Consider the following 57,671-nt stretch of genomic DNA (forward strand, 5'->3'; position numbering starts at 1 on the left):
GGCGCCGCCGAGGGCGTGCACGCCGAGGCACTGCGCCGGCTGGCCCGCATGGGCCGGGCGGCGGTGGCCGCGAGCCGGGTCAGCTGACCGGGCGCTCGCTCTCGGCGCGGGCCGCCCGCCGCAGGGGTGCGAGCCGGCTCAGCTGGGTCACGTGCTGCGGCCCGAGCTCGTCGAGCGAGGCGACCCCGAGCAGGCGCATGGTCCGGGTGATCTCCGCGGTGAGGATGGCGATCATCCGGTCCACGCCGTCGCGTCCCCCGGCCATCAGGCCGTACAGGTAGGCACGGCCGACGAGCGTGAAGTCGGCGCCGAGGGCGATCGCGGCGACGACATCCGCGCCGCTCATGATGCCGGTGTCCAGCACGATCTCGAGGTCGTTCCCGAGCTCGCGGGCCACCTCGGGCAGCAGGTGGAACGGGATCGGGGCCCGGTCGAGCTGGCGGCCGCCGTGATTGGACAGCACGATCCCGTCCACGCCGAGGTCCGCGACCCGCTTGGCGTCCTCGAGGGTCTGGATCCCCTTGACCACGACCTTGCCGGGCCACTGGTCGGAGACCCAGCGCAGGTCGTCGAAGTCCACGGTCGGGTCGAACATCGTGTTCAGCAGGTCCGCGACGGTCCCGGACCAGCGGTCGAGGGACGCGAACGCGAGCGGCTCGGTGGTGAGGAAGTCGATCCACCACTGCGGACGCGGGAGCGCGTTGAGCACGGTCTTCGGGGTGAGGGAGGGCGGGATCGTCATGCCGTTGCGGGTGTCCCGCAGCCGGGCGCCGGCGACGGGCACGTCGACGGTGACCAGGAGGGTGTCGAAGCCTGCCTTCGCGGCCCGGTCCACCAGGGCCATCGACCGGTCCCGGTCCTTCCACATGTACAGCTGGAACCAGTTCCGCCCACCGGGGTTGGCGGCGGCGACGTCCTCGATGGAGGCGGTGCCCATGGTCGACAGCGAGAACGGGATCCCGGCGGCGCCGGCGGCACCGGCGCCCGCGATCTCGCCCTCGGTCTGCATCATCCGGGTGAACCCGGTGGGGGCGATCCCGAACGGCAGCGCCACCGGGCCGCCGAGCACGGTCGCCGAGGTGTCCACCGCGGAGACGTCCCGCAGGATCGCCGGGTGGAACTCGATGTCCTCGAACGCCTGGCGGGCGCGGCTCAGGGACAGTTCCTTCTCGGCGGCGCCCTCGGTGTAGTCGAACGCGGCCTTCGGGGTGCGCCGCTTGGCGATCGTGCGCAGGTCCTCGACGTTGAGGGCGGCGGCGAGGCGTCGCTTGCGACCGTTCAGTTCCGGTGCCTTGAACTGCATCAGCGGCGCGAGGTCGCGCACCTTCGGGACTCGACGCTGAACCATCGGGGGGAACTCTCCAGTCTCTTCACGCGGGGGCGGCCGTCCGCCTGCCCCCGCGATGGTAGCGGACACGACACTCGATTGTATCGTTTCAGAGGCGCTGGCTGCACGATGAGGTGACCCCATTGTCGGTCGGGACGTGGGTCCCGCCGCGCTGCGGTGCCTCCCGCGGTCCGGCCGTCGGTCCCGCCGCAAACGAGCACCCGGATCGGTTCGGCGTCGGTAAAGTGTTTCCGGTCGGGGCAGGCGCGGTGGATCGCTGCCCGACCACGGTCTAGCAACGTCGTCGAAGGGCCCGCGTGAGCATCCAGTCCCAGATCCAGGCGAAGCGCGACACGCTCGCCCCGTCGATGCGCCGCGTGGCCGATGCGATCCTGGCCGACCCGAGCCTCGTCCTGGAGGAGACGATCTCCGAGCTGGCACGTAAGTGCGCCACATCGGAGACCACGATCGTCCGCTTCTGCCGGACGCTCGGCCTGGCCGGATACGTCCAGCTCCGGCTCGCCCTGGCCACCGAGGTCGGCCGCGAGGGTGCCCGGCGGTCCCCCGCGGCGACCTACGGTTCGGACATCTCCGCCGGCAGCACACTGGAGGAGGTCGTGGCGAGCATCGGCTTCACCGAGAACCTCGGCATCGAGGAGACCATCAACAGCCTGGACATCGCCGAGCTCGGCCGGGTGGTGGACGCCATCGACGCCGCGGCCCGGATCTCGGTCTACGGCGTCAGCGCGAGCGGCTGGAGCGCCGCCGACCTGCACCGCAAGCTGTTCCGGATCGGCCGGGTGGCCTACTCGTTCGCGGACGGGCACGACGCCGTCACCTCGCTCGGCCTGATGGGTGCCGGCGACGTCGCGGTCGGGTTCTCCCACCGGGGCACGACGGCGGAGGTGGTGCGGTTCCTCGAGGCCGCCCGGGAACGGGGGGTGACCGCGGTGGCGATCACGAACGCCGCCGACTCTCCCGTCGCCGCAGCGGCCGACCTCGTACTCCGGACGGCGGTCCGGGAGTCACCGTTCCGCTCCGGAGCGATGGCCTCCCGTACCGCGCAGTTGCTGATCGTGGACTGCATCTTCGTCGCGGTCGCCCAGCGCCGGATGACCGAGACGGTCGACGCCCTGCGCGACACCCACGACGCCGTCGCCCAGTTCCGGGACAACTGAGCGATGTCACGCGATTCCGTGTCGAGCCCCGCCGAGCAGCGGGACGCCGGACTCGAGCCCGCCCGGACTGCTGCCCTGCAGGGGCTGCTGGACTCGGCCACCCGCAACGCCGCCGCCGGCCCGGCCCCGGTCGGAGCAGCCGAGCCCGTTCCGGGCACCGCCGGGGCCGAAGCGCTGATCGCCCACCGCGGGCGGGTGATCGCCCGCGCCCGGGCGGGGTACGCCACGCTGTTCGCGGCCGACGGCGCACTACTCCCGACGCAGGAACGGCGCCCGCTGCCCCCGGAGCCGGTGTTCGACATCGCGTCCCTGACGAAGATCCTGACCACGGTCACCGCCCTGATCCAGGTGGACGCCGGCGTCCTCGACCTCGACCGACCGGTGGCCGATCACCTCCCCGAGTTCGCCGTCGACCGCACCCACGAGCGGATCAGCCCCCGGCAGCTGCTCACCCATACGTCCGGCCTGCCGCCGGTGCTGCGCCTGTGGGAGGTGCCCGGCACCCGTGCGGACCGTGCCCAGCACGTCCTGCGCACGGAACTGTGCTCCGAACCCGGCTCGGCCCACGCGTACTCCTGCGTGGGCTTCATGGTGCTCGGCCTGCTCCTCGAGCACCTCACCGGGCGAGGGTTGCCCAGCCTCCTGACGGACACCGTCACCGGGCCGCTGGCGATGACGAGCACCGGCTACGACCCCACCAGCGCGGGCGACCGGGTGGTGCCGACCGAGTACCAGTCCGTCCCCGACCGCGGCCTCGTGTGCGGCACCGTCCATGACGAGGCCGCCTGGAGCCTGGGTGGCTCCGGGAACGCCGGGGTGTTCAGCACCGGGCCGGACCTGGTCCGGTTCGCCGCTGCCCTCGGCGCCGACGGGCCGGGGCTGCTCAGCGAGGACTCGCTGACGCTGCTGCGTCGGGACGTGCTCCCTGCGTCCGAACGGGACCGGGTCGGGTACGGGCAGGCGCTCGGCATGCGCCTCGGGGACGCCACGTTCATGGGCACCGGTGACCCGGCCGTGATCGGGCACACCGGGTTCACCGGCGCCTCGCTGGTGATCGACACCGAGGCGGACCTGGCCGTCGTGCTGCTGACCAACCGCGTGCACCCGGTCCGGACCGCGTTCGATGCCGGGCCGCTACGTCGCGCGGTGACCGGACTGGCCCGGGAGCACGTCGCTCAGGCCTGAGCGTCCAGGACCCCGCCGAGCCGGCCGCCGGCCTCGGCGAGCAGCCGTTCTGCCGCGGCCCGGTCCAGGCCGCGCGCCACCATGATCGCGGCGACCGGGACCCGCTGACCGGAATCGGTCAGGGCCTGCGCGGCGACTCGGGGGTCCGCGCCCGTGATGGTCGCGACCAGGCGCTCGGCCCGTGCCCGGAGCTTGACGTTGCTGACGGACAGATCGACCATCAGGTTCCCGTAGGTCTTGCCGAGCCTGATCATCACGCCGGTCGAGATCATGTTCAGGACCTGCTTCGTGGCGGAGCCCGCCTTCAGCCGGGTGGATCCGGCGAGCACCTCCGGGCCCACCTCGACCTCGATCGGCAGGTCCACGGCGGACCCGAGCTCGGAGGCGGTGTTGCAGGCCAGGCCGACGGTCAGGGCGCCGGCGGCGCGCGCCGCCCGAACCGCGCCGAGCACGAACGGGGTGCGCCCGCTGGCGGCGATCCCGACGACCGTGTCGGTCGCGGTGACCCCGAGGCCGGCGATCTCCTGGGCGCCGAGCTCGGCAGAGTCCTCCGCACCTTCGACGGACTCGAACATGGCACCGCGCCCGCCTGCGATCACGCCCAGGACCTGGCCCGGATCCGTGTGGAACGTGGGCGGACACTCCGAGGCGTCCACCACTCCCAGCCGCCCCGAGGTGCCGGCACCGAGGTAGATCAGCCGCCCACCCGACTCCATCCGGGCCGCGGCGGCCTCCACGGCGGCAGCGACCTGCGGCAGCACGGCCCGCACCGCGAGCGGCACCCCGGCCTCGGCCTCGTTCATCGCCCGCAGGGCGTCCAGCGTCGGGATCGCGTCGAGCCGTCGGTACCGCTCGTCGATCCGCTCGGTCTCGAGCAGGTCGGTCCGATCGCCCGTCACCGGTTGGGGGTCAGCCACCATGTACCTCTTCTTCCTGAATCAAACGAATTCAAGTAAACCAGCAGTTGCGCCTCGATGAAAATGATTGACGCCTTCTACTTGAAGTACGCCAATAATTGACCCACGATGGGCACATGCGTCACCACCGCGGCTCCGACCGCTCGCTCGAGTCCCTGGCCCATTCCGTTCTGTGGCCCGGCTTCACCGGAACGCGGGCACCCGACTGGTTGCTGCGCGCACGCGATGCCGGAGCGCCGGGGGCGCTGCTGTTCGCGCACAACATCGACCCCGATGACGCGGACCAGCTGTCCCGCCTCGTCGGCGAGCTGGATGGCACGCGCGGCAGCCTCGTCGGAGCCGACGAGGAGGGTGGCCTTGTGACCCGGCTGCACGCCCGGGACGGGTCCCCGAGCCCTGGCCATGCGGTACTGGGTCGCCACGACGTGATTGCGGACACCGAGACCGTCGCCGAGCAGATCGGTGCCGAACTCGCGCGCCACGGCATCGCCATCGATCTGGCGCCCGTCGCCGATGTGAACAACAACCCGGCGAACCCCGTCATCGGCAGCCGCTCGTTCGGAGCCGATCCCGAGCTGGTGGCGCGGCACGCCGCCGCCTACGTGCGCGGACTGCAGCGTGCGGGCACCGCGGCCTGCGCGAAGCACTTCCCCGGCCACGGCGATACCACCACCGACTCCCATCTCGCCGTCAGCAGGATGGAGGTGAGCGCCGACGAGCTCGAGGAGATCCACCTCGCCCCGTTCCGGGCCGCGATCGAGGCCGGCGTCCGGTCCGTGCTGACGGCGCACATCATCGTGCCCGTCCTCGGCCCGGAACCCGCGACCGTGAACCCCCGAGCGTTGTCGATGCTGCGCGGGATGGGCTTCGACGGGCTGATCATCTCCGATGCCGTCGAGATGGAGGCCATCGCGAGCACACTCGGGATCGGGCCGGGTGCGGTCGCGGCGCTCGCCGCCGGCGTGGACCTCGTCTGTCTCGGCAATCAGGGCGCGGACCCGCGCACGCCCGAGAACCCGCGCCCGGACGAGTCCGCCTACCGGACCGTGCACACCGCCGTCGTCGACGCGCTCCGCTCGGGATCGCTGCGCGCGGAGCGCCTCGAAGAGGCGGCCGAGCGGATCGCCGCCCTGCGTACCTGGGTCACCGCCCACCGCACGGGTGGGAGCCCGGACCTGGCATCGACCACCTCGACACCGGACACCCCGACCGCCGCACGGAACGCCCCGACCACCACCGCGGTACGGGTGGCCGCGCACGCCTGCGACGTCCGCGGCGACGTCCGGCTCCGCGCGGGCGTGCCGGTCACCGTGATCGACGCCCGGGTGCTGCGCAACCGCGCCGCCGGGCGGGAGGCCGACCTGGTGGGTCGGGCGCTGGCCGCGCGCCGGGCGATCAGCCACCACCGGTTCGACGGCGATGACACCGCCGAACTGCTGCGCGCGGACCCGCAGGGCGAGGTCGTGCTGGTGGTCGACCAGCCGCACATCGCCGCCGCGGAGCGCCACGCGCTCACCGACGTGCTGGCCTGGCACCCGGACACCGTGGTGGTCCGCCTGGGCTGGCCCGGAGACCTCGGCGTGGACCTGCCCCGGCTGGTCACCACGCACGGCTCGAGCGCCGTCAGCGCGTCCGCCGTGGCCGACCTCCTGCTGGGGTGAGACCGCCCCCGGCGGCCTCACCCGGCCAGACGCCGTCGGGGGTTCGGCGCGGCTGCCAGCAGTCGCCGCGTGTACTCGTGGGAGGGTGCGTCGATCACCTGTTCGCTCGACCCACGCTCGACGACCTTGCCGTGGTACATCACCAGGGTCTGCGCGGAGTACGCACGGGCTGATCCCAGGTCGTGCGTGATGTACAGGACCGCGAGTTCCTCGGTCCGGCGCAGCTGGTCCAGCAGATCGAGCATCCCCTTCCGGATCGTCACGTCCAGCATCGAGACAGGTTCGTCCGCGAGCAGCACCTTCGGCTCGGCAGCGAGCGCGCGGGCGAAGGAGATCCGCTGCCGCTCCCCACCGGAGAGCTCGTGCGGGAACCGGTGCAGGTACCGCTCGGCCGGTGCCAGCTCCACCTTCCGCAGTAGCGCGAGGCTCCACTCCTCCACCTCGTCCGCGCTCATCGGACCGCCATGGATCCGCAGGGCCCGGCCCAGGGTGTAACTGACCCGGTGCAGCGGGTTCAGCGAGGAGAACGGATCCTGCAGGGTCATCTGGACGGTGCCGGTGTAACGGATGAAGGCTCGGCCACGGGTCGCCGAGACCGGATCACCGTTCAGCAGGAGCTCGCCGGAGGTCAACGGCATCAGCTGGGCGAGGAGCCGGCCCACGGTGCTCTTGCCGGAGCCGCTCTGACCCACGAGGGCCGTCACCTGACCGGCGCGCAGCTCCAGCGAGACGTCGTCCACGGCGCGGAAGTACTCCCGGCCGAACACCCCCGCCCGCTTGTTCGTGCGGAAGTCCTTCACCAGGTTCCGTGCCTCGAGCACGACGCGGCCCTGCTCGGGCTCGTGCGGATCCATGACGTCGGTGCTCATACGAGGGCTCCCATGTCGGCGAGTGAGGCGAGCAGGGCCTGCGTGTACGGATGGCGGGGCTCGGCATAGACCTCGAGGGCCGGCCCGTACTCGACCAGCCGGCCACGCTGCATCACGGCGATGCTGTCCGAGACCTCCAGCAGCAAGGACAGGTCGTGCGTGGTGAAGATGATCGCGAACCCGTACTCGTCCCGTAGCGCCATCACCTGGTCGAGCACCTCGCGTTGGATCAGCAGGTCCAGCGCCGTGGTCGGCTCGTCCATGATGATCACGTCCGGCTCGAGCACGAGCGCGATGGCGATCGCGACCCGCTGCTTCATCCCGCCGGAGAGCTCGTGCGGATAGGCCGAGACCCGGTCGGAGTCGATGCCGACCTTCTCCAGCATCGTCCGTGCCAGCGCCTCCCGTTCACGGGCCGGCATGGTCGGCCGGTGCACGCGGAGCACGTCGTCGAACTGCGCCCCGACGCTGGTCACGGCGTTCAGCGCGTTCATCGCACTCTGGAACACGATGGCGATCTCGTCCCAGCGGTAGCCGCGTAGCTCCTCCGAGGACAGCCCGAGCAGATCGATGGCCTCCGCCGCGCCCGGGTCGGCGCCGCTCGACGCACCCGGACGGGCGCGCGCGGCCCGGTGGTAGGTGATGGATCCCCCGGTCACCTGCGCCGGGTTGCGGAGCAGCCGGGTGATCGCGTTGGTGAGGGTGGACTTGCCGCTCCCGGACTCCCCCGCGAGGCCGAGGAGCTCGCCGCGGTGCAGGGTGATCGAGACGTCGTCGACGGCGTGCACCACCTGGTCGATGCTGGGGTAGTCGACCTTGAGGTTGCGGACCTCGATGATCGGGGCCCCGGGCACGTCGATCGGGCGGATCTGCGCCGCGGCGGCGGCGCTACCCGAAGGCTCCGGCCCCGCCACCTCGTTGACGCCGTCCTCGGACGGGATCGACGCCAGGCCCGGCGAATCGACGCCTGAGGCCACGGCCGCGGCGCCGGCGGTGCTGAGCGCGGCCGCCTGCGGCCCGCCGGTGCGTACGGCCCGGCCCCGGCTCTTGCCGGTGCGCAGCCGCGGGTTCGAGTACTCGTCGATCCCGAAGTTGATCAGGGCCAGGCCGGCCCCGAGGACCGCGATCGCCAGGCCGGGCGGGACGAACCACCACCAGGCGCCGTACAGGAACGCCTGCGCGCTCTGCGCGAAGTAGAGCATCGACCCCCAGCTCGTGGTCGTCAGCGAGCCGAGGCCAAGGAAGGACAGCCCGGCCTCGGCCAGGACCGCACCGATCACGGAGAATAGGAAGCCGGAGGCGATCAGTGGCAGGGCGTTCGGCATGATCTCGGAGAAGACGATCCGCGTGCGCGACTCACCGGTGGCCCGGGCCGCCTCGACGAACTCGCGTCGCCGCAGCGACATGGTCTGGGCGCGCAGGACTCGGGCCGAGCCGGCCCACGAGGTGATCGCGATCACGAACGCCACGGAGATCATCCCCCGTGAGGGCAGGTACCCGGTCAGCACGATCAGCAGTGGCATCCCGGGAACGACCAGGAACACCGCCGTGAGGATGTACAGCAGGTCGTCGGAGAGCCCTCGGAAGTAGCCCCCGATGACGCCGACGAGGACCGAGACGATCTGCGAGATGATCCCCGCGAACAGCCCGACGCCGAGCGAGACGCGGGCGCCGTACACGAACTGGGCGAAGACGTCCTGACCGGTCTGGGTGGTGCCGAGCCAGTGCGCGCCGGACGGCGGCTGGAGCAGGTCGGTGCCGCTGGCCTGCGGCGAGTAGCTCGTCAGCATCGGGCCGAACACGGCCATCAGCACGAAGAAGATGGCGATGATCAGGCCCGCGCGCACCTTCCCGGAGGCCGGCACGAGTCGTGAGAGGTTCATGGTCAGCCTTCCTGACGCGTGCGGGGGTCGAGGAACACGTAGACGACGTCGGCCACGAGGTTCGCGGCGATCACCGCCAGCGAGATGATCAGGAAGAGTCCCTGCATCAGCGGGAAGTCCTGGTTCTGGACCGCCTCGAACAGGGTGTAGCCGACGCCCGGGTAGTTGAAGATCACCTCGGTGAGCATCGACCCACCGACGACGGCGCCGAGGGAGAGTGCGAACCCGGTCACCGAGGGCAGGATCGCGTTCCGGGCCGCGTAGTTGACCAGCACCATCCGCTTCGGCAGGCCCTTCGCCTCGGCCATGGTCACGTAGTCCTCACCGAGGACGGTCACCGTCATGTTCCGCATGCTCAGCACCCAGCCGGCGAAGGAGGCCAGGATGATCGTGATCGCCGGCAGGATGCCGTGATAGAGGACGGAGGAGATGAACTCCCAGTCCCATCCCGGCACCAGCCCCGGTTCGTAGGCGTGCGAGACCGGGAACCAGCCCAGGTTCACCGAGAGGATCAGGACCAGGATCAACGCCATCCAGAAGTACGGGACGGCGTTGAGGAAGGTGAGGGCCGGCAGCAGGTGGTCGGTCCAGGATCCGCGCCGCCAGGCCAACACCACGCCGAGCCCGGTGCCGATCAGGAAGCTGATCACCGTGGTGATGCCGACCAAGCCGATCGTCCACGGCAGTGCACCCAGCACGATCTCGGAGACCGGGACCGGGAAGAAGCCGATCGAGAGACCGAGGTCGCCGGCCGCCAGCGAGGTGAGGTAGTCCCAGTACTGCACGTGCAGCGGCGCATCCGTGAGCCCGTAGCTCTCCGCGATCGCGTCCATGGCGGCCGGGTCGATCCGCCCTGACAGCCGTTCCACGAGGAGCGCGACGGGATCGCCCGGCATCAGCCGGGGGATCAGGAAGTTCATGGTGAGCGCAGCCCAGGCGATGAACACGTACAGCATCACCTTGCGCAGGAGGTACTTCAAGCGGGACAACCTCTCGGATCGGATTCGGCCGGGTGGCGGACGCGGGCGGGCGGCGTGTGCGCCGCCCGCCCGACCTCGCTGCGGTCAGCCGGCGGGCGTCAGGTTCGTGACGACCAACAGGTTGTCCGGGAACTGGAACGGCGCGCCGAGGGCGTACGGGTCCTCCTCGGTGGGGAACCCCTCCCACCGTGCGGTGTTGTACTGGAACCAGTTCGGGGACTGCAGCATCGCGATGACCGGGAGCTGTTCGACCATGATCTGCTCGAGCCCGTCGAACGCGGCCTGCTGCTCCTCGGGGTCACTGGTGGCCGCGAATGACTCCAGCAGGGCGTCGGCCTCGTCGTCGTAGTAGCGGTTGTAGTTCGAGACGACGGTCTCGCCCGGGCCGGTCTCGTACTCGGAACTCATCATCGAACGGAACAGCGTGTACGGGGTGAGGCCCATCGCCACGGACGCGATGGTCATCTGGTAGTTGCCGGAGTTGCGGGCCTCCAGCCATGCCTCGAACGAGACGCCCTGGGGCTCCACGACCACGCCGATCTTCGCGAGCTGCTCCTGGAGCAGGCCGCTCATCGTCACCCAGTCCACGTAGCTCGACGGGATCTGCAGCGCGTAGGACATCCGCTCGCCTGCCGGGGTGGTGCGCACACCGTCGCTGCCGAGCACATAGCCGGCCTCGTCCAGGATGGCGTTCGCCTCATCGACGTCGTAACTGAACTCCGCATCGGCGTACTCCTCGCTCAGCACCGACTCGTAGGCAGGCAACGGCAGCCCGGTGGGGTGCGCCGGCGGGGTGTACCCCTGCATGGCGACCTCGGAGAGCTGGTCGCGGTCGATGCCGGCGCTGAGCGCCTCGCGCACCGCCACGTCGTCGAACGGTGCCGTCTGCGTGTTCACGAGCAGGTTCACGAGTCCGTCACCGGGGTACCAGTAGGACCGGTGCTCCGGGTCCCCGGAGACGTAGATCTGGTCGATGTTGGCGACGAACCCGCCGGACCAGTCGAACTCACCGGCCTGCAGCGAGCTGTTGAACGTCTGGTCGGAGGACGCCGGGTAGCGGACCTGCTCGACCTCGACCTCGTCGGCGTTCCAGTAGCCCTCGTTCGCGCTCAGTGTGTACAGCTGTTGCCCGAACTGCTCGAGCACGAACGGCCCGGTGGCCACCGGCTCCTCGTTCTGGAACTCGATCGGGTCGACGTCGGCGAACACGTGCTCGGGGACCATGACGGTGTTCGCGATGGAGGCCTGGAACGCGAACGCGACACTGTTGAAGGTCACCTCCACGGTGAGGGGGTCGGTGGCGACCGCCTCGGCAAGGTCGAGCGCACCCGCGTTCGCCGCGGGGTTGTCCCGCATCAGGTTGAAGGTGAACGCGACGTCGTCGGCGTCGAACGCCTCGCCGTCGGACCAGGTGACGCCCTCCCGGAGCGCGAACGTGACGACCGTGCCCTCCTCGTTGAACTCCATCGACTCGGCCAGCCAGGGCTGCGCGTCACCGGGCACCATCGGGGTGGCGATCATCAGCGGCTCGTACAGCATGCCCTTGGTGCCCTGGAGCGCCGTCGGGGAGAACGGGTTGAAGTTCTGCTGATAGGTGTTGGCCGTGTTGGCGTGGATCGTCAGCGGTGCGACCGCGCCGGCGTCCTCGCCCGAGTCGTCGTCGCCGCCGCCGGTACAGGCCGACAGGGCGAGGGTGCCGGCCGTCAGCACGGCGGCCAGACGGATGAACCTCGGGGTTCTCATGTGGTTGACCTTTCGATGGGTGGAGCGGGGGGAACAAAGGTGACGTCAGTGGTCCAGGTCGGCACGCAGCACGTCGAAGCGCCGGGTGATGCGGAAACCGGACCGCAGGTAGAGGTGCCCGGCAGGTGAGTCCTCGCCGGTCCACAGGAACCAGGCGCTCTGGGCACCCTCGGCGCGCATCCGGGTGAGGGTCTCGTGCAGCAACACCTTTCCGAGGCCAGTGCCGCGCGACGTCTCGTCCACCCCGTACGGGCCGAACCGTTCCCGCAGGCCGCGGTACGCGCCGTAGGTGGAGAAGCCCACGACGGGACCCTCGGGGTGGCGCGCCAGGAGCACCCTGTCGATCCGTCCGTGCTGCAGCACGGAGTCCCGGACCGCCTCACCCCAGTCCGGGGCCAGCCGCTGCGCGGCGAAGGAGATCACCTCGGGCAGATCATCGGGGCGGGCGGCTGCGAACGCGTACCCGTCGGCGACCCGCGCCGCACGCAGGTCCAGCACGTCGGACGGCGTCGCGTAGTCGGCGAGATCGAGGCTCATCGCCGCGGCCGTGTACAGCCGCCGGAAGCCGGCCCGCTCGAACAGCCGGGCGGCGTCCGGGTAGGCGGCAGTGTCCAGGCCGGGCACGAAGTATGCCAGCGGGTAGGCCGCGTAGTTGACCCAGTGGGCACCCTTGCCCGCGAGGAACGCCCCGGCCCGCCGCACCAGTTCGGTGCCGATGCCCTGCCTGCGGGCGTCGGGCCGGACGCAGCCGATGGTGATCCACCCGCCGTCGGGATCGGGCCCGATCCCTCGCCCGGCACGGACCGCGTAGACGAAGCCCTGCGCCTGACCGGTGGCCTCGTCCACGGCGACGATCAGGCCGTCGGGGTCGAAGTTCGGGTCCAGCAGGACGGTGTGGGTGAACCAGTCCTCGCTGACGGCGTCGCGCGGCATCGCGACCGTGGTGAGCTCGGCGAGCCGGGCGGCATCACCGGGCCGGTGCGCACGATAGGTGACCTGCAAGGGAATGACCTTTCCGATCTGTTCGATGGTGCTCATTGACGGCAGCAGGACGGCGTGTGCCGCCCGCTCCCGAAGGGTCGGTTCAGTTCAGGGGCGCCATGCCCCAGGTCCGCCCGGAGGAGAGGGCAACGGCGTGGGGCACGCCGGCGAGGCAGCCGCGGGTGATCATCTGGGCCGAGTAGAAGTCGATGTAGCGGAAGCCGTAGGTCTCCCCGCGAGCGAACGCTTGACCGCTGATGGCGTCGGTCCAGAGCCGGTGCGCCTCCGCCGAGATCTCCACGAACAGGTCCGCGTCGAAACCGGTCGCGTCCTCCCAGTTCTCCGTGAACAGCAGGCGGCCGACGCCGTGCCGGGTGGTTTCGTCCTTCCACCCGGGCAGGCCGGCCAGGTAGCGCGCCCGCTCGGCGAGGATCGAGGCGTTCTCGTGGTCGGTGTGGATGCTGCGCCGCCAGTGCGCGAGCAGCGTGGTCGGCCTGACCTCGCGGATGAGGTCGGCGACCCGTTCGGCGACCGCGTCGTCGGCGGTGAGGAACCCGTCGGAGATGTCATCGAAGATGACCACCTCGGCGCCGATCCCGGCCGCGAACGCTCGCGCTTCGGCGATCTTCTGCTCGCGGTAGTCGGCGGCGGACATCCGAGGGTGCCCCCGCTCCCCCGGCGTGAGTGCCACGAGCACGGACCGGCCGCCGTCCAGCACGTTCTGCGCGAGCAGCGGTCCGGCGGCGAGGTCCATATCGCCGATGTGACCGCCCACGGCCATGATCGTCTGAGGTGACAACGGATTCGTCCTTCGTTCGGGTTCGGCGGCGGTGTTCAGGGGTAGAGCAGTGCCTCCGGCGGCACGATCGGCGTCGGTGGACCGGCGGCGAGGATCGCACTCAGGTCCGCGCCGCGATCGATTCCCTCGCGCAGGGCCGTCGAGCCCCAGAGGAGGTCGATGAAGGGCGGGCGGCCCGGCTGCGGAGGCAGCCAGATCGACTCCCCGGGATACAGGGCGGCGACCGCCCGGAGCACGGCCACGCCGGTCGCGATCGGATCGAACGCCGCGACATCACGCACGTGCAACTGGGCGCCGTGCACCACGTCGCCGTGCCACTTGCTGAACGTGGGGCGGAAGACGGCCTCACGGAACGCGACACCGGGCAGGCCCTGCTCGGACAGCGCGCCGGCCAGGCGCCCGTCGGTCCAGGACGCCCCGAACAGCTCGAACGGCTTCGTGGTGCCGCGGCCCTCCGAGAGCACGGTGCCCTCCAGCAGGCCGATGGCGCCGAAGACGGTCGCGGTGGTCAGCGTGGGCATGTTCGGCGACGGCATCACCCAGTCGTCGTGCGGGCCCTGGCGCTGCCGGTCCCAGCCGGCCAGCTCGATCACCTCGAGATCGGCGGCGGCGCCCACGGCATCGGGCACGTGGGCCGAGTTGAACCACCGGGCGAGCTCGCCGAGGGTGAGTCCGTGCTGGAGCGGGATCGAGACCCGGCCCACGAAGCTGGCGCAGGACGGATCGAGCCCGGGCCCGGTCCGGACCAGACCACCCAGGGGGTTCGGCCGGTCGAGCACCACGATTCGGATCCCGACCCGCGCCGCGGAGCAGAGCAGGTCGAAGAGCGTCCAGGTGTAGGTGTAGAACCGAATGCCGATGTCCTGGAAGTCCACCAGGATCGTGGCCACCCCGGACTCGCGCAGCAGTCCGTCGAGCCGCGGCCCGTCGGAGCGGTAGGTGTCCACCACCGGCAGGCCGGTGGCGAGGTCGACGCCGTCGCCCTCGCTCTCGCCCGCCTGCACCGCACCCCAGTAGCCGTGCTCCGGCGTGAAGATCGTGGTCAGCTCCACGCCCGTGGCCAGCAGCGCGTCCACACCGCGGCGCAGGTCCGCCGTGACGGACGTGTAGTTCGCACAGAGGCCGGCGGGACCCCGGCCGATCAGACCGGGTTCGGCGATCGCCCGGCTCAGGCCCGTTCGGACCCGCGCCACATCGTCCACCTCGACCACTGGCCGTTCCCCCACTCGTCCTCGACTGTGTAAGTACGCTACACAGATCGTCAGACTAGGGTCAATTAGTTACGCGCAGGTTACGCGCGCTCCCCACGGGCGCCGCACCTCGTGGAGCATGATCTCAGAGGCTGCCGACCAGGCCGGGCAGCGCCCCGGCCCGGGCGAACACCGGGATGACCTCGATCGGCGCGTCCACCTCGATCCGCTGCCCGCCGTGGTGCACCTCGCCGGTGTGCAGGTCCGTCCAGTCCGCTCCGCCAGGAAGGTACACCGGCCGCGAGCGCGCCCCTGCTGCGAGCACCGGCGCGACCAGCAGGTCCGGCCCGAACAGGAACTGATCGGCGACGTCCCACGCGGCCGGATCATCCGGGAACTCATGGAACAGGGCGCGCATCACCGGCTGGCCGTAGGTGTGCGCGGCGCGCATCACCGAGCGCGTGTAGTCGCGCAGCCGCTCCCGCAGGTGCGTGTAGCGGGACAGGATCGCGAACACCTCCTCGCCGAAGCTCCAGAGCTCGTTGGCGGCGCCGGAGTCCCGGCGGTGGCTGCCGTCCGCGGCCCGGACCGGCTCGGCCGGCCCGCGGTCGCCGTGCAGCCGCATCACGGGCAGGAACGTCGCGAACTGGAACCAGCGCACCAGCAGCTCGTGGAAGGCCGGGTCATCGGTGCGTCCGCCGCCGAACCCGCCGATGTCCGTGGTGAACCACGGGATCCCGGCCACGCCCATGTGGATCCCGGCGGTGATCTGGCGGGCCATCGAGGCGAAGCTGGAGTGGATGTCGCCGGACCAGACGAGGGCGCCGTAGCGCTGACTACCGGCCCACGCGGCCCGCACCAGACTGACCGGAGCACCTTCGCCGTCGGCCATCAACCCGTCGTGGAAGGTGCGCGCGAACAGCTGCGGGTAGATGTTGCCGACCTCGCGGACCTGGCCGAGGTGGTACCGGTAGGCGCCGTAGTCGTAGAAGGCGAACTCGGGCTCCGCCTCGTCCAGCCAGAACAGCCGGATGCCGTGCCGGGCATAGTTGGCGCGGCACGTCTCCCAGAGGAAGTCGCGGGCCGCGGGGTTCGTCACGTCCACGAACTGGCTCGGCCCTTCGAATGCCATCTGCACGTCGACGCCACGGTTGGACAGGGCGAGCCAGCCCTCGCGGGCCATCCGCGCGTAGTTCTCCGAGGAGTGCGACACCTGGGGCCACACCGAGACCATGAGCTCGATGCCGAGGTCCTTCAGTTCCGCGACCATCGCGGCCGGGTCGGGCCAGAACTCCTCCTCGAACCGGTAGTCGCCCATGTGCGGCCAGTGGAAGAAGTCGGCGACGATGACGTCCATCGGCAGGCCACGCCGCTTGTGCTCGCGGGCCACCTCGAGCAGCTGCTCCTGGTTCCAGTACCGCAGCTTGCACTGCCAGAACCCGAGGCCGTGCTCGGGCATCATCGGCGCGTGCCCGGTGGCGTCGGCGAAGGCCGCGGTGATCTGCGCCGGCGAGGCACCCACGGTGACCCAGTAGTCGATCTGCCTGGTGGACTCGGCGACCCACTCGGTGCGGTTGCTCGCGAACGTCGCGCGGCCGATCGCGGGGTTGTGCCAGAGGAACCCGTAGCCGGCACTGGAGAGCACGAACGGCACGCTCACCTGGGAGTTGCGGTGCGCGAGCTCGAACGTGCAGCCCTTGATATCGAGGATGTCCTGCTGGTACTGGCCCATCCCGTACAGCTTCTCGGCGGGATCGGCCACGAGGGCGAGGGTCGCGGCGTAGGTGCCGCCGTCCTGCGCCGAGTAGTCCCGGGCCCGCAGCTTGAGGGCGCCACCGGCGTCCTCCTCGGCGAACAGCAGGCGACCGTCCGCCGCGAAGAACTCCAGCCGGCACGCGAACCGCCGGTAGCCGGCCTGGCCGTCGAAGAAGTCCCGGGCGGTCGCGACGACGCGCACCTCACCGTTGGTCAGGGTCGCGACCGGGCCGTCGACGGCGACCGTCACCTTCTCGTGGGCGCCCGCCTCGGGGGGCAGCAGCGCCCAGTCGGTGTCGATCACGCCGGCCCCGTGGGCGGCACGCACCCGCACGGAGTCGGCGCCCCAGGCCTGGACCACGAGGGTCTCGCCACCGCCCCGCCAGGTGAAGCTCTCGGCGTCGGTGGAGAAGTGGTGATCGGTCATGCGGGTTCGAACTCCAGTGGGTGTGGTGGTGGGTGCGGTCAGACGATCCGCGGGTCGTCCAGGTCGAAGTAGACGCGGTACGGCATCCGTTCGGCGATCTCCGACAGCGGCCGCAGGTCACCGAACGGCAGCCGTGCCGTCCCGACGCCGACGGGCGTGTACCGCACCCCCTCCCCCGGCTCGAAGGCCTGCTCGAGATCGACCATCTCCCAGGGCGTCGGGAGCGAGATAGGCATGGTCCAGTCCGCCCTCTGCGCCAGCACGACCGGGCCGTGGGCGAACGCGACCCGGTTCGGGTGCCGGGCGTCGACCGGCAGGACCCGCAGGCCGGCGCCGATCGTGACGTCGACGACGTCGCCGTCGCGCCAGTCCCGGTCGATGACCAGCCAGTCACCTCCGGTCGCCACGGCGTTCACCGGCTCCCCGTTCACGGCCGCCGAGAACCCCTCGCTCCACGACGGGACCCGCAGCCGCAACGCCAGGCGCCCGGAGCCGTGCAGGGTCAGGCGGGCATCGTCGGTCTGCGGGAAGGACGTCTCGAGGGTGAGGCCGAACGCCCGTCCCTCGTGTTCCCAGGAGACCGTCGAGGGCACGTAGAGCAGCACGGCGAGACCGTCGTCCGCCGCGTAGTAGAGGAGGTTCGGCAGTTCGGAGACGCACTGGAGGTATGTCCCCGAGCAGCACGGCCAGTCGTCCCAGTGCGGCAGCTTGGTGGCGACCCCGAGCCGGTAGTCCTGGTAGTAGGGCGTCCGGCCACCCGGCCGGACTGGGGTCACCGCGCCGATCCCGGAGTAGACGAGCTGCTCCACCCAGTCCCCGTAGCGGGCCAGCCCCGTGTATGTCAGCAGCGCCGTCGAGACCTTGAATGCGGCCCACGACCCGCACACGATCTCGGCCGAGTCGGTGCGCCACTCGAGGCTGCGCCCGAGCGCGCCGTCCTCCGGGAGGGTGAACTCGCTCGGTCCGTAGCCGCCGGTGGCGTAGGTCTGCGTCGTGGTGAAGTACGTATGCGCATTGCGCACGATCTCCAGGTACCGGTCCTCGCCGGTGACCTCGTACGCCGCGGCGGCCGAGGCGAACGTGTTCAGGTGCGAGTACGCGTGCAGCCAGGCCGGGACCGGCCAGGCCCGGCCCGGCTGCGGCTCCGTCAGGAAGCGGTCCCAGTAGGCGTCGTAGTGCCACTCCCGCGCGAACTCGCCGACCCGGTCGTCGGCGCCGGCCAGCCAGGCACGGTGGAGATTCTCGGCGAGCGTGTACCACTCGAGGGTGCGGGCATGGCTGGTCGGACCGATGCGGCCACCGGCGAAGTCGTGCGCCGACGGCGTCGGGCGGGCTCGGTCGAAGGTCCGGTCCGCCCAGGGCACCGTCCGTTCCAGGAGCGCGAGCGCCGGCTCGTGCCCGGTGAGGGTGAACGTGTCGACGAGTCCGCAGATGAGCTTCTCGTAGCCGTACAGGGACATCCGGACGTCACCGTCAGGACCGACCGTCTCCGCGAAGCCGTCGACCAACTCGATCGCCCGCTCGCTCGCCGCCGTCACGCCGGCGGTGGCGCCGAGGCGGGCGAGTCCGCTGACCCACTGCCCGAACGTGGGCTCCGAGGTCACGGCGGACCAACCCGTCAGGGGTGCGCCGGGAGCGTCCTGGCCGGCCGCCGTCCGGAAGCCGTGCAGGACGTCGTCCGGGTCCATGGCGAGGTAGGTGGCCGCGGCGTCCGCGATGCGCTCGGCCAGTGGCCCGCTCTCGATCCGGACCCGTCCGGTGTGCCCGAGCGGTTGCAGCACCACCTGCGCCCGGATGCGGTCAGATCCCTTGCTTCGTGTCACTGACAACGGGATTCCCTTCAGAGGTGCGAGTGGGCCGGCACCGGCTCCGGTCGAGGTTCCCGGGCCGGCCGGGGCAGGACGCCGCTGCGCCACAACTGCGCGGAGGTGAGCATGGCGGGACCGGCCACGCCGAACACCGGCACCAGCCCCGGCACCACGTAGTAGAGGCAGAGCACGACGGCCAGCACCACGGCTGCGCCGAGGGCGGTCAGCGGGCGAGCCAGGGCCAGCAGCGCGGCGCGCCGCAACGTCGCCAACGGTCCTTCGTCGAAGTGCACCGCCAGCATCCAGACCGACGCGCACAGGACGAACAGCAGCGCCGCCGCGAACCACAACAGCGCCGCGACCCCGGCCGCGAGGCCCTGCGCGCCACCGGAGGTGAGGACGTGGTGCTCGACGAGCAGCAGCACCCACGCCGTCGTCAGTACGTAGCCGATCACGTTCGCCGAACCCAGTTCCGCGCGCCAGGCGGCTCCGAACTCGACCCGCAGCGGCTCCCGGTGGGGGTCATCGGGACGCATCAGGTCGCGACGCAGCACCGCGTGCACGGCGGCGGTCGCCGGGAACACCCCGGCGACCACCCCGCCCCGCAGCGTGTACAGCAGCCACAGCGCGTTCAGTGCGAACAACCGCACGCCGATCTCACCGACCCGCGTGTGCCATCCGAGCAGTCGCAGCATCAGCCCTTCACCGACCCGATCATGACGCCCTTCTCGAAGTACTTCTGGAGGAAGGGGTAGAGGATGATCACCGGGAGTGTGGAGACCACGATCACGCCGTACTTGATCTGGTCCGCGTACTGCTGGGCGTAGCTGCCGCCCGTGCCGCCCGCCCCGCCGGCGCCGCCGGCGAAGGCCTGATTGGAGATCAGGATGTCCCGGAGCACGATCTGCAGCGGCTGTTTGTCATAGGTGCGCACGAACACCAGACCGGTGAAGAAGTCGTTCCAGTGCTGCACCAGGTAGTACAGCCCGATCACGGAGATGATCGCCATGGACAGCGGCACCGCGATCTTGAGGAAGAACTGGAAGTAGTTGGCGCCGTCGATCGTGGCCGCCTCGAAGATCTCCTCGGGCAGGGAGTGCTCGAAGAACGCCCGCGCGATGATCAGGTTGTAGACGTTCACCGCCGACGGCAGGACGAACACCGCCCAGTTGTCCAGCAGGCTCAGGTCCCGGTACAGCAGGTAGGTGGGGATCAGTCCGCCGCTGAAGAACATCGTGAACGCGAAGAACAGCATCAGGACCTTGCGCGGCGCGAACTCGCGCCGGGACAGCGCGTACGCCGCGGGCAGGGTCACCAGCAGGTTCAGCGCGGTGCCGGCCGCCGTGTAGATCAGCGTGTTCCGGTACCCGGTCCAGATCCGGGTGTCCGCGAAGATCTGGTCGTAGCCGAACCAGGACCAGCCGCGGGGCCAGAAGGACACCCCGCCGGTGGCCACCAGGGTCGGATCCGAGACCGAGGCGATCACCACGAAGTACACCGGGTACAGCGTGATGAACAGGATGAGGGCACAGGTCAGTCCGAGGACCACCGTGAAGGCGATCTCCCCGGGACTGCGGTGCCGCAGGGTTGCCAGTCGCATCGTCGTCTTTCCTCTCACCACAGGCTCGTGTTGGCGACCCGTTTGGCGATCTGGTTCGTGATCACCAGGAACAGGAAGTTGATCGCCGTGTTGAACAGCCCGATGGCCGTGGCGTAGCTGAACTGGTTGGACAGGATCCCGATCTTGTACACGTACGTGGAGATGACCTCCGAGACGCCCAGGTTCAGCGGGTTCTGCATCAGGAAGATCTTCTCGAAGCCGGCGTTGAGCACCCCGCCCATGTTCAGGATGAGCAGGACGATCATGGTCGGCACCAGGGCCGGGAAGTCGATGTGCCGCACGATGCTCAGGCGGCCGGCGCCGTCGATCTTGGCCGCCTCGTACAGCTGGGTGTCGACGCTGGCCAGGGCGGCCAGGTAGATGATCGAGTTCCAACCGCAGTGCTGCCAGACCTCGGAGATCACGTACACCGGGACGAACGCCGAGGTGTCGCCGAGGAAGTTCACCCCGGTGATTCCCAGGCCCTCCAGGAACCGGGTGATCAGCCCCGACGACGGCGACAGGAACACCTGCAGCATCCCGACGATCACGACGATCGAGATGAAGTGCGGCAGGTAGGTGGCCGTCTGCAGGAACTTCTTGCGCCGGCGGCCGACCACCTGGTTCACGAGCAGCGCCAAGGCGATCGGGGCGACGAAGCCGACCACCAGGGTCGTCACGCTGATCACCACGGTGTTACGCATCAGGGTCCAGAACTGCGGACTCTCGAAGAACTGCCGGAAGTACTTCAGGCCGACCCACTCGCCGCCGGTGAGACCGGCCGAGAAGTCGAACTCGCGGAACGCCAGCTGGATCCCGTACATCGGGACGTAGGCGAACACGGCCACGAACGCGATCGCGGGCGCGGCCATCACCCACAGCTGCCAGTACCGGCGGAAGTGCCGGCGCAGCCCACGGCGGCCCGGCACCGTCGGTGCCACCTGGGCCTTCACGCGCCGGCTCACCTTCACCGGCGTCGGATCGATCAACGTCATCTGGGTCTCCTTCGACCGCTCGGCCGGGCCCGCCGCCATGGTGGCGGCGGGCCCGGTGCTCGATCAGCCCAGGGAGGCGACGTAGTCGTCGTAGTAGCCCTGGTAGATCTCCACGTTCTGCGGCAGCCCGGCCGCCTCCAGCTGGGCGACGTGGTCGTCCCACCCGGCCTCGGCGCCACCCTCGGTCACCCAGGTGGCCCAGTTCTGCATCGCGATACTGAGGAAGTTGGTGTCGTTCAGCGAGATCGTGGAGGAGTCCTCCGCGCTCAGGCTGAAGAACTCCGCGGGAAAGACGTCCGCGACCGGGTCCACGTTGGCGATGGCCGGTGCGAGCGGCGCGGCCTCGTCGACCGCCTCCTGCAGGTCGGTCGGCAGCACCACGTCGATGTCGTCACGGATCCACATCGGACCGTTGTCCGCCAACGTGGTGGTCCACTTCCAGGTGGACGGGTCCGAGGTCTCGTCGGCCGGCGGCAGCACCTCGTAGGAGTTCTCGCCGGCCTCGGTGACGTTCGGACCGACGTCGCCCCAGAGCACCTGCACCGAGATGGTCTGGTCGTAGAACGCGTCGATCACCCGCAGCGCCGCGTCGCGGACGTCGGTCTGCGCCGACATCGTGATGCTGTTCGGGCCGTAGTTCAGCGAGTAGGTGTCGTAGGTCCAGACCGCGTCGGCGGCGTCCCCGCCCGGTGCCAGCATCGGCGCGGTGGCCGTGTACTGGGGGGCGAGCTGCGCGCCGAACCGGTCAGAGGCGGTCCAGCCCCAGGTGAAGCCGACACTCGCGTCGTCACCGTTGCCCCGGCCCACGGACTGGTAGGCGGAGTAGTCCTGCGTCATGACCTCCTGGCTGATGAGGCCCTCGGCGTAGCAGTCGTGCAGGAACTCGACGACGTCGCGGTAGCGCTCGTCGGTGAAGAAGTTGCCGACCTGCCCGTCCTCGACGAAATAGCCGGCGCCGCCGCCGCCGGTGATCGGCAGACCGAGGCTGCCCAGGAGGACGGACGGCTGGAAGAAGCCGAAGCCGCCGGTACCGGTGGGCGACCAGTCCATCGGGATCTCGTCGCTGGGGTCCCCGTTGCCGTTGGCGTCCTCGTCCTTGAACGCCTTGAGCACGTCGAAGAGCTCGTCCCAGGTGGTCGGCATCGCCAGGCCCAGGTTGTCCAGCCACTGCTGGTTGATGTACTGGCGGGTGGCCGTCTCCGGCCAGAACCGCCGGTAGCTGGGCAGCGAGAACACGGCGCCGTCGGTCTGCGTGGCCATCGCCTCGGTCTGCGGGACCGCGTCGAACATGCCCTGCACGTTCGGCAGCGCGTCCATGTCATCGGACAGGTCCTCGAAGAGTCCGTTGAACGTCACCAGGTCCGAACCGGTGATCGCGTTCACACCCACCACCAGGTCCGGGATGTCCCCGGCCGCCAGCATGGTGGACTTCTTCTGGTCCCAGTCGGCCGAGACCTCCTCCCAGACGATCTCGACGTCCGCCATCTCCTCGATCTGGCTGACCCAGTCCATGTCGTCCATCGGCCCGGTGAGCGCGTGCTTGAGCACCAGGATGTGGACGGTGTTGTCACCACCGCCACCCTCGCCGCCGTTGTCGCCGTCGCCGCCGGAGGTGCAGCCGGCGAGCACGAGCCCGCCTGCCACGACCGCGGCGGTCGCCGTCAGTGCCTTCCTCATCATTGAGCCCTTCGTGTGGTGATTCGGTTGGGGGTGCGTCGTCCGCGACTCAGTCGCGGGCGACCGGGAGCCAGACCCGCATCGCCCCCGGGGCGCGGTTGCCCCAGGTCGCGAACGGGATGGCGGTCACTGTGGTGATGCCCGACGGCGGATTGTCGCCGGGGTCTGTTCGGTACAGGTCGGTCGGTGGTGCGCTCACGCGGAACGTGAGTTCCAGTCCGGCGCCGCCGGTGGCGCCCGCGGTCGCGGACGCCTCGCGCGGTGCGTGCGCGGTCACGACGGTCAGGTCGTCGACCTCGGTCGACCCGGTGAGGTCGGCCTGCTCGATGCAGTACAGGACCGGCCCGCGCTCGAGCGCGACGCAGCCACGGACGGCGTCCACGCGTGGGTGCGCGGTGGTCCAGCGCGGCGTGAGGTCGAGGTCCAACCGGAACCGGGCGCCGTCGACCAGCTCGACCCGGGCATAGCCGTCGGCGTCCGCCCGGGACGCTGCGCCGTCGCCCGGCACTGTGCCGTCGGCACCGGCGACCAGAGCGGAAGTGGCCGACCACCCCGGGACCCGCACGGCGAGCCGCACCCCCGGACGCACCGTGCCGCGCACGCCGAGCGTCACCGCACCGGTGCGCGGGTAGTCGGTCTCGATCGTGAGCGTGCCCTCGCCCAGGTGGGCCGGCAGGTCGATCTCGGCACCGGCGAACTGGTGCACGAGCAGCTCGTCGTCGGTGCTGCTGGCCACGTACGCGGCGAGCTGGGCCACCACGCGGGCGATGTTCGGCGGGCAGCAGGCGCAGGCGTACCAGGAGGTGCGCTCGCGTGGCGCGTTCTCCTCGGAGTAGCGGTCCGGGCGCAGTTGCAGCGGGTTGGAGTAGAAGAACCGGGTGCCGGAGGCGTCGACCGAGGCAGCGAGCGCGTTGTGGATCTCGCGCTCGATGGTCTCGGCGTAGCCGGACCCGCCGCTGGCCAGCGTCATCCGCCAGTTCCAGTGCAGGTCCGCGATGGTGGCGCAGGTCTCGGCGTACGCGCGTTCCGACGGCAGCTCGTAGTCGTCGCCGAACGCCTCGTCGCGATGCCGGGCGCCGAACGCGCCGGACAGATACATCTTGCGCTCGTGGGCGCTGGCCCACTGGGCGTCCATGGCCTCGAGCAGGGCGGTCTCGCCGGTCTCCAGGTAGAGGTCGGTGACGCCGGCGTTCAGGTACAGCTGGCGCACGGCATGCCCGACGGCGGAGCGCGCCTCGCGCACGGGGGCGTGGTCCTGGAAGTAGCGGGCGCCGAGCGAGCCGACCTTGAGCAGGCCGTGGCCGCGCAGGTCGATCATGCGCTGGGCGAGGTCGAGGTGGGCGCGCTCGCCGGTGTGGCGGTACAGCTCGACGAGGGCGGTCTCGATCTCGGGGTGCCCGCAGACGCCTTCGACCCCCTCGGGCCCGAAGGTGGCGTGGATCAGGGCGATGAAGCGCTCGGCGATCGCGAGGAGGTCGGTGCGGCCGGCGGCCCGGTCGAGCGCGATCGCGGCCTGGACCATGTGGCCGAGCACGTACATCTCGTGGGTCCACTCGAGTTCGGCGAACCGCTTCTCGGGGTGGACGCCCTGGATCCAGGTCATCACGTAGCCGGAGTCGTCCTGGACCCGGGCGACGAGTCCGATGACGTCGTCCAGCCAGGCGTTCCACCGGTCGGTGCCGGACCGGCCGATCTCCCAGGCCACCGCCTCGATCACCTTGTACAGATCCGAGTCGGCGAACACGAAGCCGCGGAATTCGGAGCCGGACTCCCCGACGAGCCGGCGGAAGTTGTCGAGCACTCCGGACGCCTCGAGCTGGTCGATGCAGTGCGGAATGGTCGCGGTCGCGTTCAGATGCTGCCAGGCGCCCAGTTGTCCGTTCGGGTCGAGGCGCACGGCGCGCAGGTCCAGCGGACGCTGCACGGCAACCGGCCCGGTGGGCACGGCGGGTGCGACGGTCCGATGGCCGACGGACCCCTCGAACGTTCTTGGCACGGTCAACTCTGACTCCTTCATCGGTGCGACGAGGACCATTGTTAACGCTCTCATTCAGCGTTGTCAATCAGCAAGCCATCAGCGTTGTCATAATCGTGTCAGGCCGTAGCCCGACGGACGTCGGAGGTCGGGCCGGTCAGCCGGTCAGACCGGTGACGCGCATGGTGATGTTGATCCGCCCGGCGCCGAGGCCGCAGCCCTCCGGCGCCGTGCCCGGGTAGACCTTCTGGATGCCGTGATAGGCGAGCCGCGACGGGCCGCCGAACACGAACAGGTCGCCGGAGGCGAGGTCGATGTCCTGGTACGGCTTGTTCCGGCTCTCGGTGTTGCCGAACCTGAAGCGGCTGGTGTCGCCGATCGACAGGGATACGACGGGGGCGAGGGAGCGCTCGTCCTTGTCCTGGTGCATGCCCATCCGGGCCTGGTGATCGTAGTAGTTCACGAGGGCCGTGTCCGGCGTGTAGTCGTTGCCTGCGTTCGGGTCCCCGGTCGCCTCGCCCAGGGCCAGGCGGCCCAGGCGCACCATCCAGTCCGGGAAGTCCAGCACCCGGTTGCCGTTCACGTCGACAGCCTCGCGGGTGTACTCGTAGGGGCGCCAGTGCCAGCCCAGGCAAACGGTCTTCACGCTCATCTCGTGCCCGCGGACCTTCGCCGCCCGGATCGGCACCGGTCCGTCGGCCCACTCGTGGAACCTGGCGACGATCCATGCCTGTTGGTCCAAGGTCAGCCAGCCCGGCACCCAGGTGGCGCCGTCCGCGAGCTGCCGGCGAGGGCGGGCGAGTAGGTCATCGTCGAAGAGGGCGTCCATCACCGCTCCTTCCACGCCCGGTACTCCTGCCTGAGGCAGACGCCGCACGGGCGATACCCGGCCGCGATCGCGGTGGCCTCGTCGGCGAAGAACACTCGATCCGCCACATACCCGCCTCTCGCGATCGCCCGGAGCGCGGCCGGGCAGTCCAGCCGCCCGTAGATTCTCCCGCGTCGATGTCCACCGAGCACACCCCGGGTCGTGGAGCGGTACGGCCTCCCGTCGGGACCCTGGAGGAGGTAGGTGGTCACCATGTCCCTTGAAGACGCGGCGCATACCCGGAGTGTGAGGTGTGCACGCACTACCCGTCCGAGGCGGCCGGCGCCGATGACTCCCGCGGCACCAGGTGCGCGCCGGTGTGGACCACCCGAGGCGGCTCGTCCCAGCCCCCGATCCGCTCGATCAGCATCCGCACCGTGGCGGCGACCATCTCCTCCTGCTCCGGACTGACCGAGGACAGCGGCGGCGTCGTGAACTCGGCCTCGTCGGTGTCGTCGAAGCCGGTCACCGCGACGTCCTGCGGCACGCGCAACCCGTGGCTGCGCAGCCCGCGCAGGGCTCCGACCGCCATCGCGTCGTTGAAGCACATGACCGCGTCGAACGCCACGCCGGTCTGCAACAGGCCCACCACGGCCTCGTAGCCGGAGGCACGCCGGTCCCAGTCCGATCCGGTGATCAGCAGTCGTTCGTCGAGGGCGATACCGTGCGCGGTGAGTGCGTCGAGGTACCCGGCGAACCGGCTTCCCTGCGGCGCCTCGGCGGGGCCGGTGCCGATCAGTGCGATCCGGCGGCGGCCGGTGGCGAGCAGGTGCTCGGCCATGGCCCGGAATCCCTCGCGCTCGCCCATGATGACGCAGTCGAACGTCGGCATGATCCCGCCGCCGAGTTGCACCACGGGCCGGGGCGGGACGGCGTCTCCGAGGACCTCGGGGCTCAGTCCGTGGGGGCAGAGGATCACGCCGTCGACGTCCGGGGTGGTGATGCCGAGCACCGCGTCCCGTTCGGCCGCGGTGTCGTGGGCGATCCGCAGCGTGGTCGTCAGCCCGTGCTCCTCCAGCGCCAGGATCAGCCGCTCGGCGACCTCGGCGAAGTACGGCTGGTAGATCATCGGCACCACCACGGCGACCCGCCCGGTGCGGCCGGACGCCAGCCCGCGACCCGCCTCGTTGACGGTGTAGCCGACCTCGGCGACGGCCGCGAGCACCCGGTCCCGGGTGGCGCCGGCGACGTGCCGCCGCCCGAGCAGCACGTTGGAGACCGTCTTGGCCGAGACACCCGCACGCGCGGCCACGTCCGCCAGGGTCGGCCTGCTCATCGTGGCGCCCCCAACGTGGATTCGCGCCGGACCAGCTCCACGGGCAGGACCACCCGGCGCGGCACCGCCGGCACGGTCCCGGCGATCCGCTCGGCGAGCAGGTCCAGCGCCGCCCGGGCCAGTCGCGCCGGCCCGGCGTCGACGGTCGTCAGGGACGGCGTCGAGAACCAGCCGTCGTCCAGGTTGTCGTACCCGAGCAGGGCCACCTCGCCCGGTACGTCCACGCCGCGGGCGGTCAGCGCGGACAGCGCACCGAGGGCCACCTCGTCGTTGACACAGATCAGGACGTCCGTCTCCGGGTGGGCGGCCAGGGCGTCGACCGCGGCGGCGGCGCCCCACCCGCGGTCCCACTCGCCGTCGGGCCGGATCACGGGCACCGTGGCCTCGAACCCGGCCGCCGCGAGCGCCGCCCGGGTCACCGCCCCCGGTTCGGCGAGCACTCCGGGAGTGCGCGGCCCGCGGTCCGCGCCTCGGTCACCGCCGAGCAGCAGGGGTCGACGGCGTCCGAGCACCGCGAGGTGGCGCGTCACCATGCCCATGGCGGAGGCCACGTCATCGAGCACCACGTCCGCGTCCGCGTCGTCGCCCTGCACCACCACGACCGGACGGTCGGTGAGCGCGCCGTCGAGCGGGAGGCCGGCGCCGTCGTCGCCGATCAGCACCACGCCGTCGTAGCTCGGACCGCGACCGTCCAGCACCGCGCGGATCCGTTCCGGATCCCCGTGGCTCGGCTCGACCGCGGCCTGGAGCCCGCGCCGGTCGGTCTCGCTGACCAATGCCTCGACCAGGGCCGCGAGGTAGGGCCGGCGCAGGCCGGCGACGGCGATGCCGATCACTCCGGTGCGGCCGGTGCGCAGCGCGCGGGCATTGCCGTTCGGCACCCAGCCGAGGCTTGCGATGGCGTCCCGGACGCGTGCCACCGTCTCGGGCCGGATGTGGGGTTCGCTGTTGACCACCCGGGAGACCGTCTTGAGGGACACCCCGGCCAGCGCAGCCACGTCCCGCATCGTCGCCACCATGTGGTCAGAGTAGGCCCGAGTCAGCCTCGGACCGGCATCGTCGGGCTGCCCCCATGCCCCGGCATCGTCACGGTTGCCGTCGCCTCCTGGAGGCCGGCTCGGTGGTCACCGGCCGGCCCACAACTCACTCGTGGCGGCGGTCGAAGGCTGTGCGGATCTCCCCGGGGATGCGGCCACGGTCCGCTACCTCGAAACCATGACCCCGCGCCCACGCGCGGATCTCAGCCGCCGGGTGGTCACGTGCTGGTGCTGGAACTTCCATGCGTATCGCGACCAGTCCACTCCCCCGGGCGGTGGGGATGCTGCCGGCGGGACGCGCCTGCTTCGCGGTCCGGGCGGTCTGCCAGAACACCGCTTCCCGACCGCGAGGTGGCAGTACACCTTGCCGGTCCGGGGCCAAAACGCCTCGAGGCCGATCACCCGGACCCGGTACGTTCCGGTCGTGGACCTCACCGCGGTACTGCCGACCGACCTGCGCGTCACCGCGGTCGTGCCCCGAGGGGGTGGCAGCGGCCGGATGTCGACCGTGTACGAGGTGCGCCGCGCCGTCGGCGAGCCACTCATCGCCAAGCGGTACGCCGACCAGTGGCTCTGGAAGCAGGCGAAGGAGGTGCACGTCTACTCGCTGCTCGCGAACGTACCGGGAACACCGTCCGTCGTTCATGTGGATGCCGAGAACGCGATGACGGTGCTGACGATGGTGCCAGGCGAACCGCTGTCCGCCGCGCCGGTCACCGGCGACGAGGCGTGGCGCGACGTGTACCGCCAGATCGGCGAGCTGACGCGGGCCGTGCACGAGATCGCCATGCCGGGGTTCGGCTACCTCACCACCGAACTGGTCGACCCGGCGCCGGACAACGCGGCGTACATGACCGCACTGTTCACCCGGCACCTCGCGCAGTTCGCGGATCTGGGTGGCACGCCGGCGACCCACCGGCGCGCGGTCGAGTGGGTCGCGGACCGGGCCCGGCTGCTCGGGCTGTGCGAGGCCCCGACCCTGTGCCACAACGACCTGCACGAGGGCAACGTCATGGTCGAGCGTGCCGGTTCCGGGTGGCGGGTGACCGGGTTGGTGGATGTGGAGAACGCCATCGCCGCCGACCCGCTGATGGACCTGGCCAAGACCGTGCAGTACGAACTGACGCGGTCGCCGGTGAAGGTCGCCGGCCTGCTCGCCGGCTACGGCAGCCTGCCTGCGAGCGGTCTCGCCCGGATCGAGCTGTACCGACTGTGCCACGCGTTGGAGCTGTGGAACTGGTTCGCCCAGAACGGCGATACGGGCCCGCTGGCGTCCATCGCGCAGGACATCCACGACCTCGTCACGACGGACTGAGCACGACGCACCAGCGCTCTCGGAGGAGGCTCCCCTGACGCGAGTTGCGGGTCGCACGCAGGCCAACCCACCTTTCGCGACAGGGGAACCACGGGGCCGGGCGCTCCCCTGACGCGAGCTGCGGGTCACGCGCAGGCCAACCCGCATTTCGCGTCAGGGGAACCGAGCGCACCGGTCCACCCGGTGCCCGACCTCAGGCGAGTTCCAGCTCCACCGTCACGAATGCGTGCGCCGGGACGCGCACCCGCAGGATGCCACCGGAGACGCTCAGGCCGTCCAGGTCCCGTACCGCGACGTCCGTGGCCTCGGCGGTGTTGTGCGCGTTCAGCACGTCCGCGGTCAGGACCCGCCCATGCACGCCGCCCACGGCCCGGCCGCGCAGGTCGAGGTCGACCTCCAGCGGGGCGTCCGCGTCCAGGTTCGTCAGGGACACCAGGGCGCGGCCGTCCTTCGTGCTGGCCGAGACCGAGAACGTGTCCAGCTCGGTCTCCCCGACCGTGCGCGTGGTGCCCTCGGACTTCACGTCGACCCGCAGCGAGGCGGCGTCCTGGTGCGCCTTGTTCATCTCGAACACGTGGTAGGTCGGGGTGAGCACGAGCGCGCCGGAGTCCGGGTCGGTGAGGATCATCGCCTGCAGCACGTTCACGGTCTGGGCGATGTTGGCCATCACGAGCCGGTCCGCGTGGCGGTGGAAGGCGTCGAAGTGGACGCTCGCGACGAGCGCGTCGCGCATCGTGTTCTGCTGGTACAGGAACCCGGGGTTCGTGCCGGGCTCCACGTTCCACCAGGTGCCCCACTCGTCCAGGATCAGGCCGACCTTCTTCTTCGGGTCGTAGCAGTCCATCACGGCGGCGTGGCCGGCGATGAGCTCCTCGACGCGCACGGCCTTGACCATGGTCGCGTAGTAGTCGTCGAGGTCGAACTCCAGGGCGCTGCCCTTGTCCGACCACGGCCCGGGCACCGTGTAGTAATGGAACGTCAGTCCCTGGAAGTACCCGCGCGGTTCCTTCGCGCAGCCGAGGCAGTTGACCGCCTTCATGAGGGTCTCGGTCCACGCGTAGTCGTCGTTGGAGGCCCCCGCGGCGATCCGGTAGAGCTTGTTGCCATCGTGGTCGCGGCAGTACGTGGCGTAGCGGCGGGCCTCGTCGGCGTAGTGCTGGGCGCTCATGTTCCCGCCGCAGCCCCAGGCCTCGTTCCCGATCCCCCAGAACGGCACCTTCCACGGTTCGTCCCGGCCGTTGGCCTTGCGCAGACGCACCATCGGGGAGTCGCCGTCCCGGGTCAGGTACTCCACCCAGTCGCTCATCTCCTTCACCGTGCCGGAGCCGACGTTCCCGTTGATGTACGGCTCGGCACCGAGCAGCTCGCACAGCGCCATGAACTCGTGGGTGCCGAAGTGGTTGTTCTCCTCGACGTTGCCCCAGTGCGTGTTCACCATCGAGGGGCGCTCACTGCGCGGGCCGATCCCGTCCATCCAGTGGTACTCGTCCGCGAAGCAGCCACCGGGCCAGCGCAGGTTCGGGATGTTCAGGGCCCGCAGGGCCTCCACGACGTCCAAGCGGATGCCGCCCTCGTTCGGGATATCCGAATCCTCACCGACGTAGAAGCCGCCGTAGATGCACCGGCCCAGGTGCTCGGCGAAGTGTCCGTACAGGTGCCGGCTGATGACCGGTCCCTCCACGTCGAGGTTGATGATGGCCTTGGCTGATGCGTTCACGTGAGGACTCCAGTGAGGTGACGGTGACGTTTACGGATGCTGCTCGGAGATGGGGATAATGGCCGGATGCCCGAAGGTCCCGACCCTGACAGTGCCGGAGATGCACTCTTCCCCATCCCGGAAGGCGCCCGGCAGGTCCGGCGCCGGGTGGTGCTGCTGACCGGCCCGTCCGGCTCGGGCAAGAGCTCGCTGACCCGCCGGCTCGGGTTGCCGGTGGTGCCCCTGGACGATTTCTACTTCGACATCGACCGCCCCGGTCTGCCGTCCCGGTTCGGCAGCGTGGACTGGGACTCGCCGGCGTCCTGGGACCACGACGGCGCGCGGGCGGCCCTGGTGGCGCTGTGCCGGTACGGCGCGAGCGACCTGCCGGTCTACGACATCCCGTCCTCGCGCCGCACCGGCACCAGTCGCCTGGTCCTCGACGGCGAGCCGATCGTGATCGCCGAGGGCATCTTCGCCGCGGAGCTGGTCGCGGACCTGCGCGCCGAGGACGTGCTCGCTGATGCGATCTGCCTGCTTCGCCCGCGGATGCAGACGTTCTGGTTCCGGCTGCTCCGGGACTTCGCGGAGTCCCGCAAGCCCCCGATGACGCTGATCCGCCGGGGCGCCGCCCTGTTCCGGGCCGAGCCGGAGCTCATCCGCGGCTGGGTGGCCAAGGGCTGCCGCGCCGCCGGCGTGGCCGAGGCCGAGCGCGACATCCGCGCCCTGGCCGCGGCGCCGACCGCCCGGCGGTGAGCCGCCCCGGCGGCCGGCAGCAGCCACGGCTCAGGCGCCCAACCGCACCACGGACCAGGAGACGGCCGGCAGCTCGACCGTGACGACGCCGTCGGACACTGCGGCCGTGCCGTTCTCGACCGGCAGCACCGACGTCGCATCGTCCGCGGACGCCGCCCAGGTGTGGTCCGGGTTGGACAGCGTCTGTGCGCCGACCACCCGCACGTCGCCGAGCGAGCGCACGTCCACGGTCAGGGTGAGGGTCTCGGTGGTGGAGCGGTTGACGGCGAAGATCGCCACCGCGCCGGTCTCCGGGTCGCGAGTGGCGACGGCGTCCAGTGCCGAGACCTCGCCGAACTTCTCGGTCTCCAGCGTCGGTGCGTCGACGGCCACCTGCAGCACCTCGCCCTTGGCGTGCTCGGACGTCAGCGCGAACGGGTGGAACGTGGTCTGGCGCCAGGAGCGCCCGCCCGGCTCGGTCATGATCGGCGCGATCACATTGACGAGCTGGGCTAGCGAGGCCGAGTGCACCCGGTCGGTGTGCCGCAGCAGTGAGATGAGCAGGTTGCCCACCACCACGGCGTCGGCCACGTTGTAGCGGTCCTCGAGCAGCACGGGTGCGACCGGCCAGTCGTCCCCGGTCGGCGGGCGGGACTCGGCGCGGTGCTGGTACCAGACGTTCCACTCGTCGAAGGAGATGTGGATGCGCTTGGTCAGCTTCTTCGCGGCCCGCACGGCGTCCGCGGTGGCGCTCACCGAGTCGATGAAGTGGTCCATGTCGACGGCGGAGGCCAGGAAGGAGGCCAGGTCGCCGTCCTTCTCGCTGTAGTAGGCGTGCGCGGAGATGTAGTCGACGTACTCGTACGCCTCCTCCAGCACGGTGGCCTCCCAGGTGCCGAAGGTCGGCATCGCCGAGGAGGAGCTGCCGCACACAACGAGCTCGAGGTCGGGGTCGACCATCCGCATGGCCCGGGCGGCCTCGGTGGCGAGGCGCCCGTACTCGTGGGCGGTCTTGTGCCCGATCTGCCAGGGGCCGTCCATCTCGTTGCCCAGGCACCACATCTTGATGCCGTACGGCTCCTCGGCTCCGTTCGCGCGGCGCAGGTCGGACAGCTGCGTGCCGCCGGCGACGTTGCAGTACTCGAGGATGTCGAGGGCCTCCTGCACCCCGCGGGTGCCGAGGTTGATGGCCATCATCGGTTCGACGTCGGCCTTCTTCGCCCAGCGCATGAACTCGTCCACGCCCACGGTGTTCGGGTCGGTGGAGTGCCAGGCCAGGTCGAGTCGGCTGGGGCGCTGCTCGCGCGGGCCGATGCCGTCCTCCCAGCGGTACCCGGAGACGAAGTTGCCGCCCGGGTAGCGCACGGTGCCGGTGCCGAGCTCCTTGACGAGGTCGAGGACGTCGCCGCGGAAACCGTCCTCGTCGGCGCTCGCGTGCTCGGGGTCGTGGATGCCGGTGTACACGCACCGGCCGAGGTGCTCCACGAAGGAGCCGAACGTGCGGCGGCGGACGGGCCCGACGACGAACGCCGGGTCGATCACGAGGGATGCGGTCAGCATGGGGTGCTCCAGGTTGCGGGTCAGTGGTGGGGGTCGAGTCGCACGAGCCGGACGCCGTGCGGGGGGATGGTGAGCGGTTCGGCGAGGTCGAGGACCTCGCCGCTCCAGAGGTCGGTCGCGGTGTGCGGGTCGCGTACGCCGACGGCGGCCGGATCGACGACGGCGGAACTCGCCCCGTCGCCGAGGTGGAAGGCGGCCAGGTAGGTGGGGTGGGCGGACCGGGTCGGGTGGGCGGACGAGCTCGCGTCGCGCCCGCCGGCCCGCGCCGCGGGCCGCGTCGCCCGGGCCGACCACAGCACGGCGTCGCCGTCGCGGGAGACCTGGGCTCCGCCGTCGGAGGCCTTGAGGATCTCCAGCACGTCCGGATTGGTGAGCAGCGCGAGCGTGTCGGCGTCGGTGGAGGGCAGGTCGCCGCCGAACATGAGCGGCGACCGGGCCATCACCCACAACGTCATGAGGGTGCGGGCCTCGGCGCGGGTGAGCCGGCTGGGCCGGTCCTGCCCGCGCTCGGCTCGGATGCCGATCCGCCCGAGCGGGAGCATGTCCGCGTCCGCCCAGCCGCCCGGACGCTGGGTCGGCGCCCACCGGGCAAGGCGTTCGAACTGGTCGTACACGTCCTCCCAGCGGTCCCAGAGGTCATCGCTGATGCGCCACATGGCGGCGTTGTCGCGCAGGTGGTCCAGATGCGCGGTGTCCAGGCCGGTGCCGGGCGACAGGGACAACACGATCGGGCGGCCGGACCGGCGGATCGCCTCGGCGTACGCGGCGATCTCGGCGTCGTGGAACGGGGCGAGCATGTCGTCGGCCTTGATGAAGTCGACGCCCCAGTCCGCGAACTGGGCGACCTGGGAGTCGTAATAGGCCTGCGCCGCCGGGTGGTCGTGGTTCAGGCCGTAGTTGTCCGGGTTCCACGGGCATACGGACCCGGTGTCGGCGGCGTCGGAGGCGGTCCACTCGGTGCCCAGGATCGGCAGGTCCAGCTCGACGGCGCGGCGCGGGATGCCGCGCATGATGTGCAGCCCGAAGCTCAGCCCGAGGTCGTGGACCCGGGCCGCGAGCGGGCCGAAGCCGGCACCGTCGGCCGCGGAGCCGAACCTGTTCGGCGCCGGCAGCTGGCGGCCGAACGCGTCCAGTTCCACGGGCGGGTCGTCGTTGTAGCCACCGGCCCGCGCGGTCGGCTCGTACCACTGGATGTCCACGACCAGGACGTTCCACCCGAACGGCAGGAGGTGCGCCGCCATGAACTCGGCGTTCGCGAGCACCTCGTCCTCGGTGACGCTGGGGCCGTAGCAGTCCCAGCTGTTCCACCCCATCGGGGGTGTGGTGGTGTCGACCTGCATCGTTGCGCGGACCTCTCGGGGTGTTTCGGAATCGGGGTGGGTTGGGGCGTGGCGTCAGTCGAGGCCGATGACGACCTTGAGGCCGGTGCGCTCGGTGGCCCGGGCGAACGCGGCAGGGGCGTCGGTCAGCGGCGCGCGCTCGGAGACGAGCGAGCGCACGTCCACCAGGCCACGCTCGACGAGCCGGATGGCGCGCGGGTACATCTCCTTCATGCGGCGCACCATGACCAGGGTCAGGCCCTTACGGCGGGCGGTGCCGGCCCGGAACGACGAGGAGTCGTCATCGGGGATGCCGCCGAGGATCACCCGGGCGCCCGGGCGGGCGGCGGTCATCGAGATGGCGATCGCGTCGTCGTTGCCGGCGATCTCGAACACCACGTCCGCGCCGAGCCCGTCCTCGCCCCAGTTCGTCCATGCGGACGCCTCCCGGGCCTCGTCCGGCGTGAGCACCTCGTCGGCGCCGTAGCGCAGCGCCGCCTCCCGGCGGTGTTCGCGCGGTTCCACGACGGCCACTCGGTCGGCACCGGCGGAGCGGGCCAACTGCACGAGCAGCAGGCCGATCGGGCCGCCGCCGACGATCACCACGTTCGCCGCGAGCGGGACGTGCGCGAGGTCCCACGCGTGCAGGGCCACCCCGAGCGGCTCGAGCACCGCACCGTCGGCCCCGGTGAAGGACTCCGGGAGCGGGAACAGGCGGTTCGTGGGCCAGGAGATGTAGTCGGCCAGGCCGCCGTCGAGCTTCCCGTGGCCGGCGAAGCCGACGGTCGGGCAGAGGTTCGGGTGGCCCTCGTGGCACATCGAGCAGTTCATGCACGGGATCGCCGGGTCCACGGCCACACGGACGCCGTCGAGTTCGCCGGAGGCGCCGATGCCGGCGAACTCGTGGCCCGGCACGATCGGCCGGGTGAGCCGGGCGTCGCCGATGCCGCCCTCGGCGAACCAGTGCAGGTCGCTGCCGCACAGGCCCACGTCGGTCACCCGGACCAGCGTGTGGCCGGGCTGCACCTCGGGCAGTTCCGCCTCCTCGATCCGGAGGTCACCCACCCCATGGAGTCTGGCCAGACGCATCCTTGCTCTTCTCCTTCACGGTGCCGCGTGGAGCACGTCCTCGCGCGCGGAATATCGGTGTTGTTAACGCTATCAGGAATGCTGTGGACTCCGGCCAGTCTGCCCTAGAGCGTCTGGGCGAGCCGGTGGTAGGCGGCGTTCCAGCGCAGCTCCCGGGCGAAGCCGCGCACCGTGGTCTGTGCGTCGATCACCGCGAGCTCGGTGCGGGCGATCTCGGCGAAGTCCTCGAAGACCTCGAGCCCGACGGCGGTGGTGAGCACCGTGTGGTGCGCGCCTCCCGCGGTGAGCCAGGCCCGCGCCGACGTGGTGAAGTCCGGGCGTGGCACCCAGACCGCACGCGCCACCGGCAGGTTCGGCAGCTCCGCGTCCGGGCCGACGATGTCCACCTCGTTGGCCACGAGCCGGAACCGCTCGCGCATGTCCGAGAGCGCCACCACCAGGCCCTCGCCGAGGTCTGCGTCGAAGACCAGGCGCACCGGGTCCTCGCGGTCCCCGATCCCGAGCGGGTGGATCTCCAGCCGCGGCCGGGACGTGGTCAGCGACGGGCAGACCTCGAGCATGTGCGCGCCGAGGATCTTCTGCTTGCCGGGGGTGAGCTCGTAGGTGTAGTCCTCCATCAGGGACGCGCCACCCGGCAGGCCGTGGCCCATCACCTTCGCCAGGCGGACGAGGATGGCGGTCTTCCAGTCACCCTCCGCGCCGAAGCCGTAGCCGGCGGCCATGAGCCGCTGCACGGCCAGGCCGGGGAGCTGACGCAGCCCGCCGAGGTCCTCGAAGTTCGTGGTGAAGGCGGCGAAGCCGCCCTCCTCGAGGAAGGACCGCAGCCCCAGTTCCTGCCGGGCGCCGTACCGCAGCGACTCGTGCCGCTCACCGCCGGGCAGCAGCTCGGCGACCACGTCGTAGGTCTCGACGTACTCGGCGACGAGGGCGTCGATGTCGGCGTCGGTGACGGCGTCGACCCGGGCCACCAGGTCGTTCACACCCCAGGTGTTCACCGAGACACCGAACCGCAGCTCGGCCTCGGTCTTGTCCCCCTCGGTGACCGCGACGCCCCGCATGTTGTCCCCGAACCGGGCCAGCTTCATGCCCGTCAGGGCCGCCCACCCGGCCGCCGCGCGAGCCCACGCGCCCACCTGGGCGCGGACCACGCCGTCGGACGCGTGCCCGACCACGATCTTGCGGGACACGCCCAGCCGGGCCGCCATGTAGCCGAACTCGCGGTCGCCGTGGGCGGCCTGGTTCAGGTTCATGAAGTCCATGTCGATATCGGCCCAGGGCAGCTCCACGCCGGCCTGCGTGTGCAGGTGCAGCAGCGGGGTCCGCAGCGCGTCCAGGCCGGCGATCCACATCTTCGCCGGGGAGAACGTGTGCATCCAGGTAATGACGCCGATGCAGTCGTCGTCGGCGTTCGCGTCCAGGGCGGCCCGGCGGATGGCCGCCGAGTCCTTCAGGACGGGCTTCCAGACGACCCGGACCGGGATCGACTCCGACTCCTCGAGCAGCGCCGCCACCTGCTGCGACTGCTCGGCGACCTGGGCGAGGGTCTCCGCGCCGTACAGGTCCTGGCTCCCGGTCAGGAACCAGATCTCCTTGCCCTCGAACGGGTCGGTCATGTTGGTGCTCACGCGGGGTCCTCCTCGGGCGCTGGGCCCTGTCCGTAGACGTTCTGGTAGCGGTCGTACAGCGAGTCGATGTCGGTCTGCGCGATCGGCAGCGGGTCCCCGAGCTGGCGCGAGATGTGCACGGTGCGGGCGACCTCCTCGCACATCACCGCGGCCTTCACGGCGGCGCGCGCGTCCGCGCCGACCGTGAACGGTCCGTGGCCCTGCATGAGCACGGCGGGCGAGCGGGACTCCCGGAGGGTCTCGACGATGCCGCGGCCGATCGAGTCGTCGCCGATCAGCGCGAACGGCCCGATCGGGATCTCACCGCCGAACTCGTCGGCCATCATCGTCAGCACGCAGGGCACGGGCTCGCCGCGTGCCGCCCAGGCGGTCGCGTAGGTCGAGTGCGTGTGCACCACGCCGCCGACCTCGGGCAGGTGCCGGTACACGTAGGCGTGCGCGGCGGTGTCCGAGGACGGCTTCAGGTGCGCCGGGGTGCCGTCGGCGATCTTCGCGCCGTCGAGCGTGCAGACGACCATCGACTCCGGCGTGAGGTCGTCGTAGGAGACGCCGGACGGCTTGATCACGAACAGGTCGGCGCCGGTCACCCGCTCCGAGACGTTGCCGGCGGTCCAGACGACGAGCTGGTAGCGGGTCAGCTCCGCGTGCAGGGCCGCCACCCGCTCCCGGGCCTGCCCGACGGCGGTGCGCACCTGCACCGGCAGGTCCGCCAGCACGATCGGTTCCGTCGAGCCGGTCATACGAGGTCACCCTGCGGCTCGAGGTCGGGTGCCGCCGCCGCGGCGTCGCCTTCGGCGGCGCCCGAAGCGAGCGCCCGACGGCGGATCTTCTTGAGCCGGCGCATCACGTCGTTGCCGCCGCGTCCGAAGTAGTCGTGCAGCGCCGCGTACTCGGCGTACAGCTCGCCGTAGGCGGCGGTCGCGTCCGGGTCCGGCGTGTACGCGCCGGTCACCCGCCCGCCCATCGCGGCCGCGGCCGCGCGAACGTCCGGGTAGGCGCCGGCAGCGACCGCGGCGTGGATCGCCGAGCCGAGCGCGGGGCCCTGCTCGGAGACGATCGTGCTCAGCGGCAGCCCGGTGACGTCGGCGTACATCTGCATGAGGAAGCGGTTCCGGAGCAGGCCCCCGGCCACCACGAGCTCGGTGATCGGCACCCCCGAGGCCGCGAACGTGTCGACGATCGTCTTGGTGCCGAACGCGGTCGACTCCAGCAGGGCGCGGTAGATGTCCTCGGGCCGGGTGGTCAGGGTCTGCCCGAGCGTGAGACCGGACAGTTCGTGGTCCACCAGCACCGAGCGGTTCCCGGAGTGCCAGTCCAGCGCGACGAGCCCGTGGCCGCCGATCGGCTGGGCGGCCGCGAGGTCGGTCAGGTAGGCGTGGATGGACTGGCCCGCCGCCTCGGCCTGTGCCACGTACGCCGGGGGCACGCCGGTGGAGACGAACCAGGCGAAGATGTCCCCGACGCCGCTCTGCCCGGCCTCGTAGCCGTACAGGCCGGTGATCACGCCGCCGTCGACGACGCCGCACATGCCCGGCACCTCGTGCAGGTTCTCGCTGTTGACGACGTGGCACGTCGAGGTGCCCATGATGAGCACCATCTGGCCCGGGTCCACGGCGTTCGCGGCAGGTAGCGTGACGTGTGCGTCGACGTTGCCGACGGCCACGGCGATGCCCTCGGGCAGCCCGGTCCAGGCCGCGGCCTCGGCGGTGAGCCGACCGGCCCGCGCGCCGAGCGGGGCGATCGGTGCGTCCAGCTTGCCGGAGACGAAGGCCGCGAAGTCGGGGTTGAGCGCGCCGAGGAAGCCGGCGTCGGGGTGGGCGCCGTCCTGGTAGATGCCCTTGTAGCCGACGGTGCTGGCGTCCCGGACGTAGGTGCCACCGAGTTGCCAGACGATCCAGTCCGCGGCCTCGACCCAGCGGTCCATGGCGTCGTAGATCTCGCGGTCCTCCTCGAGCACCTGCAGCGCCTTGGCGAACTGCCACTCGGAGGAGATCAGTCCGCCGTAGCGGGGCAGCCAGGCCTCGCCCCGCTCACGGGCGAGTTCGTTGATCCGGTCCGCGTGCGGCTGCGCGGCGTGGTGCTTCCAGAGCTTGACGTACGCGTGCGGGCGGTCTGCGAACTGCTCGAGCTCGTTCAGCGGGGTGCCGTCGGCGAGCGTCGGGATCATCGTGCAGGCCGTGAAGTCGGTGCCGATCCCGATCACGTCGGCGGGGTCCGCGCCGGCGGCCCGCAGCGCCTCGGGCACCGCGTTCCTGAGCACGTCGACATAGTCGGCGGGCACCTGCAGCGCCCAGTCCGGCGGCAGCGGCTCGTCGGTCGAGGCGGTCAGCGTCCGGTCCATCACGGCGTGCGGGTAGGCATACTCCGCGCTGCCCAGCTCGGCACCGTCACTGACCCGGACCACCACCGCCCGGCCGGACAGCGTCCCGTAGTCCACCCCGATCACCAGGGCGTCTCGACCCTGCTCGGCCGCCTGTTCGGTCATCCCTCGGTCCTCTTTCGCGTCGTTGCCCCGAATGTCACGGGCGTCCTCGCCCCATACACCGTATCGCGAATGTGTTAACGCTCACAACAAGACTTGCCAACCTAGCCGCGACGTACTCCCGCGCGAGCGTGCCGAAGCGGCGCCAAATCGCTCCCTCACCCGTGCCCGCGCTGCCCGCCGCCCGGCCGAAAGTGCTGTTGTGGTTGCCACTTCCGCTCTCTCACCGGACCACCCCGCCCGCCACCCAGCCGAAAGTGCTGTCGTGGTTGCCACTTCCGCTCTCTCACCGCGAACTCAGGGACGCGGTGGCCCCGAGCTGGCCCGCTCCACCAGCACCGGCGCGACCAGGTCGCGGGCCGCCGCCTCGCCGGCGATCGCCGCGACCAGGGCGTCGATCGCAAGCCGGCCGAGGGCCTCGAAGTCCTGCCGAACCGTGGTCAGTGGCGGGAAGAAGTTGTCCGCGCCGACGATGTCGTCGAAGCCGACCACGGAGACCTGCCCGGGCACGTCCACGCCGGCCTCCGCGAACGCGCGCAGGACGCCGAGCGCCATCTGGTCGTTCGCCGCGAAGACCGCCGTGGGCAGGTCCTCGAGCAGCGACTGCCCGGCCGCGTACCCGGAGCCCGCGCTCCAGTCGCCGGCGAGGTCCTGGCGCGGGGCGACGTCGGCCTCGCTCAACTCCGCTTGCCACCCGCGCACCCGGGCCCGGGCGTCGAACCAGTCCCCGGGGCCGGCCACGTGCACCACGTCCCGGTGCCCCTGGTCGAGCAGGTAGCGGGCGACCAGCCGCGCCCCCGCCTCCTGGTCAACGGACACCAGCGGCGGGTCGTCCGGCTCCGGCGTGAGCGAGGAGATCATCAGCAACGGCACCTCGGCGAATGCCGCCCGGGCGGCGCCGGCCACCTCGTCGCCCTGCGCGATCACGACGACACCTTCGACCGACTGGTCCATGAACGAGCCGAAGATCTCCTGCATCAGCTCCGGCGTGGGGCGCGGGGCCGCCGCCACGGTGACGAAGTAGCCGGCCGCCCTGGCCGTGCGCTCGAGCACTGCGAGGGTGCTCGCCGGGCCGGAATGCACCGAGCCGCTGGTGATGATCCCGATGATGCCGGACCGGTGCGTGACCAGCGCCCGGGCGGCACTGTTGCGCCGGTAGCCGAGTTCGGCGATCGCGGCGAGCACCCGCTCGCGGGTGCTGTCCCGAACGTTCGGGTGGTCATTCAGCACGCGGGACACCGTCTGGTGCGACACGCCCGCCACCCTGGCCACGTCATTCATCCCCGGACGCGTTCGACGGCTCGCCACCATGCGATTCCCAACTCCCCTGGCTTCCACTTGTGAGCGCGAGCCTAGACCCCACCTGACACCGGTCGACCGGATTCCGCGGCCACGCCGCCATCCGGACGGAGACCGCTTTCCCAGCCTCTTGACAGTGAATGCTTTCAACCCTAACGTTCACCGAGTCTCGTCCGAGCAGCCTGCGAAGTCGCAGTCCGCTCCGGCCAGGTGGGGCGCTGACGCCCATCACTCGCTCGGCCCACAACTGCACCACCAACGAACCCCCGACCCCAGCCGGCTTCGGCCCGGCCACCTGCCCGACCGGGCTCCATACCGGCCGACACGCAGCCGCACTTCGAGGAAAGGCCCATGACACTCAAATTCGTGAACGTTCACGAACGGCGTCACGGCGCTGTTCACGCACCCCGGGGCGCACCGTGACGACCGCCCAGACCTCGTCCTACACACCGGGCCGCACCGAACGCTGGTACGGCTGGGCGGACACCATCGGGTACGTGGCCGTCCTGAACGCCCTGGTGCTCGCGTTCACGGTGGTCGGCGGCGTGGTGCTGGGGTTCGCCCCGGCGGTCGCGGCCGCGGCCGCGTGCAGCCGGGGCCGGATCCGCGGGGACGCACAGCCGTTGCTGCGCACGTTCGCCTCGACCTGGCGCGGACAACTGCGCCGGGCGAACCTGCTCCAGGCACCGGGTTGGCTCCTGCTGACGATCCTCGGCCTCAACCTCACCGCGTTCTGGGGCGAGCCGGGCCGCACCGCGCTGGTGGTCGCCCTGGTGGCGGCCGCGGCGCTGACCGTCACCCACCAGCTCCTCGTGATCACCATGGACGCCCACTACGACCTGCGCGCCCGGGACTGCCTTCGCCTCGCGTTCGCGTTCGCCCTCCGGTTCCCCGGCGTCCCCCTCCTGCTCGCCGCCACGACCACCCTCGTGGCCGCCGTCACCGCGTGGCTGCCGGGCCTGCTGCCGACCGTCTCGATCGGCGTCTGGCTGTACCTGTGCACTGCGCTGTGCCTGTCCTTCTTCGCCGCCAATGACCGCCAGGTGGAGGCGGATCCCTCCAGCACCACCGTTTGACCTCGCCAATGATGACGAAAGGAACACCGACCATGACACCGAGGAAGCGACTGCGAGCACCGCTCGCGATCCTGACCGTGACCGGTCTCGCACTGACCGCCGCGTGCACGAGCGGAGGTGCCGACGACGGCGGCGGTGAAGACGGCGGCGACGGCGACGATGCGCTCTCGAGCCTGTCCATCATGGCGCCCTACTTCGCGGCCGTGCCACCGGAGGAGGACGACCTGATCGACCAGGCACTCAGCGAACTGACCGGGGTGGACCTGTCCGTGCAGTGGGTGCCGAACACGGCCTACGGCGAGCGCACGAACGTGGTCCTCGCCGGCGACGACATCCCGGACGTCATGGTGATCCAGGGCAAGACCCAGGCGTTCGTGCAGACGGCGGAGGCCGGCGGGTTCTGGGACCTGACCGACTACCTCCGCTCCGGCGACTACCCGAACCTCGTCTCGGAGAACCCGGACGTGGAGGAGGCGTCCGGCGTGAACGGCCGGGTCTTCGGCATCTACCGGGCCCGCGACGTCATCCGGCACTGCATCATCCTGCGCGCGGACTGGCTCGCCAACCTCGGCCTCGAACAGCCGCAGACCACCGACGAACTCTTCGAGGTGGCGCGTGCGTTCACCGAGGACGATCCCGATGGCAACGGGCAGGACGACACCTACGGGTTCATCAACCCCGCCTGGCCCGGGTCGATCGGGTCCAACAGCCCGTACGACGCGCTGGAACTCTGGCACGGCGCCGGCAACCTCTGGACCGACGAGGGCGGGGAACTGGTCCCGTCATTCACCACCGACGAGTGGATGGAGGCGGTGCTCTACGAGCGCGACCTCGTCCAGAACGGCTACACCAACCCGGACTACGCCACGATGGACCCGGCCACCTGGAACGAGCCCTTCGTGAACGGTCAGGGCGGCATCATCATCGACGTCCAGTCGCGGGCTCCGCAGCTGGTCGACCTCTTCCGCGAGCAGGACCCGGAGAACTTCGAGTCCTATGTGGCGCTCGTCGGTCAGCCCGAGGGCCCGAACGGGACGTTCGCCATGCCCACCAGCGGGTACTCCGGCTTCCTCGCCATCCCGCGCTCCTCGGTGGAGACCGAGGAGCAGCTGGAGCAGGTGCTCACGGTTCTGAACGACCTGACCTCCACCGAGGCGCAGATCCTCCTGAACAACGGCATCGAGGGTGACAACTTCACCGTCGTGGACGACTACGCGGAGTTCAACCCGGACCGCCAGGACTTCACCGACCAGGTCACCGGCGCCTGGGCGCAGCTCGGCATGAACGTGGCCGGCTACAACGCGTACTCGACCCGGCCGGAGACCCCGTTCGACGAGGGGCTGGCCCAGCTCCGCCTCGACCTGCAGGCAGAGGACCTCGAGAACGCGGTCTTCAATCCGGGCGCCTCCCTGGTCTCCGACACCTACATGTCCAGCGGCACCCAGCTCGACACCCTGATCTCCGATGCACGGATCCAGTTCATCGCCGGTCAGATCGACGAGGCCGGGCTGCAGGACGTCATCGACCGCTGGCACTCCCAGGGCGGCGACCAGGTGATCGCCGAGATGAACGAGCTCTACAGCGAGCTCGGCTGATCGCGGTGGAGGCCGGCCGGTGGTCGGCCTCCACCCCCTGACGTAGGAGAGGAGGCCGGCATGGCCACACTCATCGAGGCCCAGGCCGCGAGTGGGGCGTCCGCGGCGACGCTGCGCCCACAGAACCGCCGCAATGTCCGCGAGACCCTGGCGCGCTACCGCTGGCTGCTGTTCCTGATGCTGCCGGGCATCATCTACTTCCTGTTGTTCCGGTTCTGGCCGATGTACGGGGCCCAGATCGCGTTCCGCGACTACATCCCGTTCCTGGGCATCGAGGGCAGCCCGTGGGTGGGGTGGGAACACTTCGAGACGTTCTTCACCAACCCCGACTTCCCGCGGCTGCTGCGCAACACCCTGATCCTGGCGGCGTTGAGTCTGTTCATCGCGTTCCCTCTGACGATCGTGATGGCGCTGCTGCTGAACGAGTTGCGCCTGAACATCCTCAAGCGGACGGTGCAGACCCTCGTCTACGTCCCGCACTTCCTGTCCTGGACCGTGGTGGTCTCCCTGACCGGCCTGTTGTTCGCGATCGGGAACGGTCCGCTGTGGACCCTGCTCAACGACGTCATGGGAACCGAGACGAACTTCCTGGCCGATCCGGCGTGGTTCCGGCCGCTGATCGTGCTGCAGGACGTGTGGAAGAACACCGGCTGGGGAACGATCATCTTCCTCGCCGCCCTGGCTGGGGTGGACCAGGAGCAGTACGAGGCCGCGATCATCGACGGCGCCGGCCGCTGGCAGCGGGTCTGGCACATCACGCTGCCGTCCATCCGCTCCACGATCATTGTGCTGCTGATCCTGCAGACCGGTCAGATCCTGAACACCGGGTTCGAGCAGATCTACCTGATGTCCAACGCCCTGAACCGCACGGTCGCGGACGTGTTCGACACCTACGTCTACTTCGTCGGGATCCAGCAGGGCTCCTACTCCTACGCCACGGCCGTCGGCCTGGCCAAGGCGATCGTCGGCGTGATCCTGATCTTCGGGACGAACTGGCTCGCCAAGCGCTTCAACCAGCAGGGGATCTTCTGATGGCCAGGGTCAAGTACCGGTTCAACACCCCGGCCGGCAAGGTGTTCGACGCCGTCAACGTCACCGTCCTGATCGCCGTCGGCACCATCGCGATCCTGCCGTTCCTGTACGTGCTCGCCGGCTCCTTCGCCACCGAGTACGAGCTGACCACCCGGCCGTTCTTCCTCTGGCCGAACGAGTTCACCACCGACGCCTACGCCTCGATCCTCAGCTCGAGCGTGTTCGTGCGCGCCTTCATCACCACCATCGCGGTGACCGGTGTCGGGACCGCGATCCAGCTCGTCCTGACCGCACTGATGGCCTACCCGCTGTCCAAGATCGACCTGCCCGGGCGACGCACCATCATGTCCCTGGTCGTGTTCACCATGGTGTTCTCGGCGGGCCTGATCCCGACGTTCCTGGTCGTGAAGCAGCTCGGCCTACTGGACACCTACTGGGCCCTGATCCTGCCCGCGGCGATCAACCCGTTCAGCCTGATCATCATCAAGAACTTCTTCCAGGAACTCCCGAAGGAGCTCGAGGAATCGGCCAAGATCGACGGCGCGAACGAGTTGCGGATCCTGCGCAGCGTGGTCATGCCCCTGTCCAAGCCGGTGCTGGCCACGTTCGCCCTGTTCTACGCCGTCGGGATCTGGAACGACTACATGTCGCCCCTGATCTACCTCAGCGACACGTCCAAGTGGACCCTGCAGATGTTCCTGCGCCAGGTCACCGCCGCGTCCTCCCTCACCGGAGAGGACCTCGGCAACGAGCTCCCGCCACCGGCCCAGGGCATCAAGTTCGCCGTCGTCATGGTCGCCACCATCCCGGTCCTGCTCGCCTACCCGTTCCTCCAGAAGCACTTCGCCAAGGGCATGCTGATCGGGAGCGTGAAGGGATGAGGATCCTGCTCGCGGGCGACTCCACGGTGGCGGCCTGCCCGCCGCACGAGGCCGCGATGTCCGGCTGGGGCGCGCACCTGGCCACGTTCACGCCCGGCGTGGTGGTGCACAACTTCGCCAAGGGCGGGGCCACCACGGCGTCGCTGCGCGCGGACGGCCTGTGGGACGCGCTGCTCTGGGAGGCCACCGCGGGTGACGTCGTCGTGCTGCAGTTCGGTCACAACGACCAGAAGCAACCCGACGTCCTCGGGGCCCGCGCGGGCTACACGGCCAACCTGCTCCGGATGCTCGCCGAGGTACGCCGGGCCGGCGCCGCACCGGTGCTGTGCTCGAGCGTGCAGCGGCGCGCCTTCGCCGCCGGCGCCCTCGAGCCGACCCACGGCGACTACCCGGCCGCCGTCCGGGCCCTGGCCGCGGCCGAGCGGGTTCCGCTGATCGACCTGGCCGCGGCCACCACGGACCTGTACGAGGGTCTCGGCGAGGACGGGTCCCGGTCCCTGTTCACGCAGTTCGGCCCCGGCGAGCACCCCAACTACCCCGACGGCGTCACCGACGACACCCACTTCAACGTCACCGGCGCGACCGCCGTGGCCCGGATCGTCGCCGAGGCACTGGCGCCCGTCCTGGCGACTGCGTGAGTGCACCGAAGACCCACCCGACCCAGGAGCCTCATGCCCGCCGATCCCACTGCTGCACCGTCCGCGACCATCCAGCGCGACACCGTGAGCCTGCCCAGCACCGCCCTGCACTGGCTGGAGGACACCCCCGCCGCCGCGACCGGCGTCACGTGGGGCGTGCCCTGGGCCCGTGGGTCGCTGGCGGCCGGCACCCCGATCGCCCTGCGGACCGCGGGCGGGACCCCGGAGCCGGTGCAGACCTGGGTCACCGCGACCTGGCCGGACGGGTCCGTGAAGTGGACGGCGCACGCCGCCGCCCCCGCCGCACCCCGCGACGCGTACGCGCTCGAGGCCGGCGCCGAGCCGATCCGGCCGGCCCGGGAGGTGTCCGTCACCGAGACCGGCGAGGCCGTGCTCGTGGACACCGGCGTGATCCGGATCAGGGTGCCGCGCACGGGTGCGCACCTGGTCGCCGAGATCGAGACGGGCGGCCGGGTCGTCGCCCGCGCCGGCCGCCTGGTCAGCCTGCTCGCCGCCGGCCCCGACGACGACGGCCCGCAGCCTCGCACGCCGTTCTCCTCCCGGGTGCGTTCGGTGACCGTGGAGCAGAGCGGTCCGGTGCGCGCCGTGCTGCGCATCGACGGCGTGCACGGCAGCGATGGCACCGACGGCGACGCCCGCGAGTGGCTACCGTTCACCGTGCGTCTGTACTCGTACGCCGGCTCACCCACCGTGCGCCTGATGCACTCCTTCGTCTGGGACGGCGACCCCGACCACGACTTCCTCGCCGGCCTCGGGGTCCGGTTCGAGGTGCCGTTGCGCGAGCAGCCCCACGACCGGCACGTGCGCCTGGCCGGCAGCTCCGGCGGGTTCCTCACCGAGGCGGTGCGCGGCATCACCGGCCTGCGCCGCAACCCCGGCAGCGACGTCCGCGCCGCCCAGGTGACCGGTCGGCCCACTCCGCCCACCGCCGACTGGGCCCCGGCCGTCGCCGAACGGCTGCGCTGGGTACCCACGTGGAACGACTGGACGCTGCACCAGGGCAGCCCGGACGGTTACACCGTCCGCAAACGCACGGCCGACGGCGTGGGCTGGGTCGGCATCGGTGGCGGCACCCGGGCCGGTGGGTACGCCTATCTCGGCGATACCTCCGGCGGGCTGGAACTCGGCCTGCGGGACTTCTGGAAGGGCGCGCCCACCCAGATCGACGTCCGCGGCGCCACGACCGACGCCGGTGAGCTGACCGTGTGGCTGTGGTCGCCGGAGTCGCGGGCCATGGACCAGCGGTTCTTCCACGACGGACTCGGCCAGGACGGCTACGCCGACCAGCTGGACGCGCTGGAGATCACCTACGAGGACTACGAGCCCGGCTTCGGCGATGCCAACGGCATCGCCCGCACCCACGAGCTGAGCCTGACCGCGGTGGCGGGGACGCCGTCGTCGGCCGTTCTTGCGAACCGGGCCGCGGCACTGGCGACGCCCCCACTGCTGGTGACCGACCCGGACCGGCTGCATGCGGCCGGGGTGTTCGGCGACTGGGCCCCGGTGGACCGGTCCACGCCGGCGCGGGCCGCGATCGAGGACCGCAACGACTTCCTGCTCGCGTTCTACCTCGACCAGGTGGAGCAGCGCCGCTGGTACGGCTTCTGGGACTACGGCGACGTCATGCACACCTACGACGCGGACCGGCACACCTGGCGCTACGACGTCGGCGGGTACGCCTGGGACAACTCCGAGCTGTCCCCGGACCTGTGGTTCTGGCTGTCCTTCCTGCGTTCGGGGCGGGCGGACCTGTTCCGGTTCGCGGAGGCGATGACCCGGCACACCGGCGAGGTGGACGTCTACCACGCGGGTGCGTTCGCGGGGCTGGGTACCCGGCACAACGTGCAGCACTGGGGGTGCAGCGCCAAGCAGCTGCGGATCTCGAACCCGGCCTACCGGCGGTTCTACTACTACCTGACGGCGGACGAACGGGTCGGGGACCTGCTCGACGAGCTCGCCACCTCCGAGCGCGCTCTGCTCGGCGTGGACGCCACCCGCAAGGTCCGCATCGACGTCTACTCGCCCGACCCGGCCGCCCTCTCCGTCGGGCTCGGCACCGACTGGGGCGCGCTGGCGGCGACCTGGCTGACCCGGTGGGAGCGGCACGGGGACACCGTCGCCCGGGACAAGCTGCTCGGCACGATGGAGGACATCGGCGCGCTTGCGAACGGGTTCCTCACCGGGGAGGCCCGCCTGGACCTGTCCACCGGCCGGTTCGACACCTCCCGCGAGCGGATCGCCGTGTCACACCTGAGCGCCGTCTTCGGCCTGGTGGAGGTGTGCTCGGAGCTGATCGACCTCGCCGACGTGCCGGGCTTCGAGCAGGCGTGGCTGCAGTACTGCCGGCTCTACCTGGCGGACGCGGCCACCCAGGAGGCGGAGCTGGGGCAGTCGCTGACAGGGATCTCGTTGATCCAGGCACACAGCCGGCTCACCGCGTACGCGGCCCACCGCACCGGCGACGCCGAGTTGGCCGCCTTCGCGTGGCGGCGGTTCTTCGTGGACTCCGGGGACATGGTCAACGTCAACGCGCTGTGCCGCGAGCAACACTGGGCCCGGACCCGGATCGACGGTCCGGGCGTGCTCGAGCCGGTGGACGAGGCCCCGTTCGTCTCCACCAACGACGCGTCCCAGTTCGGGCTCGCCGCGATCCAGAACCTGGCCCTGATCGGCGAGTACCTGGAGGAGGCGCGCCCGAGTGGCTCACGCCCTGAGCAGCGACCCACCGGTGAGGGCGAACGCACATAGGATTCTGCGGCCACTGACGCAAGCGATCGAGGGAGTGCCGTGCCGCCGGCCGTGACCACAGCAACACCGGACGTGGCGCTGCGCTACGCCACGCCCGCGCTCGCCTGGACCGATGCCCTACCGATCGGCAACGGGAACCTGGGCGCCATGGCCTTCGGCGGCACCGCGCAGGACCGATTGCAGATCAACGACGACACCTGCTGGACCGGCGCGCCCCGGGTCCGGCCGACCCGCGGCGCCGGCCTGGTGCCCGGGCAGGCCCCGGAGGTCCTGGCCGCTGCCAGGGCCGCGGTCGCCGCGGGCGACGTCCCCCGCGCCGAGGCCCTGGTGCAACGGCTCCAGAGCGGCCGCAGCGAGGCCTATCAACCGCTCGTCGACCTCTGGATCACCGACGCCGGTGCGCCGGAGACCACGGCGGACTACCGCAGGTGGCTCCGGCTCGACGAGGCGGTCGCGGGGCATTCCTGGTCCGACGGCGGCGCAGCGGTGCACCAGGAGGTGTTCGCCAGCCGACCCGCCGGGGCGCTGGTGGCCCACCGGCGGATGCAGGCGCCCACAGACCTGGTGGTCCGGGTCGGTTCGGATCACCGGCTGTTGGAGGTGCGCGCGGCGGGATCGCCGCGGGGTGCCACCTGGTCCGCCCTCGTGCGGATGCCGGCGGTCTCCACCGACCCGAACGCGCCCGGACCCGCCGCGGGCGCGCCGCCGGCGACGCCACCTCCGCCCGGCGCGGCGGTCACCTGCGCGGTGGCCCTGCGCCTGCAGACCGATGGCGTCGTGACCGCACGGACCACGGGCCTCGAGGTGCGCGGAGCGACCTGGCTGACCGTGCTGCTCGCCTCGCAGAGCGACTACGCCGGCGCCCACCGCGTCCTGCACGGCGACGGGACCCGGCTGCTGGCCGAGGCATCCGAGCGGCTCGAGCGGGCCGACGCGAGCACGTTCGCGGACCTCCGCGCGGCGCACGTCGCCGATCACCGTGCTCTCTTCGACCGGGTCGGGCTGCGACTGGGCCGCGGGCCGGGTGCGAGCCGGGACACCGACGAGCGGCTGCGCGAGCACCGGGCGACCGGCACCGACTCCTCCCTCGCCGCTCTGGCGTTCGCCTACGGGCGGTACCTGACCATCGCCGGATCACGGCCCGGCACGCTGCCGCTCAACCTCCAGGGCATCTGGAACGAGTCCCTGCGCCCGCCGTGGCGCAGCAACTACACGATCAACATCAACACCGAGATGAACTACTGGCCGGCGCTGAGCACCAATCTCGCGGAGTGTGACGAGCCGCTGACCCGGTGGCTCGAGGACCTGGCCGCGGCCGGCAGTGGCACCGCCCGGGAGATCTACCGGGCCGGCGGCTGGGTGGCCCACCACAACTCCGACGCCTGGGCGTTCACCGACCCCGTCGGCGACGGCACCCACCCCGCGCGGTGGTCGTTCTGGCCGTTCGGCGGGGTCTGGCTGACCCGGCACCTGATCGACCACTACGACTTCACCGGCGACCTCGACGCGCTGGCCCGCGCCCGGCCGGTCATCCTCGGCGCCGCGCAGTTCGTGCTCGACACCCTGGTGGCGATGCCGGACGGCACCCTCGGCACCAGCCCGGCCACCTCCCCGGAGAACTCCTTCGTCACGGCGGACGGGACCCCGGGCGCGGTGACCGCGTCCACCACCTCGGACCTGGCCATGGCCCGCGACCTGCTCGCCGGCGTCCGCCGACTGGCGGGCGTGGACGTGGGCGACGGCGGCCCGTTCGCCGACGAACCGCTGCTGGCTCGCGTCGATGCCGCGCTGGCCCGGCTGCCCGGCGAGCGAGTGATGGCCGATGGGCGCATCGCCGAGTGGCACCTCGCGGACCTGCCCGAGGCCGAGCCGGAGCACCGCCACCAGAGCCACCTGTTCGGCGTCCACCCGGGCACGTCCATCGACCCGGACCAGGCGCCGGACCTGGCTGCGGCCGCCCTGGCCACACTGGCTGCCCGCGGGCTGGCGTCGACTGGGTGGTCGCTCGCGTGGCGGCTGAACCTGCGCGCCCGGCTGCGCGATCCGGACGGGGCGCAGGCGGCCATCGATGCGTTCCTGCGGCCGGTGGAACAGGCCGGGCCGGCCGTGGTCTCCGTGCAGGGCGGCGGCGTGTACCGCAGCCTGCTGTGCGCGCATCCGCCGTTCCAGATCGACGGCAACCTCGGCTTCACGGCCGGCGTCGCCGAGCTGCTGGTGCAGGGCCACCGGTTCACCTCCGACGGCGTCCGCGAGATCCACCTGCTGCCCTGCCTGCCGCCCGCGTGGGCCGACGGCGCCGTGCACGGCCTGCGGGTGCGCGGCGCGATCACCGTCGACCTCGAGTGGGCCCATGGCGGGCTCCGCACCGCGACCCTCACCCCGGATCGGGACACGACCGTCTCAGTGCGCGCGGGGGACGACCACGCGGTGCATCACCTCACCGCGGGACGCCCTGCGACGATCCGACCCTGACCGGTCGCGGCCGGTATCGCACCACCCCGACCGCGCACACCACGAACGCCCCGACGGCGAACACCACCACCAGCCCGAGGATCGGCACGAGCAGGCCCGCGTAGCCGCCGAACTCGTTCGGGTCGAGGAAGAAGTACGGGTACCAGTCGCCGACGAGCGGGCCACGGATGAGCGTGAACGCGAGGTAGCCCACCGGGTAGGCGAGCCAGACCCAGAACCGGGACAGCCGCAGCCGCCGCACCGTCGGGATCAGCAGCCAGTCGACGGCGACGAGGATCGGGATGATCCGGTGCTGCAGCAGGTTCGGCGGGTGCACCGCCCAGGAGAACATCTCCCCGGGCGCCGCGAGCAGCAGGTTGTACAGGATCCCGGTGAGCACGATGTACGTGGTCATCGCCCCGCGCAGCGGGTCGAACCAGGCGGGCCGGCGCGCCGGCGGCACGCCGATCGCCCAGCCGAGCACAACGATGACCAGCAGGTTGGTGTGGATCGTGAAGTACGCGAAGTGGTCCGCCACCGCGCCGGCGCCCGAGGCCAACTCGGTCAGGTTCCACACCTCGGCGACCACCCCGAGCACCACGATCAGCGCCCGCAGCCCGAGCGCGAGTGGTGACCGGTCCGTGAGCATTCGTGCCCGTTGCTGCTGCTGCATCCGGCAGAGTCTGCCACCGACCGGCCGTCCTGCGAGACCGGGTCAGGCAGGGACCCGGGAGGCCTCGAGCGCCGCGATCAGGGAGGCGGTGTCGTGCGGGCCGAGGTGGCGCCGTTCCCCCACGAAGAAGGTCGGAGTGCCGCGGGCACCGCTGGCCTCGGCGCTGGCGACGTCCTCGCGCACCCGCCGCCTGAGCATCTCCTTGTCCACCCCGCGCATGAAGACCTCCACATCCAGGCCCAGGTCCGCCGCGTACCCGACCAGGTCCTCCACCTCGAGCTCGTCCTGGCGCCGGAACAGCAGATCGTGCATCTCCCAGAACCGGCCCTGGTGGGCGGCAGCCTCGGCCGCGACCGCGGCGAGCTCGGCGTGCGGATGCAGGTCCGGCAGCGGCAGGTGGCGGAACACGTAGCGCAGCTCGTCGCCGTAGTGCTCGCGCAACTCACGGGCCACGCCGGTGGCCTTGGCGCAGAACGGACACTCGAAGTCCCCGTACTCCACGAGCGTGAGTGGGGCGTCCACCGGGCCCCGGATGTGGTCGCGCTCCGGGTCGACCGGCTCGGAGAGCACCATCGGCAGGCTCGCGTTGGTCTCGCCGCGGAACCTCGCGGCCAGGCGGAACACCAGGGCGCCGACCGCGACCGCCAGCACGGCCGCGAGCAGCACCCCGACCCGGGCCTCATCGGCGATCACCGAGTCGCCGAACGCCAGATCCACGATCAGCAGGGCCACCGTGAACCCGATCCCGGAGAGCGCGGCGCCGCCGACCACGTGCCCGGGCGCCACCCCCTGCGGTAGCGATCCGAGGCGGGCCCGCACCCCGGCGAACGCACCGAGGCTGATCCCGACCGTCTTGCCGAGCACCAGGCCGGCCACGACGCCCCAGGTCACCGGCGACCCCAGTGCGTCGGCCAGCACCCCGCCGCGCAGGTCGACTCCCGCGTTCGCGAGCGCGAACACCGGCACGATCAGGTACGACGTCCACGGGTGCAGCACCATCTGCAGCCGTTCGTTCACCGAGATCGACCGGGCCACGCCCGCCTGCACGGTGAGCCCGGAGTCGGGGCGGGGCGACTGACGGAACGCGGCGAACTGCCGGGCCGCCCCCTCGACCTCCTGGCGTCGCGGCAGGAACGCCGGCACGAGCAGCCCGGCGGCCATCCCGGCGATGGAGGGGTGCACCCCGGAGGCGAGGGTGGCCAGCCAGAGCACGACCACCGTGACTACGTACGGCCACGCCTGCCACACCTGGCACCGGCTCAGCACCACGAGGCCGAGCAGACACACCGCCGCGATCACGAGCGCACCGAGGTCCAGGTCGTCGGAGTAGGCGACGCCGATCACGCTGACGGCCACGAGGTCGTCGACCACGGTGAGGGTGAGCAGGAAGATCCGAAGCTGGGTGGACACCGCGGGACCCACCAGCGCCAGGGCGCCGAGCAGGAACGCGGTGTCCGTGCCGATCACGATCCCCCACCCGTGCGCCGCCTCGGTGCCGGCGTTCAGGGCGAGGTAGAACGCCGCCGGGATCAGCATGCCGCCGATGCCGGCGAGCACCGGGACCACGACGCGGCGTCGGTCGGTGAGCTCCCCGGTGGCGAGCTCCTGCCGGACCTCGAGTCCGATGACGAAGAAGAACACGACCATGAGGCCGTCGTTCACCCAGTGCCCGAGGTGCATCTCGAGCATCCAGGGGCCGAGCCCGATCACGGCGTCCGCGTCCCAGATCGCCTCGTACGAGGCCGACCACGGCGAGTTCGCCCAGATCACCGCGAGCGCCGCGGCCACCAGCAGCAGGGTCGCGCCACCCGCCTCGGTCGCCAGGAACGTGCGCAGCGGCGCGGGCAGTTGGCCGATCAGGTGCTTGCGGTGGGTCCGGCTCTGCGGCCCGTCCCGGACCGGCCGCCCGGGCCGGTCCACACGGTCGACCGTGCCCCCTTTGTCCTCTGTGCTGCTCGTGCTGTCTGTGCTGTTCGTGCTCACGTCAACGCCCACCTTCCGCCGAACAGCCGGACCCCGCCGAACTCTTCCGTGGATGCGCGGTGTTCGCCCAGAACGGAATGGTCCGAGGTCGAACACGCTAGCGCGGGGTGATACCTCCCGCCCAGGTCTGGCTCAGAGGGTGCGCAGCTCCACCGTGATCCGAGCCGGGGCCGCGAGCAGTCGGTGCTGCGCGAGCACGCCCGGGCCGCAGGAGTTGGTGCCGATCCCGGTCTGTGCGGCGTCGAGGTTCACCCAGGTCAGATCGCCCGGCACCAGGTCCGTCGTGTGCTTGCCCGCGTCGAGGTCCTCCGACGTCCACGGGCGCACGGTCAGGTCCACCAGGTCCGGGGCGCGCAGCCCGACCCCGGCGCGCTCACCGTCGCGCAGTTCGGCCCAGCGCACGTCCGCCCGGTTCCCGTTCTCCTGCGGGAACACGTACGGCGTCTGCAGGTCCGCCACGGTCGAGCCGAACCTGCCCACGTGCGGCGCCCGCCGGGTATCCGCGTAGGCCTCCCCGGGCCCGAGCCCGAACCAGGTCACGTCGGTCAGTGCCGCAGGCAGCCCGAGGCGCACCCCGATCCGGGGCACCGTCGTGGTCCAGGTGCCGATCGCCTCGGTGGCCACGTCCAGCAGCACCCCGTCGGCCGTGGCGGTCCACGTCCAGACCGCGCGCATCCCGACGTCCACCGCGGCCGCCATCGTGTGCGTCACGACCCGCAGGCGGTCGCCCTCGACGTCCACCGAGACCATCCGCTGCTCGGTGCGGTCGAGGCCGACCTTGCGCCACGCCGCCGCCACGTCGTCCCAGCCGACGTCGTTGTCCGTCGGCGCCCGCCACAGGTCGAGCCGTGCTCCGGTGACGGGGAGGTCGCCGAGCCCGATCAGGGTTCCGCGGGCGTCGAACCGCGCCGGCCCGACGGCGTAGCCCGCTTCGGTCCGTTCGGCGGCGCCGCCGCCTACGCGCACCAAGGCCTCGGCGCGGTCGCGCAGCAGGTGCTGGGTCCACGCGATCTCGTGCCCGGCGTCCGCCCAGGCCGTGTCGGCGCCGAGCCGCACCCGCAGGTTCAGCCAGGCCTCGCCGTCGACCCCGTCCGGCAGTGCCACCGCGACCGCCGGGGAGAGGTCCACCTCGCCGACCTCCCCGGCCGCGATGTCCGGCAGTTCCACGTCACCGGAGGCGACGCCTTCGCCGTCGACCTCCACGTCCCAGCGCACCACCAGGCCCGCGGTGGACAGCACGGCGTACCGGTTGCGGACCCGCGCCCGCGCGCCGCCGTCGAAGGCCTCGATCTCGATCGGGGCGATCACCTTCTTGTACTCGCGCAGGCCGGGCGAGGGCGTGCGGTCGGGGAACACGAGGCCGTCGGTGATGAAGCTCCCGTCGTGGAGCACCTCGCCGAAGTCCCCGCCATAGGCGTAGTAGGGCCGGCCGTCGTCGGTGGTGCGGGTGATGCCGTGGTCGATCCACTCCCAGACGAAGCCGCCGTGCAGCCGGTCGTAGGTGTGGAACAGGTCCTGGTACTCGGTCAGCCCGCCCGGCCCGTTGCCCATCGCGTGCGCGTACTCGCACTGGATGAACGGCAGGCCGCGTCGGCGAGCGTCCAGCGCCGGGTCCGTCGTCGGGTTCTCCGCGCCGCGACCGATCGCCTCGGTCTCGGCGTGGTCGGCGTACATCCGGGAGTAGACGTCCACGTAGCCGCTGTCCCAGTCGCCCTCGTAGTGCAGGAACCGGCTCGGGTCGCGGTCCTTGGTCCAGGCAGCCATCGCGGCCAGGTTCACGCCGGTGCCGCTCTCGTTGCCGAGGGACCAGGCGATGACACTGGCGTGGTTCTTGTCCCGCTCCACCGTGCGCCGCATCCGGGCCAGCAACGCGTCGGCGAAGTCCGGGGAGTCGCTGGGGTTGCCGCGCCAGCCGTTCAGGCCGAAACCGTGGGTCTCGAGGTCGCACTCGTCGATGACCCAGAGCCCGTAGGAGTCGCACAGGTCGAGGAACCGGGCGTCCGGCGGGTAGTGCGAGGTCCGCACGGCGTTGATGTTGTGCCGCTTCATGAGCAGCACGTCGGCGAGCATCGTCTCGGTGTCGAGGGTCCGCCCGGTCTCGGGGTGCCACTCGTGCCGGTTCACGCCGCGGAACAGGATGTTCGCGCCGTTGACGGTGATCAACCCGTCCGCGACGCGCACCGTGCGGAAGCCGAGGCGCAGGGTCACCTGCTCGGTCGGCGTGCGCAGGACCGCGTCGTACAGCCGCGGAACCTCGGCGCTCCACGGCTCGACGTCGAGCGTATGCGGCCCGGCCGGGTCCACGCCGTGCAGGCCGAGCTCGGGGACGTCGAGCACGGCGGCGGCGCCGTCACGGGTGGTCACCTCGACCGCGAGCGTCCCGGTGCCGGTGGTGTGGTCGTAGTCGGCGTGCGCGAACACGTCCTCGATGCCGCCGGCGGGGAGCAGCAGCAGCCGCACGGACCGGTAGATCCCGGACAGCCACCACATGTCCTGGTCCTCGAGGTAGCTCGCCGCGGACCACTGGTGCACCCGCACCGCAACCGTGTTGGCGCCCTCGCGGACCAGCCCGGTCACGTCGAACTCTGCCGCGAGCCGGCTGCCCGCGCTGGTCCCGACCTCGGTCCCGTTCACCCAGACCACGAAGGTCGAGTCGACCCCCTCGAACCGCAGCACCGCGCGGGTGCCGCCGGTGAGCGCGGGCACCGTGAAGGTGCGCCGGTACTCCCCGGTCGGGTTCGCGTCCGGCACATGCGGCGGGTCCACCGGGAACGGATAGACGACGTTGGTGTAGGCGGGCGGCGTGTACTTCGGCTCGCCCGGCAGCCCGACGAACTGCCAGGAGCCGGGCACCGTGATCCGGTCCCAGTCCGCATCGTCGAGGTCCTCGGCGCCGACGGCGGGGGTCAGGTCGAGCGTGTCGCTCGCCAGCCGGAACGCCCAGTCGCCATCCAGGTCGACGGCGGGGGCGTCGCTGGTCAGTCGGGCCCGGGCGGGCAGGCGGCCGGTGTGCGGGTCCGGGTCGGTCAGGTAGCTGAGGTCACGGGAGTCAGAGGCCACGTTGCTCTTCTCGGGGTCGTCGGTGGGCGCGTCCCGCGCCGTTCGACTCCCGATGGGAGCCGCAGCCGGCGCGGTGGACCTGATGGCCCCAAGCCTAGGCACGCGCGGGTCCGTGAGGACAACCGCGACCGGTAGGCGGACAGGGCCCTCGCCCCGGCCACATCCCAAGACGCGTTGATGTGGGGTGGCCACACGCGTAGTCTTCATGTGCTGCCGACCCACGGGGGGACGGTCGGACCCCTGGAGTGCGCTATGCGCCGTG

General features: G+C 71.1%; 45 protein-coding genes (1 of these 45 running past the window's edge). 13 read left to right on the plus strand and 32 right to left on the minus strand.

What is annotated here, in order from left to right:
* Positions 1 to 87, plus strand: partial view of a polysaccharide pyruvyl transferase family protein gene (locus KCQ71_RS14710; RefSeq protein WP_223407159.1) — the final stretch only. The gene continues 1,203 nt to the left of window position 1, outside the view; 87 of the gene's 1,290 nt are visible here — the last part of the coding sequence; its start codon lies beyond the left edge, outside the window; the stop codon is at positions 85 to 87.
* On the opposite strand, the gene KCQ71_RS14715 is transcribed toward KCQ71_RS14710, so the two are convergent.
* A complete protein-coding gene (locus KCQ71_RS14715; RefSeq protein ID WP_223407161.1) occupies positions 80 to 1,348 on the minus strand; it encodes an alpha-hydroxy acid oxidase in 1,269 nt (422 codons plus the stop codon). The two genes, KCQ71_RS14710 and KCQ71_RS14715, sit on opposite strands and share 8 nt — an antisense overlap.
* A gap of 296 nt (positions 1,349 to 1,644) precedes the next feature.
* Here KCQ71_RS14715 and KCQ71_RS27670 point away from each other — a divergent pair, with 296 nt between their 5' ends.
* Together KCQ71_RS27670 and KCQ71_RS14725 are read left to right on the plus strand one after the other, a co-directional pair.
* Positions 1,645 to 2,505 carry a MurR/RpiR family transcriptional regulator gene (locus KCQ71_RS27670; RefSeq protein WP_223407162.1) on the plus strand — a complete coding sequence of 287 codons (861 nt, stop codon included), beginning with the start codon at positions 1,645 to 1,647 and terminating at the stop codon, positions 2,503 to 2,505.
* 3 nt (positions 2,506 to 2,508) lie between these two features.
* Positions 2,509 to 3,690 carry a serine hydrolase domain-containing protein gene (locus KCQ71_RS14725; RefSeq protein ID WP_223407165.1) on the plus strand — a complete coding sequence of 394 codons (1,182 nt, stop codon included), beginning with the start codon at positions 2,509 to 2,511 and terminating at the stop codon, positions 3,688 to 3,690.
* Here the strand turns inward: KCQ71_RS14725 and murQ are convergent.
* Entirely contained in the window at positions 3,681 to 4,610 is a 930-nt protein-coding gene (murQ, locus tag KCQ71_RS14730) for an N-acetylmuramic acid 6-phosphate etherase (protein WP_223407167.1), read from the minus strand. The genes KCQ71_RS14725 and murQ overlap by 10 nt on opposite strands.
* A gap of 113 nt (positions 4,611 to 4,723) precedes the next feature.
* Here murQ and KCQ71_RS14735 point away from each other — a divergent pair, with 113 nt between their 5' ends.
* Positions 4,724 to 6,268 (plus strand): glycoside hydrolase family 3 N-terminal domain-containing protein, encoded by a 1,545-nt coding sequence (locus KCQ71_RS14735; RefSeq protein WP_223407169.1) that lies wholly within the window; start codon positions 4,724 to 4,726, stop codon positions 6,266 to 6,268.
* Positions 6,269 to 6,285: 17 nt separating this feature from the next.
* Here the strand turns inward: KCQ71_RS14735 and KCQ71_RS14740 are convergent, their stop codons facing one another.
* From KCQ71_RS14740 to KCQ71_RS27900, 19 genes are all read right to left on the minus strand, one after another.
* Entirely contained in the window at positions 6,286 to 7,137 is an 852-nt protein-coding gene (locus KCQ71_RS14740) for an ABC transporter ATP-binding protein (protein WP_223407171.1), read from the minus strand.
* Positions 7,134 to 9,020, minus strand: coding sequence for a dipeptide/oligopeptide/nickel ABC transporter permease/ATP-binding protein (locus KCQ71_RS14745; RefSeq protein WP_223407173.1), 1,887 nt, complete (start codon positions 9,018 to 9,020; stop codon positions 7,134 to 7,136). Before KCQ71_RS14745 ends, KCQ71_RS14740 begins: the two co-directional genes overlap by 4 nt.
* 2 nt (positions 9,021 to 9,022) lie before the next feature.
* The gene (locus KCQ71_RS14750; protein WP_223407175.1) at positions 9,023 to 10,000 is read right to left on the minus strand and encodes an ABC transporter permease; all 978 of its coding nucleotides are present in this window, start codon (positions 9,998 to 10,000) and stop codon (positions 9,023 to 9,025) included.
* Positions 10,001 to 10,084: 84 nt separating this feature from the next.
* The gene (locus KCQ71_RS14755; protein ID WP_223407177.1) at positions 10,085 to 11,743 is read right to left on the minus strand and encodes an ABC transporter substrate-binding protein; all 1,659 of its coding nucleotides are present in this window, start codon (positions 11,741 to 11,743) and stop codon (positions 10,085 to 10,087) included.
* Between the two features lie 45 nt (positions 11,744 to 11,788).
* On the minus strand, positions 11,789 to 12,781 hold the full coding sequence (locus KCQ71_RS14760; RefSeq protein ID WP_223407179.1) for a GNAT family N-acetyltransferase: 993 nt from the start codon (positions 12,779 to 12,781) through the stop codon (positions 11,789 to 11,791).
* A gap of 46 nt (positions 12,782 to 12,827) precedes the next feature.
* Complete coding sequence (locus KCQ71_RS14765; protein ID WP_223407181.1) at positions 12,828 to 13,523, minus strand: PIG-L deacetylase family protein; 696 nt, start codon at positions 13,521 to 13,523, stop codon at positions 12,828 to 12,830.
* Positions 13,524 to 13,558: 35 nt separating this feature from the next.
* Positions 13,559 to 14,716, minus strand: coding sequence for an exo-beta-N-acetylmuramidase NamZ family protein (locus KCQ71_RS14770; protein ID WP_223407183.1), 1,158 nt, complete (start codon positions 14,714 to 14,716; stop codon positions 13,559 to 13,561).
* 142 nt (positions 14,717 to 14,858) lie between these two features.
* Complete coding sequence (locus KCQ71_RS14775) at positions 14,859 to 16,895, minus strand: glycoside hydrolase family 31 protein (protein WP_223407185.1); 2,037 nt, start codon at positions 16,893 to 16,895, stop codon at positions 14,859 to 14,861.
* A 38-nt stretch (positions 16,896 to 16,933) separates the two neighbouring features.
* Positions 16,934 to 18,718 (minus strand): beta-L-arabinofuranosidase domain-containing protein, encoded by a 1,785-nt coding sequence (locus tag KCQ71_RS14780; protein WP_223407188.1) that lies wholly within the window; start codon positions 18,716 to 18,718, stop codon positions 16,934 to 16,936.
* Positions 18,719 to 18,735: 17 nt separating this feature from the next.
* The gene (locus KCQ71_RS14785; protein WP_223407190.1) at positions 18,736 to 19,398 is read right to left on the minus strand and encodes a YesL family protein; all 663 of its coding nucleotides are present in this window, start codon (positions 19,396 to 19,398) and stop codon (positions 18,736 to 18,738) included.
* On the minus strand, positions 19,398 to 20,303 hold the full coding sequence (locus KCQ71_RS14790) for a carbohydrate ABC transporter permease (protein WP_223407192.1): 906 nt from the start codon (positions 20,301 to 20,303) through the stop codon (positions 19,398 to 19,400). Before KCQ71_RS14790 ends, KCQ71_RS14785 begins: the two co-directional genes overlap by 1 nt.
* 14 nt (positions 20,304 to 20,317) lie before the next feature.
* Entirely contained in the window at positions 20,318 to 21,298 is a 981-nt protein-coding gene (locus tag KCQ71_RS14795) for an ABC transporter permease (protein ID WP_223407194.1), read from the minus strand.
* A gap of 63 nt (positions 21,299 to 21,361) precedes the next feature.
* Positions 21,362 to 22,975 (minus strand): type 2 periplasmic-binding domain-containing protein, encoded by a 1,614-nt coding sequence (locus tag KCQ71_RS14800; RefSeq protein WP_223407196.1) that lies wholly within the window; start codon positions 22,973 to 22,975, stop codon positions 21,362 to 21,364.
* A 49-nt stretch (positions 22,976 to 23,024) separates the two neighbouring features.
* A complete protein-coding gene (locus KCQ71_RS14805; protein ID WP_223407348.1) occupies positions 23,025 to 24,971 on the minus strand; it encodes a glycoside hydrolase family 127 protein in 1,947 nt (648 codons plus the stop codon).
* A gap of 136 nt (positions 24,972 to 25,107) precedes the next feature.
* Positions 25,108 to 25,779 (minus strand): alpha-ketoglutarate-dependent dioxygenase AlkB family protein, encoded by a 672-nt coding sequence (locus tag KCQ71_RS14810; protein ID WP_223407198.1) that lies wholly within the window; start codon positions 25,777 to 25,779, stop codon positions 25,108 to 25,110.
* Positions 25,779 to 26,033 (minus strand): Ada metal-binding domain-containing protein, encoded by a 255-nt coding sequence (locus KCQ71_RS14815; RefSeq protein WP_223407200.1) that lies wholly within the window; start codon positions 26,031 to 26,033, stop codon positions 25,779 to 25,781. Before KCQ71_RS14815 ends, KCQ71_RS14810 begins: the two co-directional genes overlap by 1 nt.
* A gap of 47 nt (positions 26,034 to 26,080) precedes the next feature.
* On the minus strand, positions 26,081 to 27,094 hold the full coding sequence (locus KCQ71_RS14820; RefSeq protein ID WP_223407202.1) for a LacI family DNA-binding transcriptional regulator: 1,014 nt from the start codon (positions 27,092 to 27,094) through the stop codon (positions 26,081 to 26,083).
* Positions 27,091 to 28,113 carry a LacI family DNA-binding transcriptional regulator gene (locus KCQ71_RS14825; RefSeq protein ID WP_223407204.1) on the minus strand — a complete coding sequence of 341 codons (1,023 nt, stop codon included), beginning with the start codon at positions 28,111 to 28,113 and terminating at the stop codon, positions 27,091 to 27,093. Before KCQ71_RS14825 ends, KCQ71_RS14820 begins: the two co-directional genes overlap by 4 nt.
* A gap of 124 nt (positions 28,114 to 28,237) precedes the next feature.
* Entirely contained in the window at positions 28,238 to 28,375 is a 138-nt protein-coding gene (locus KCQ71_RS27900) for an Lsr2 family DNA-binding protein (RefSeq protein WP_223407206.1), read from the minus strand.
* 180 nt (positions 28,376 to 28,555) lie between these two features.
* Here KCQ71_RS27900 and KCQ71_RS14835 point away from each other — a divergent pair, with 180 nt between their 5' ends.
* Positions 28,556 to 29,446 carry a phosphotransferase family protein gene (locus KCQ71_RS14835; protein WP_223407208.1) on the plus strand — a complete coding sequence of 297 codons (891 nt, stop codon included), beginning with the start codon at positions 28,556 to 28,558 and terminating at the stop codon, positions 29,444 to 29,446.
* Between the two features lie 193 nt (positions 29,447 to 29,639).
* On the opposite strand, the gene KCQ71_RS14840 is transcribed toward KCQ71_RS14835, so the two are convergent.
* On the minus strand, positions 29,640 to 31,163 hold the full coding sequence (locus tag KCQ71_RS14840; protein ID WP_223407210.1) for an alpha-N-arabinofuranosidase: 1,524 nt from the start codon (positions 31,161 to 31,163) through the stop codon (positions 29,640 to 29,642).
* Positions 31,164 to 31,229: 66 nt separating this feature from the next.
* Between KCQ71_RS14840 and KCQ71_RS14845 the strand changes: the two genes are divergently transcribed.
* Positions 31,230 to 31,898, plus strand: coding sequence for a uridine kinase family protein (locus KCQ71_RS14845; RefSeq protein ID WP_223407212.1), 669 nt, complete (start codon positions 31,230 to 31,232; stop codon positions 31,896 to 31,898).
* A gap of 30 nt (positions 31,899 to 31,928) precedes the next feature.
* Here KCQ71_RS14845 and arfA read toward each other — a convergent pair whose 3' ends face one another.
* From arfA to KCQ71_RS14880, 7 genes are all read right to left on the minus strand, one after another.
* Positions 31,929 to 33,437: an arabinosylfuranosidase ArfA gene (arfA, locus tag KCQ71_RS14850; RefSeq protein ID WP_223407214.1), complete on the minus strand. Its 1,509-nt coding sequence runs from the start codon at positions 33,435 to 33,437 to the stop codon at positions 31,929 to 31,931.
* 20 nt (positions 33,438 to 33,457) lie between these two features.
* Positions 33,458 to 34,777, minus strand: a complete 1,320-nt coding sequence (locus KCQ71_RS14855; protein WP_223407216.1) for a glycoside hydrolase family 27 protein — start codon at positions 34,775 to 34,777, stop codon at positions 33,458 to 33,460.
* A 54-nt stretch (positions 34,778 to 34,831) separates the two neighbouring features.
* Positions 34,832 to 35,845 (minus strand): zinc-dependent alcohol dehydrogenase, encoded by a 1,014-nt coding sequence (locus tag KCQ71_RS14860; protein WP_223407218.1) that lies wholly within the window; start codon positions 35,843 to 35,845, stop codon positions 34,832 to 34,834.
* A 104-nt stretch (positions 35,846 to 35,949) separates the two neighbouring features.
* On the minus strand, positions 35,950 to 37,458 hold the full coding sequence (gene araA, locus KCQ71_RS14865; RefSeq protein WP_223407350.1) for an L-arabinose isomerase: 1,509 nt from the start codon (positions 37,456 to 37,458) through the stop codon (positions 35,950 to 35,952).
* An 8-nt stretch (positions 37,459 to 37,466) separates the two neighbouring features.
* Positions 37,467 to 38,210, minus strand: coding sequence for an L-ribulose-5-phosphate 4-epimerase (locus tag KCQ71_RS14870; RefSeq protein ID WP_223407220.1), 744 nt, complete (start codon positions 38,208 to 38,210; stop codon positions 37,467 to 37,469).
* Positions 38,207 to 39,955: a ribulokinase gene (gene araB / locus KCQ71_RS14875; protein WP_223407222.1), complete on the minus strand. Its 1,749-nt coding sequence runs from the start codon at positions 39,953 to 39,955 to the stop codon at positions 38,207 to 38,209. The genes KCQ71_RS14870 and araB overlap by 4 nt, the downstream gene beginning before the upstream one ends.
* Positions 39,956 to 40,249: 294 nt before the next feature.
* Positions 40,250 to 41,263: a LacI family DNA-binding transcriptional regulator gene (locus KCQ71_RS14880; RefSeq protein ID WP_308116645.1), complete on the minus strand. Its 1,014-nt coding sequence runs from the start codon at positions 41,261 to 41,263 to the stop codon at positions 40,250 to 40,252.
* Between the two features lie 407 nt (positions 41,264 to 41,670).
* Here KCQ71_RS14880 and KCQ71_RS14885 point away from each other — a divergent pair, with 407 nt between their 5' ends.
* From KCQ71_RS14885 to KCQ71_RS14915, 7 genes are read left to right on the plus strand one after another with little or no spacing between them, the layout of a single operon-like run.
* On the plus strand, positions 41,671 to 42,327 hold the full coding sequence (locus KCQ71_RS14885; RefSeq protein WP_223407226.1) for a DUF624 domain-containing protein: 657 nt from the start codon (positions 41,671 to 41,673) through the stop codon (positions 42,325 to 42,327).
* A 32-nt stretch (positions 42,328 to 42,359) separates the two neighbouring features.
* Positions 42,360 to 43,922, plus strand: coding sequence for an extracellular solute-binding protein (locus KCQ71_RS14890; RefSeq protein WP_223407228.1), 1,563 nt, complete (start codon positions 42,360 to 42,362; stop codon positions 43,920 to 43,922).
* 60 nt (positions 43,923 to 43,982) lie between these two features.
* Complete coding sequence (locus KCQ71_RS14895) at positions 43,983 to 44,954, plus strand: ABC transporter permease (protein ID WP_223407230.1); 972 nt, start codon at positions 43,983 to 43,985, stop codon at positions 44,952 to 44,954.
* Entirely contained in the window at positions 44,954 to 45,835 is an 882-nt protein-coding gene (locus tag KCQ71_RS14900) for a carbohydrate ABC transporter permease (protein ID WP_223407232.1), read from the plus strand. The genes KCQ71_RS14895 and KCQ71_RS14900 overlap by 1 nt, the downstream gene beginning before the upstream one ends.
* A complete protein-coding gene (locus KCQ71_RS14905; protein ID WP_223407233.1) occupies positions 45,832 to 46,473 on the plus strand; it encodes a rhamnogalacturonan acetylesterase in 642 nt (213 codons plus the stop codon). The genes KCQ71_RS14900 and KCQ71_RS14905 overlap by 4 nt, the downstream gene beginning before the upstream one ends.
* Positions 46,474 to 46,506: 33 nt before the next feature.
* The gene (locus KCQ71_RS14910) at positions 46,507 to 49,242 is read left to right on the plus strand and encodes an exo-rhamnogalacturonan lyase family protein (RefSeq protein WP_223407235.1); all 2,736 of its coding nucleotides are present in this window, start codon (positions 46,507 to 46,509) and stop codon (positions 49,240 to 49,242) included.
* A 51-nt stretch (positions 49,243 to 49,293) separates the two neighbouring features.
* Positions 49,294 to 51,714 (plus strand): glycosyl hydrolase family 95 catalytic domain-containing protein, encoded by a 2,421-nt coding sequence (locus KCQ71_RS14915; protein ID WP_223407237.1) that lies wholly within the window; start codon positions 49,294 to 49,296, stop codon positions 51,712 to 51,714.
* Here KCQ71_RS14915 and KCQ71_RS14920 read toward each other — a convergent pair.
* The 3 genes from KCQ71_RS14920 to KCQ71_RS14930 all read right to left on the minus strand — a co-directional run bounded on the left by KCQ71_RS14920 (position 51,680) and on the right by KCQ71_RS14930 (position 57,409).
* Positions 51,680 to 52,366: a Pr6Pr family membrane protein gene (locus tag KCQ71_RS14920; protein ID WP_223407239.1), complete on the minus strand. Its 687-nt coding sequence runs from the start codon at positions 52,364 to 52,366 to the stop codon at positions 51,680 to 51,682. The two genes, KCQ71_RS14915 and KCQ71_RS14920, sit on opposite strands and share 35 nt — an antisense overlap.
* Positions 52,367 to 52,408: 42 nt before the next feature.
* Entirely contained in the window at positions 52,409 to 54,349 is a 1,941-nt protein-coding gene (gene nhaA, locus KCQ71_RS14925) for a Na+/H+ antiporter NhaA (protein ID WP_223407241.1), read from the minus strand.
* 132 nt (positions 54,350 to 54,481) lie between these two features.
* Entirely contained in the window at positions 54,482 to 57,409 is a 2,928-nt protein-coding gene (locus KCQ71_RS14930) for a glycoside hydrolase family 2 TIM barrel-domain containing protein (RefSeq protein WP_223407243.1), read from the minus strand.
* Positions 57,410 to 57,671: the final 262 nt, after the last annotated feature.

The organism is Occultella gossypii, from assembly GCF_019947135.1.
Lineage (GTDB): Bacteria > Actinomycetota > Actinomycetes > Actinomycetales > Beutenbergiaceae > Occultella > Occultella gossypii.

Coding starts and splice junctions, on each gene's coding strand:
- KCQ71_RS14860 (WP_223407218.1), bottom strand. CDS start 35,845: ATGCGTCTGGCCAGACTCCATGGGGTGGGTGACCTCCGGATCGAGGAG.
- KCQ71_RS14790 (WP_223407192.1), bottom strand. CDS start 20,303: ATGCGACTGGCAACCCTGCGGCACCGCAGTCCCGGGGAGATCGCCTTC.
- KCQ71_RS14905 (WP_223407233.1), top strand. CDS start 45,832: ATGAGGATCCTGCTCGCGGGCGACTCCACGGTGGCGGCCTGCCCGCCG.
- KCQ71_RS14890 (WP_223407228.1), top strand. CDS start 42,360: ATGACACCGAGGAAGCGACTGCGAGCACCGCTCGCGATCCTGACCGTG.
- KCQ71_RS14785 (WP_223407190.1), bottom strand. CDS start 19,398: ATGCTGCGACTGCTCGGATGGCACACGCGGGTCGGTGAGATCGGCGTG.
- KCQ71_RS14735 (WP_223407169.1), top strand. CDS start 4,724: ATGCGTCACCACCGCGGCTCCGACCGCTCGCTCGAGTCCCTGGCCCAT.
- KCQ71_RS14745 (WP_223407173.1), bottom strand. CDS start 9,020: ATGAACCTCTCACGACTCGTGCCGGCCTCCGGGAAGGTGCGCGCGGGC.
- araB (WP_223407222.1), bottom strand. CDS start 39,955: ATGACCGAACAGGCGGCCGAGCAGGGTCGAGACGCCCTGGTGATCGGG.
- KCQ71_RS14740 (WP_223407171.1), bottom strand. CDS start 7,137: ATGAGCACCGACGTCATGGATCCGCACGAGCCCGAGCAGGGCCGCGTC.
- KCQ71_RS14825 (WP_223407204.1), bottom strand. CDS start 28,113: ATGGTGGCGACGATGCGGGACGTGGCTGCGCTGGCCGGGGTGTCCCTC.
- KCQ71_RS14855 (WP_223407216.1), bottom strand. CDS start 34,777: ATGCAGGTCGACACCACCACACCCCCGATGGGGTGGAACAGCTGGGAC.
- KCQ71_RS14775 (WP_223407185.1), bottom strand. CDS start 16,895: ATGACCGATCACCACTTCTCCACCGACGCCGAGAGCTTCACCTGGCGG.
- arfA (WP_223407214.1), bottom strand. CDS start 33,437: ATGCTGACCGCATCCCTCGTGATCGACCCGGCGTTCGTCGTCGGGCCC.
- KCQ71_RS14910 (WP_223407235.1), top strand. CDS start 46,507: ATGCCCGCCGATCCCACTGCTGCACCGTCCGCGACCATCCAGCGCGAC.
- KCQ71_RS14900 (WP_223407232.1), top strand. CDS start 44,954: ATGGCCAGGGTCAAGTACCGGTTCAACACCCCGGCCGGCAAGGTGTTC.
- araA (WP_223407350.1), bottom strand. CDS start 37,458: ATGACCGACCCGTTCGAGGGCAAGGAGATCTGGTTCCTGACCGGGAGC.
- KCQ71_RS14810 (WP_223407198.1), bottom strand. CDS start 25,779: ATGGACGCCCTCTTCGACGATGACCTACTCGCCCGCCCTCGCCGGCAG.
- KCQ71_RS14725 (WP_223407165.1), top strand. CDS start 2,509: ATGTCACGCGATTCCGTGTCGAGCCCCGCCGAGCAGCGGGACGCCGGA.
- KCQ71_RS14760 (WP_223407179.1), bottom strand. CDS start 12,781: ATGAGCACCATCGAACAGATCGGAAAGGTCATTCCCTTGCAGGTCACC.
- KCQ71_RS14880 (WP_308116645.1), bottom strand. CDS start 41,263: ATGGTGGCGAGCCGTCGAACGCGTCCGGGGATGAATGACGTGGCCAGG.
- KCQ71_RS14795 (WP_223407194.1), bottom strand. CDS start 21,298: ATGACGTTGATCGATCCGACGCCGGTGAAGGTGAGCCGGCGCGTGAAG.
- KCQ71_RS14845 (WP_223407212.1), top strand. CDS start 31,230: ATGCCCGAAGGTCCCGACCCTGACAGTGCCGGAGATGCACTCTTCCCC.
- KCQ71_RS14715 (WP_223407161.1), bottom strand. CDS start 1,348: ATGGTTCAGCGTCGAGTCCCGAAGGTGCGCGACCTCGCGCCGCTGATG.
- KCQ71_RS14800 (WP_223407196.1), bottom strand. CDS start 22,975: ATGAGGAAGGCACTGACGGCGACCGCCGCGGTCGTGGCAGGCGGGCTC.
- KCQ71_RS14895 (WP_223407230.1), top strand. CDS start 43,983: ATGGCCACACTCATCGAGGCCCAGGCCGCGAGTGGGGCGTCCGCGGCG.
- KCQ71_RS27900 (WP_223407206.1), bottom strand. CDS start 28,375: ATGGAAGTTCCAGCACCAGCACGTGACCACCCGGCGGCTGAGATCCGC.
- murQ (WP_223407167.1), bottom strand. CDS start 4,610: ATGGTGGCTGACCCCCAACCGGTGACGGGCGATCGGACCGACCTGCTC.
- KCQ71_RS14815 (WP_223407200.1), bottom strand. CDS start 26,033: ATGGTGACCACCTACCTCCTCCAGGGTCCCGACGGGAGGCCGTACCGC.
- KCQ71_RS14755 (WP_223407177.1), bottom strand. CDS start 11,743: ATGAGAACCCCGAGGTTCATCCGTCTGGCCGCCGTGCTGACGGCCGGC.
- KCQ71_RS14920 (WP_223407239.1), bottom strand. CDS start 52,366: ATGCAGCAGCAGCAACGGGCACGAATGCTCACGGACCGGTCACCACTC.
- KCQ71_RS14870 (WP_223407220.1), bottom strand. CDS start 38,210: ATGACCGGCTCGACGGAACCGATCGTGCTGGCGGACCTGCCGGTGCAG.
- KCQ71_RS14820 (WP_223407202.1), bottom strand. CDS start 27,094: ATGAGCAGGCCGACCCTGGCGGACGTGGCCGCGCGTGCGGGTGTCTCG.